General features: G+C 55.3%; 46 protein-coding genes. 28 read left to right on the plus strand and 18 right to left on the minus strand.

Features of this window, described 5'->3' with window-relative positions; genetic code table 11:
* Positions 1-58 precede the first annotated feature (58 nt).
* The 16 genes from acpP to ACWYRJ_RS11465 all read left to right on the plus strand — a co-directional run bounded on the left by acpP (position 59) and on the right by ACWYRJ_RS11465 (position 14,087).
* On the plus strand, positions 59-295 hold the full coding sequence (acpP, locus tag ACWYRJ_RS11390; RefSeq protein ID WP_003857954.1) for an acyl carrier protein: 237 nt from the start codon (positions 59-61) through the stop codon (positions 293-295).
* Between the two features lie 91 nt (positions 296-386).
* Positions 387-1,628, plus strand: a complete 1,242-nt coding sequence (gene fabF / locus ACWYRJ_RS11395; RefSeq protein ID WP_032639670.1) for a beta-ketoacyl-ACP synthase II — start codon at positions 387-389, stop codon at positions 1,626-1,628.
* Between the two features lie 120 nt (positions 1,629-1,748).
* Positions 1,749-2,558, plus strand: a complete 810-nt coding sequence (gene pabC / locus ACWYRJ_RS11400; protein ID WP_455507912.1) for an aminodeoxychorismate lyase — start codon at positions 1,749-1,751, stop codon at positions 2,556-2,558.
* Between the two features lie 2 nt (positions 2,559-2,560).
* The gene (gene yceG / locus ACWYRJ_RS11405) at positions 2,561-3,583 is read left to right on the plus strand and encodes a cell division protein YceG (RefSeq protein ID WP_111965543.1); all 1,023 of its coding nucleotides are present in this window, start codon (positions 2,561-2,563) and stop codon (positions 3,581-3,583) included.
* Entirely contained in the window at positions 3,573-4,214 is a 642-nt protein-coding gene (gene tmk, locus ACWYRJ_RS11410; protein WP_111965544.1) for a dTMP kinase, read from the plus strand. The genes yceG and tmk overlap by 11 nt, the downstream gene beginning before the upstream one ends.
* Positions 4,211-5,215 (plus strand): DNA polymerase III subunit delta', encoded by a 1,005-nt coding sequence (gene holB, locus ACWYRJ_RS11415; protein ID WP_111965545.1) that lies wholly within the window; start codon positions 4,211-4,213, stop codon positions 5,213-5,215. The genes tmk and holB overlap by 4 nt, the downstream gene beginning before the upstream one ends.
* 10 nt (positions 5,216-5,225) lie before the next feature.
* Positions 5,226-6,020 (plus strand): metal-dependent hydrolase, encoded by a 795-nt coding sequence (locus ACWYRJ_RS11420; protein WP_111965546.1) that lies wholly within the window; start codon positions 5,226-5,228, stop codon positions 6,018-6,020.
* 297 nt (positions 6,021-6,317) lie between these two features.
* Positions 6,318-7,751: a PTS glucose transporter subunit IIBC gene (gene ptsG, locus ACWYRJ_RS11425; RefSeq protein ID WP_023311158.1), complete on the plus strand. Its 1,434-nt coding sequence runs from the start codon at positions 6,318-6,320 to the stop codon at positions 7,749-7,751.
* Positions 7,752-7,998: 247 nt separating this feature from the next.
* Positions 7,999-8,358: a purine nucleoside phosphoramidase gene (gene hinT, locus ACWYRJ_RS11430; RefSeq protein WP_014069796.1), complete on the plus strand. Its 360-nt coding sequence runs from the start codon at positions 7,999-8,001 to the stop codon at positions 8,356-8,358.
* 1 nt (position 8,359) lies between these two features.
* Positions 8,360-8,734 (plus strand): YcfL family protein, encoded by a 375-nt coding sequence (locus ACWYRJ_RS11435; protein ID WP_111965547.1) that lies wholly within the window; start codon positions 8,360-8,362, stop codon positions 8,732-8,734.
* Positions 8,735-8,747: 13 nt separating this feature from the next.
* Positions 8,748-9,392: a penicillin-binding protein activator LpoB gene (gene lpoB / locus ACWYRJ_RS11440; protein WP_197737691.1), complete on the plus strand. Its 645-nt coding sequence runs from the start codon at positions 8,748-8,750 to the stop codon at positions 9,390-9,392.
* Positions 9,373-10,197: a thiamine kinase gene (thiK, locus tag ACWYRJ_RS11445; protein WP_455507913.1), complete on the plus strand. Its 825-nt coding sequence runs from the start codon at positions 9,373-9,375 to the stop codon at positions 10,195-10,197. The genes lpoB and thiK overlap by 20 nt, the downstream gene beginning before the upstream one ends.
* A gap of 11 nt (positions 10,198-10,208) precedes the next feature.
* Positions 10,209-11,234: a beta-N-acetylhexosaminidase gene (gene nagZ / locus ACWYRJ_RS11450; protein ID WP_455507925.1), complete on the plus strand. Its 1,026-nt coding sequence runs from the start codon at positions 10,209-10,211 to the stop codon at positions 11,232-11,234.
* 34 nt (positions 11,235-11,268) lie between these two features.
* The gene (ycfP, locus tag ACWYRJ_RS11455) at positions 11,269-11,811 is read left to right on the plus strand and encodes an alpha/beta hydrolase YcfP (protein ID WP_008500781.1); all 543 of its coding nucleotides are present in this window, start codon (positions 11,269-11,271) and stop codon (positions 11,809-11,811) included.
* A gap of 238 nt (positions 11,812-12,049) precedes the next feature.
* A complete protein-coding gene (locus ACWYRJ_RS11460; RefSeq protein WP_111965549.1) occupies positions 12,050-13,354 on the plus strand; it encodes an NAD(P)/FAD-dependent oxidoreductase in 1,305 nt (434 codons plus the stop codon).
* A 193-nt stretch (positions 13,355-13,547) separates the two neighbouring features.
* A complete protein-coding gene (locus ACWYRJ_RS11465; RefSeq protein ID WP_008500779.1) occupies positions 13,548-14,087 on the plus strand; it encodes a glycine zipper 2TM domain-containing protein in 540 nt (179 codons plus the stop codon).
* A gap of 59 nt (positions 14,088-14,146) precedes the next feature.
* Here ACWYRJ_RS11465 and ACWYRJ_RS11470 read toward each other — a convergent pair whose 3' ends face one another.
* Positions 14,147-14,782 carry a TetR/AcrR family transcriptional regulator gene (locus ACWYRJ_RS11470; RefSeq protein ID WP_029739866.1) on the minus strand — a complete coding sequence of 212 codons (636 nt, stop codon included), beginning with the start codon at positions 14,780-14,782 and terminating at the stop codon, positions 14,147-14,149.
* Between the two features lie 244 nt (positions 14,783-15,026).
* On the opposite strand from ACWYRJ_RS11470, the gene bhsA reads away from it, so the two are divergent.
* Positions 15,027-15,284 carry a multiple stress resistance protein BhsA gene (gene bhsA, locus ACWYRJ_RS11475; protein ID WP_008500777.1) on the plus strand — a complete coding sequence of 86 codons (258 nt, stop codon included), beginning with the start codon at positions 15,027-15,029 and terminating at the stop codon, positions 15,282-15,284.
* A 74-nt stretch (positions 15,285-15,358) separates the two neighbouring features.
* Here bhsA and ldtC read toward each other — a convergent pair whose 3' ends face one another.
* The 3 genes from ldtC to ACWYRJ_RS11490 form a co-directional block, all read right to left on the minus strand.
* Positions 15,359-16,324, minus strand: coding sequence for a L,D-transpeptidase LdtC (gene ldtC, locus ACWYRJ_RS11480; RefSeq protein ID WP_455507914.1), 966 nt, complete (start codon positions 16,322-16,324; stop codon positions 15,359-15,361).
* Positions 16,325-16,472: 148 nt separating this feature from the next.
* Positions 16,473-19,919, minus strand: coding sequence for a transcription-repair coupling factor (gene mfd / locus ACWYRJ_RS11485; protein ID WP_111965551.1), 3,447 nt, complete (start codon positions 19,917-19,919; stop codon positions 16,473-16,475).
* 149 nt (positions 19,920-20,068) lie between these two features.
* A complete protein-coding gene (locus ACWYRJ_RS11490; RefSeq protein WP_455507915.1) occupies positions 20,069-21,142 on the minus strand; it encodes an acyltransferase family protein in 1,074 nt (357 codons plus the stop codon).
* A gap of 256 nt (positions 21,143-21,398) precedes the next feature.
* Here ACWYRJ_RS11490 and lolC point away from each other — a divergent pair, with 256 nt between their 5' ends.
* From lolC to cobB, 5 genes are read left to right on the plus strand one after another with little or no spacing between them, the layout of a single operon-like run.
* Positions 21,399-22,598, plus strand: coding sequence for a lipoprotein-releasing ABC transporter permease subunit LolC (gene lolC, locus ACWYRJ_RS11495; protein WP_455507916.1), 1,200 nt, complete (start codon positions 21,399-21,401; stop codon positions 22,596-22,598).
* Positions 22,591-23,292 (plus strand): lipoprotein-releasing ABC transporter ATP-binding protein LolD, encoded by a 702-nt coding sequence (gene lolD / locus ACWYRJ_RS11500; RefSeq protein ID WP_455507917.1) that lies wholly within the window; start codon positions 22,591-22,593, stop codon positions 23,290-23,292. The genes lolC and lolD overlap by 8 nt, the downstream gene beginning before the upstream one ends.
* Positions 23,292-24,536: a lipoprotein-releasing ABC transporter permease subunit LolE gene (gene lolE / locus ACWYRJ_RS11505; RefSeq protein ID WP_249575900.1), complete on the plus strand. Its 1,245-nt coding sequence runs from the start codon at positions 23,292-23,294 to the stop codon at positions 24,534-24,536. The genes lolD and lolE overlap by 1 nt, the downstream gene beginning before the upstream one ends.
* A 53-nt stretch (positions 24,537-24,589) precedes the next feature.
* Positions 24,590-25,501 (plus strand): N-acetylglucosamine kinase, encoded by a 912-nt coding sequence (gene nagK / locus ACWYRJ_RS11510; RefSeq protein ID WP_455507918.1) that lies wholly within the window; start codon positions 24,590-24,592, stop codon positions 25,499-25,501.
* 14 nt (positions 25,502-25,515) lie between these two features.
* Positions 25,516-26,337, plus strand: a complete 822-nt coding sequence (gene cobB / locus ACWYRJ_RS11515; RefSeq protein WP_127730414.1) for a Sir2 family NAD+-dependent deacetylase — start codon at positions 25,516-25,518, stop codon at positions 26,335-26,337.
* 45 nt (positions 26,338-26,382) lie between these two features.
* Here the strand turns inward: cobB and ACWYRJ_RS11520 are convergent, their stop codons facing one another.
* A complete protein-coding gene (locus ACWYRJ_RS11520; protein ID WP_455507919.1) occupies positions 26,383-28,314 on the minus strand; it encodes a methyl-accepting chemotaxis protein in 1,932 nt (643 codons plus the stop codon).
* Positions 28,315-28,551: 237 nt separating this feature from the next.
* On the opposite strand from ACWYRJ_RS11520, the gene ACWYRJ_RS11525 reads away from it, so the two are divergent.
* Complete coding sequence (locus ACWYRJ_RS11525) at positions 28,552-29,781, plus strand: EAL and HDOD domain-containing protein (RefSeq protein WP_115874747.1); 1,230 nt, start codon at positions 28,552-28,554, stop codon at positions 29,779-29,781.
* 46 nt (positions 29,782-29,827) lie between these two features.
* On the opposite strand, the gene potD is transcribed toward ACWYRJ_RS11525, so the two are convergent.
* From potD to potA, 4 genes are read right to left on the minus strand one after another with little or no spacing between them, the layout of a single operon-like run.
* A complete protein-coding gene (potD, locus tag ACWYRJ_RS11530; protein WP_455507920.1) occupies positions 29,828-30,862 on the minus strand; it encodes a spermidine/putrescine ABC transporter substrate-binding protein PotD in 1,035 nt (344 codons plus the stop codon).
* Positions 30,859-31,650: a spermidine/putrescine ABC transporter permease PotC gene (gene potC, locus ACWYRJ_RS11535; RefSeq protein WP_455507921.1), complete on the minus strand. Its 792-nt coding sequence runs from the start codon at positions 31,648-31,650 to the stop codon at positions 30,859-30,861. Before potC ends, potD begins: the two co-directional genes overlap by 4 nt.
* Positions 31,647-32,504: a spermidine/putrescine ABC transporter permease PotB gene (gene potB, locus ACWYRJ_RS11540; RefSeq protein WP_045401925.1), complete on the minus strand. Its 858-nt coding sequence runs from the start codon at positions 32,502-32,504 to the stop codon at positions 31,647-31,649. Before potB ends, potC begins: the two co-directional genes overlap by 4 nt.
* Positions 32,488-33,630 carry a spermidine/putrescine ABC transporter ATP-binding protein PotA gene (gene potA / locus ACWYRJ_RS11545; RefSeq protein ID WP_181574049.1) on the minus strand — a complete coding sequence of 381 codons (1,143 nt, stop codon included), beginning with the start codon at positions 33,628-33,630 and terminating at the stop codon, positions 32,488-32,490. The genes potB and potA overlap by 17 nt, the downstream gene beginning before the upstream one ends.
* Positions 33,631-33,867: 237 nt before the next feature.
* Between potA and pepT the strand changes: the two genes are divergently transcribed.
* Positions 33,868-35,091 (plus strand): peptidase T, encoded by a 1,224-nt coding sequence (pepT, locus tag ACWYRJ_RS11550; RefSeq protein WP_111965560.1) that lies wholly within the window; start codon positions 33,868-33,870, stop codon positions 35,089-35,091.
* 41 nt (positions 35,092-35,132) lie between these two features.
* Here the strand turns inward: pepT and ACWYRJ_RS11555 are convergent, their stop codons facing one another.
* The 8 genes from ACWYRJ_RS11555 to rluE form a co-directional block, all read right to left on the minus strand.
* On the minus strand, positions 35,133-36,254 hold the full coding sequence (locus tag ACWYRJ_RS11555) for a ribosomal protein uL16 3-hydroxylase (RefSeq protein ID WP_111965561.1): 1,122 nt from the start codon (positions 36,252-36,254) through the stop codon (positions 35,133-35,135).
* A 92-nt stretch (positions 36,255-36,346) separates the two neighbouring features.
* Positions 36,347-37,810 (minus strand): two-component system sensor histidine kinase PhoQ, encoded by a 1,464-nt coding sequence (gene phoQ, locus ACWYRJ_RS11560; RefSeq protein ID WP_111965562.1) that lies wholly within the window; start codon positions 37,808-37,810, stop codon positions 36,347-36,349.
* On the minus strand, positions 37,811-38,482 hold the full coding sequence (phoP, locus tag ACWYRJ_RS11565; RefSeq protein ID WP_028019015.1) for a two-component system response regulator PhoP: 672 nt from the start codon (positions 38,480-38,482) through the stop codon (positions 37,811-37,813).
* 123 nt (positions 38,483-38,605) lie between these two features.
* Positions 38,606-39,976: an adenylosuccinate lyase gene (gene purB / locus ACWYRJ_RS11570; RefSeq protein WP_008500757.1), complete on the minus strand. Its 1,371-nt coding sequence runs from the start codon at positions 39,974-39,976 to the stop codon at positions 38,606-38,608.
* A 19-nt stretch (positions 39,977-39,995) separates the two neighbouring features.
* Positions 39,996-40,625 carry a high frequency lysogenization protein HflD gene (hflD, locus tag ACWYRJ_RS11575; protein ID WP_455507922.1) on the minus strand — a complete coding sequence of 210 codons (630 nt, stop codon included), beginning with the start codon at positions 40,623-40,625 and terminating at the stop codon, positions 39,996-39,998.
* Positions 40,626-40,652: 27 nt separating this feature from the next.
* A complete protein-coding gene (gene mnmA, locus ACWYRJ_RS11580) occupies positions 40,653-41,765 on the minus strand; it encodes a tRNA 2-thiouridine(34) synthase MnmA (RefSeq protein WP_021241033.1) in 1,113 nt (370 codons plus the stop codon).
* A 40-nt stretch (positions 41,766-41,805) separates the two neighbouring features.
* A complete protein-coding gene (locus ACWYRJ_RS11585) occupies positions 41,806-42,279 on the minus strand; it encodes an NUDIX hydrolase (RefSeq protein ID WP_249575961.1) in 474 nt (157 codons plus the stop codon).
* Positions 42,280-42,288: 9 nt separating this feature from the next.
* Complete coding sequence (rluE, locus tag ACWYRJ_RS11590) at positions 42,289-42,942, minus strand: 23S rRNA pseudouridine(2457) synthase RluE (RefSeq protein WP_111965565.1); 654 nt, start codon at positions 42,940-42,942, stop codon at positions 42,289-42,291.
* A gap of 117 nt (positions 42,943-43,059) precedes the next feature.
* On the opposite strand from rluE, the gene icd reads away from it, so the two are divergent.
* The 3 genes from icd to ACWYRJ_RS11605 all read left to right on the plus strand — a co-directional run bounded on the left by icd (position 43,060) and on the right by ACWYRJ_RS11605 (position 45,055).
* Positions 43,060-44,310, plus strand: coding sequence for an NADP-dependent isocitrate dehydrogenase (icd, locus tag ACWYRJ_RS11595; RefSeq protein WP_045327001.1), 1,251 nt, complete (start codon positions 43,060-43,062; stop codon positions 44,308-44,310).
* A gap of 77 nt (positions 44,311-44,387) precedes the next feature.
* Complete coding sequence (locus ACWYRJ_RS11600) at positions 44,388-44,735, plus strand: DUF1304 domain-containing protein (RefSeq protein WP_149367494.1); 348 nt, start codon at positions 44,388-44,390, stop codon at positions 44,733-44,735.
* 74 nt (positions 44,736-44,809) lie between these two features.
* On the plus strand, positions 44,810-45,055 hold the full coding sequence (locus ACWYRJ_RS11605; protein WP_111965567.1) for a DUF2543 family protein: 246 nt from the start codon (positions 44,810-44,812) through the stop codon (positions 45,053-45,055).
* 288 nt (positions 45,056-45,343) lie between these two features.
* Here ACWYRJ_RS11605 and ACWYRJ_RS11610 read toward each other — a convergent pair whose 3' ends face one another.
* Positions 45,344-46,843: an EAL domain-containing protein gene (locus ACWYRJ_RS11610; RefSeq protein WP_455507923.1), complete on the minus strand. Its 1,500-nt coding sequence runs from the start codon at positions 46,841-46,843 to the stop codon at positions 45,344-45,346.
* Between the two features lie 235 nt (positions 46,844-47,078).
* On the opposite strand from ACWYRJ_RS11610, the gene ACWYRJ_RS11615 reads away from it, so the two are divergent.
* A complete protein-coding gene (locus ACWYRJ_RS11615) occupies positions 47,079-48,233 on the plus strand; it encodes an EAL domain-containing protein (RefSeq protein WP_455507924.1) in 1,155 nt (384 codons plus the stop codon).
* The last annotated feature ends 109 nt before the right edge of the window (positions 48,234-48,342 follow it).

The following is a 48,342-nucleotide window of genomic DNA, read 5'->3' on the forward strand; positions in this document are numbered from 1 at the left end:
CATTTTATACACTACGAAAACCATCGCGAAAGCGAGTTTTGATAGGAAATTTAAGAGTATGAGCACTATCGAAGAACGCGTTAAGAAAATTATCGGCGAACAGCTGGGCGTTAAGCAGGAAGAAGTTGTGAACTCCGCTTCCTTCGTTGAAGACCTGGGCGCAGATTCTCTTGACACCGTTGAGCTGGTAATGGCTCTGGAAGAAGAGTTTGATACTGAGATTCCGGACGAAGAAGCTGAGAAGATCACCACCGTTCAGGCTGCCATTGATTACATCAACGGTCACCAGGCGTAAGTGAACATCTCCAGGCGGTCATTCGACCGCCTGAGTTTTATCTTTTTTAGTCCCACGAATCTCTTTTTTTATCCCTCCCTGGAGGACAAACGTGTCTAAGCGTCGTGTAGTTGTGACCGGACTTGGCATGTTGTCTCCTGTCGGCAATACCGTAGAGTCCACCTGGAAAGCTCTCCTTGCCGGTCAGAGCGGCATCAGCCTAATCGACCATTTCGATACTAGCGCCTATGCAACGAAATTTGCTGGCTTAGTAAAGGATTTTAACTGTGAAGAGATCATCTCGCGCAAAGAACAGCGCAAGATGGATGCCTTCATTCAATATGGAATTGTCGCTGGCGTTCAGGCCATGCAGGATTCTGGCCTTGAGATTACGGAAGAGAACGCAACCCGTATCGGCGCCGCTATCGGCTCCGGGATTGGCGGTCTTGGCCTGATCGAGGAAAACCATACATCTCTGATGAATGGCGGCCCGCGTAAGATCAGCCCGTTCTTCGTTCCGTCCACGATTGTTAATATGGTGGCGGGTCACCTGACCATCATGTTCGGCCTGCGTGGGCCAAGCATTTCTATCGCGACCGCCTGTACGTCTGGCGTACATAACATCGGCCAGGCCGCGCGCATTATTGCGTACGGCGATGCAGATGCTATGGTTGCCGGCGGTGCTGAAAAAGCCAGTACCCCGCTGGGTGTTGGCGGTTTCGGCGCAGCCCGTGCGCTGTCTACCCGTAATGATAACCCGCAGGCGGCAAGCCGTCCGTGGGATAAAGACCGTGACGGCTTCGTGCTGGGCGACGGGGCGGGCATGATCGTACTGGAAGAGTACGAACACGCGAAAAAACGCGGTGCGAAAATTTATGCTGAAGTCGTTGGCTTTGGTATGAGCAGCGATGCGTACCACATGACGTCTCCTCCGGAGAACGGTGCAGGTGCTGCGCTGGCGATGGAAAACGCAATCCGTGATGCGGGTATTACCCCGGCTCAGATTGGCTATGTTAACGCGCACGGCACGTCTACTCCTGCAGGCGATAAAGCTGAAGCTCAGGCGGTTAAGTCTATCTTCGGCGAGTCTGCCAGCCGCGTACTGGTGAGCTCCACGAAGTCCATGACCGGTCACCTGCTGGGCGCGGCGGGTGCAGTAGAGTCTATCTACTCTATCCTTGCGCTGCGCGATCAGGCTGTTCCGCCAACCATCAACCTGGATAACCCGGATGAAGGTTGCGATCTGGACTTCGTTCCTCACGAAGCGCGTCAGGTTAGCGGTATGGAGTACACCCTGTGTAACTCCTTCGGCTTCGGCGGTACCAACGGTTCTCTGATCTTCAAAAAGATCTGATCCTGACGTCCCGATAGCTTTTAAAAAGGTCCGCTTGCCGGGCCTTTTTTATTAAGGCTAATCTTCTTGTCGGCTGCATGACATCCTGCCAGACTAAACGCCCACGCATAAGGAGCCACCATGTTTTTAATCAATGGCCTTGAGCAGGACACGCTGCCTGCCAGCGACAGGGCGATACAGTTCGGTGACGGTTGCTTTACGACGGCGCGCATTCTGGATGGCGATGTCTGCCTGCTGGAGGCGCATATTCGACGCCTGCAGCATGGCTGTGAAAAGCTAATGATCCCTTTTACGCACTGGGACATGCTGCGTCAGGAAATGTGCCAGCTGGCAACCGGGAAGGACAGCGGCGTACTCAAAGTCATCATTAGCCGCGGCAGTGGTGGCCGGGGTTACAGCGCTGCATTGTGTCTCAACCCAACGCGAATCCTCTCCGTATCAGCTTATCCCGCGCATTACTTTCGCTGGCGAGAAGACGGCGTCACGCTAACGCTGAGCCCGGTGCGACTGGGACGAAACCCGATGCTGGCCGGGCTTAAGCATCTCAATCGCCTGGAGCAGGTGCTCATTCGTACTCATCTTGAACAGACGGACGCCGATGAGGCGCTGGTTCTTGACAGCGAAGGGTTCATTACGGAATGCTGTGCGGCTAATTTATTCTGGCGGCAGGGGGGAGAGGTGTTCACTCCGTCGCTGGAACACGCTGGCGTAAATGGGTTAATGCGTCAGTTTTGTCTGGAACAGCTGGCACGCTCTGACTTTCGCGTTGTCGAAGTTAGTGCAGGAGAAACCGCACTAAAGGCCGCAGATGAAGTCATCATCTGCAACGCGCTGATGCCTGTTGTACCCGTCCGTGCGTATGGCCAACAACGCTGGTCCTCGCGCGAGCTGTTTCAGTTTTTAGCCCCGATATGTGAGCAAATCAGATAGTCATGAAAAAAATGTTGCGCTTTGTCCTTATCCTCATCGTGGCGCTGGGCATCGCTGGCGGAGCAGGCGTATGGAAAGTACGCCAGCTGGCGGACAGCAAGATCCTGGTTAAAGACGAAACGATCTTTACCCTGAAAGCGGGAACCGGCCGTCAGGCGCTTGGGGAACAGCTCTATGGCGACAAGATTATTAATCGTCCGCGGGTATTCCAGTGGCTATTGCGCGTGGAGCCTGAGCTGTCACATTTCAAAGCCGGCACCTATCGCTTTACGCCAGGAATGACCGTCAGAGAGATGCTGCAGCTGCTCGAAAGCGGCAAAGAAGCCCAGTTCCCTCTGCGATTTGTGGAAGGGATGCGCCTGAGCGATTACCTTAAACAGCTGCGCGATGCGCCGTATATCAAACATACGTTAAAAGACGATAGCTATCAGACGGTAGCAGAAGCGCTGAAGCTTGAGCATCCGGAATGGGTGGAAGGCTGGTTCTGGCCAGACACCTGGATGTACACGGCAGGCACGACCGATGTGGCCATCCTTAAGCGGGCGCACAAAAAAATGGTCGCCGCAGTGGATGCCGCCTGGCAGGGGCGAATGGAAGGATTGCCTTACAGCGATCAGAACCAGTTCGTAACCATGGCCTCGATCATTGAGAAAGAGACCGCCGTTGCCGCCGAGCGCGATCGGGTGGCGTCGGTGTTTATCAACCGCCTGCGTATCGGCATGCGTCTGCAAACCGATCCTACCGTTATCTACGGCATGGGCGAGAGCTACGCCGGCAAGATCTCACGAAAAGATCTGGAGACGCCAACGGCGTATAATACCTACGTGATTAGCGGTTTACCGCCAGGCCCGATTGCCACGCCGAGCGAGGCGTCGCTAAAAGCAGCCGCGCATCCGGCTAAAACACCGTATCTCTATTTTGTGGCTGATGGAAAAGGGGGGCACACCTTTAACACCAACCTTGCCAGCCACAACCGCTCTGTTCAGGACTATCTGAAGGCACTTAAGGAAAAAAATGCGCAGTAAATACATTGTCATTGAGGGACTTGAAGGGGCGGGTAAAACCACTGCCCGCAACGTGGTAGTGGATACGCTCAAATCACTTGGCGTGGCGGACATGGTGTTTACCCGTGAGCCGGGCGGCACGCAGCTGGCTGAAAAGCTGCGCTGCCTGGTGCTGGATATTAAATCCGTCGGCGACGAAGTTATCACTGACAAAGCCGAAGTGCTGATGTTCTACGCGGCGCGCGTGCAGCTGGTTGAGACGGTGATCAAACCCGCCCTGGCCGAGGGTAAGTGGGTGATCGGTGACCGTCACGATCTGTCGACTCAGGCGTATCAGGGCGGCGGACGCGGCATCGACCAGACCATGCTGGCAACGCTGCGTAATGCCGTACTGGGAGATTTTCGCCCCGACCTGACGCTCTATCTGGATGTAACCCCGGAAGTGGGCCTCAAGCGTGCCCGCGCGCGCGGCGAGCTGGACCGCATAGAACAAGAGTCGTTTGATTTCTTTAACCGCACCCGTGCGCGCTATCTTGAACTGGCCGCACAGGACAGCTCAATTTGTACCATCGATGCGACGCAATCCCTGGACGACGTCACGCGTGACATTCAGCAAACCGTGACGCAGTGGGTGCAGGAGCAGCAGGCATGAAATGGTATCCATGGTTGCGCCCGCACTTTGAACAGCTGATCGGCAGCTATCAGGCGGGGCGGGGGCATCATGCGTTACTGATTCAGGCATTGCCGGGAATGGGCGATGACGCGTTGATTTATGCCATCACCCGTTTTCTGATGTGCCAGCAGCCGGAAGGGCATAAGAGCTGCGGCAAATGCCGCGGCTGCCAGCTGATGCAGGCGGGTACACATCCTGACTACTACACCCTTGAGCCTGAGAAGGGTAAAAGCGCGCTGGGTATCGATGCCGTGCGGGAAGTCAGTGAAAAATTGTATGAACACGCGCGGCTGGGCGGCGCTAAAGTGGTCTGGCTTAAAGACGCCACGCAGCTGACCGAGGCGGCCGCTAATGCCCTGCTGAAAACCCTGGAAGAGCCACCGGTGAAAACGTGGTTTTTCCTCTCGTGCCGCGATCCGGGACGATTACTGGCGACGCTGCGTAGCCGCTGTCGTCTTCATCACCTTGCGGTTCCTCAGGAATCGTGGGCGCTGAGCTGGCTGGAACGAGAGGTGACAACGTCACCTGAGAGCGCGCTGTCCGCCTTGCGCCTGAGCAGCGGCGCGCCTGCGGCGGCGCTGGCATTACTGCAGCCTGACGTCTGGTCAGAGCGAGAAACGCTCTGCCGTGCCATCGAAACGGCACTGAATAACCACGACTGGCTAAGTTTACTGCCTGCGCTTAACAGCGAGCGGGCCGTTGATCGGCTGCACTGGCTGGCCTCCTTGCTGCTGGATGCGCTCAAAATCCAGCAAGGGGCAACGCTTCTAACCAACCCGGATGCGTGGGCGCTGGTGAATACGCTGGCGAACCGCCTCTCAGGGACGGTTCTTCACGCTATGCTTCATGAAATTTGCCAAAGCCGTGAACAGCTTTTAACCGTGACGGGGCTTAATCGCGAGCTTTTACTGACCGACCAGTTACTGCGTATCGAACATTACCTGCAACCCGGCGTCACACCGCCTGTTTCCCATCTCTGAGAGAGACATTATGTTTTTAGTCGACTCACACTGCCATCTTGATGGCCTGGATTATCAATCCCTGCATAAAAACGTGGATGACGTGCTGGCAAAAGCCGCTGCCCGCGATGTGAAATTTTGCCTTGCGGTGGCGACGACGCTGCCGGGCTATCGCTCCATGCGTGAGCTGGTGGGCGTTCGCGATAACGTGGTGTTCTCCTGCGGCGTGCACCCGTTGAATCAGGACGAGGCCTACGACGTTGAGGATCTTCGCCGCCTGGCAGCAGAAGAGGGCGTGGTGGCGATGGGCGAAACCGGGCTGGACTATTTTTACACTCCGGAAACCAAATCTCGCCAGCAGGAGTCCTTCCGCAACCATATTCGCATTGGCCGTGAACTGAATAAGCCGGTTATCGTCCACACTCGCGATGCACGTGCGGATACGCTGGCGATCCTCCGGGAAGAAAACGTGACGGATTGCGGTGGCGTACTACACTGTTTCACAGAAGACAGAGAAACGGCGGGTAAACTGCTTGATTTGGGGTTTTATATCTCGTTTTCGGGGATCGTGACGTTCCGTAACGCTGAGCAGCTGCGTGATGCTGCACGTTATGTTCCGCTCGATCGCATTCTGGTGGAGACAGATTCTCCGTACCTGGCACCGGTACCGCATCGCGGTAAAGAGAACCAGCCCGCAATGACCAGAGATGTGGCTGAGTACATGGCCGTTCTGAAGGGCGTCAGCATCGATGAGCTGGCCCGCGTGACGACGGAAAACTTCTCCGCGCTGTTCCATATTGACCCCGCCCGCCTGCAATCTGTCTGATACACCTGTTTTTTTTAGGCTCGTAATTAATCAATAAAACGAGTAAAGTTCACCGCCTCATTTGGGGCGGTGAGGGTGTTTTTAGACACATCCGGACATGCTTTTTGTAAATAACTGAAAGTTTTTCGACCGCCTTAAGCTGAAACGTGATAGCCGTCAAACAAACTCAGAGGGAATTATTTTACTCTGTGTAATAAATAAAGGGCGCTTAGATGTCCTGTCCACGGCACGGTACTCCCCCCGGGCCAATGCGTGAAAGCGTAAAAAAAGCACAAATACTCAGGAGCACTCTCAATTATGTTTAAGAATGCATTTGCTAACCTGCAAAAGGTCGGTAAATCGCTGATGCTGCCAGTATCCGTACTGCCTATCGCAGGTATCCTGCTGGGTGTCGGTTCTGCTAACTTCAGCTGGCTGCCAGCCGTAGTGTCCCACGTGATGGCCGAAGCAGGCGGTTCTGTCTTTGCTAACATGCCACTGATCTTCGCGATCGGTGTGGCTCTGGGCTTCACCAATAACGACGGCGTTTCTGCGCTGGCTGCAGTGGTTGCCTACGGCATCATGGTGAAAACCATGGCTGTGGTTGCGCCGCTGGTTCTGCATTTACCGGCAGAAGAGATCGCCGCGAAACACCTGGCAGACACCGGTGTTCTGGGCGGTATCATCTCCGGTGCGATTGCAGCGTATATGTTTAACCGCTTCTATCGCATCAAGCTGCCTGAGTATCTGGGCTTCTTTGCGGGCAAGCGTTTCGTTCCGATCATTTCTGGTCTGGCAGCGATTTTCACTGGCGTGATCCTGTCCTTCATCTGGCCACCAATCGGCTCTGCTATCCAGACCTTCTCTCAGTGGGCTGCTTACCAGAACCCGGTCGTGGCGTTTGGTATCTACGGCTTCATCGAGCGTTGCCTGGTGCCATTCGGTCTGCACCACATCTGGAACGTTCCTTTCCAGATGCAGATTGGTGAATTCACCAACGCAGCAGGCCAGGTATTCCACGGCGATATCCCACGTTACATGGCGGGCGACCCAACTGCAGGTAAACTGTCTGGTGGCTTCCTGTTCAAAATGTACGGTCTGCCAGCAGCGGCGATTGCTATCTGGCACTCTGCTAAGCCAGAGAACCGTGCAAAAGTGGGCGGTATCATGATCTCCGCAGCGCTGACCTCGTTCCTGACCGGTATCACCGAGCCGATCGAGTTCTCCTTCATGTTCGTTGCGCCGATCCTGTACGTTATCCACGCGATTCTGGCGGGCCTGGCGTTCCCAATCTGTATCCTGCTGGGTATGCGTGACGGTACGTCCTTCTCTCACGGCCTGATCGACTTCATCGTTCTGTCCGGTAACAGCAGCAAACTGTGGCTGTTCCCAATCGTGGGTGCGTGCTATGCCGTTGTTTACTACACCATCTTCCGCGTGCTGATTAAAGCACTGGACCTGAAAACTCCGGGTCGTGAAGATGCGACAGAAGACAGCAAAGCTGGCGCGACCAGCGAAATGGCTCCGGCACTGGTCGCAGCGTTCGGCGGTAAAGAGAACATCACTAACCTGGACGCGTGCATCACTCGTCTGCGTGTGAGCGTTGCCGACGTAGCGAAAGTAGACCAGCCGGGTCTGAAAAAACTGGGCGCAGCGGGCGTAGTTGTTGCAGGTTCTGGTGTACAGGCAATCTTCGGTACCAAATCCGATAACCTGAAAACCGAAATGGATGAGTACATCCGCAGCAACTAAGTTGTGACCTGGGGAGACTAAGGCAGCCGAATGGCTGCCTTTTTTATTTGTGTCTTAAAAAACGCCACTGAGGCACAAGAGCGGTCACTCTTCAGTCAGCTGATGAACATTCAGGAAAGAAATCGAGGGAGGAGGTTGAAAGGACAGGAGAAACTCGCTCATACTCTTGCATTGTGTCACACACCGATCCCGGGAGTGTGTTTACAGCGGACGCATTGCGCCAGATTAAACAAAAAAGGAAAAGGTCATGGCTGAAGAAACGATTTTCAGTAAAATTATCCGCCGCGAAATTCCGTCGGATATCGTCTATCAGGATGAACTGGTGACGGCTTTCCGGGACATTTCCCCTCAGGCCCCGACGCACATCCTTATTATTCCCAATATTCTGATTCCGACTGTAAACGACGTAAAAACCGAGCATGAAGTGGCGTTAGGTCGTATGCTGACGGTGGCCGCGAAAATCGCTGAACAGGAAGGCATTGCACAAGACGGTTATCGTCTGATCATGAACTGCAACCGTCACGGTGGCCAGGAAGTTTATCATATTCACATGCATCTGCTGGGTGGACGTCCTCTGGGACCGATGCTGGCACATAAAGGTCTTTGACATGCTTAAAGGGCGTATTGCAGCGCTGATAATGACGATGATGATTGTTGGGTGTAGCTCACGCCCGGCGATCCCCGTGAATGATGAACAGACGCTGGTCATGGAATCCTCCGTGCTTGCCGCGGGCATCACTGCGCAACAGCCCGCGTTGACTATCAGTGAAATCAACTCATCTGCCTCCTCTACGCTCTTTAATGAAAGACATGAACCTGTGACGGTCCACTACCGTTTTTTCTGGTATGACGTAAGAGGTCTTGAAATGCATCCGCTGGAGGCGCCTCGCAGCGTCACGATTCCGGCCAGGTCGTCGGTAACGCTCTATGGCAGCGCCAACTATCTGGGTGCACATAAGGTGAGACTTTATCTTTATCTCTGAGGGGTGAACCTTGATTAAAAATTTGAGCCGCTATGCGCTCGTGACAGCTTTCGCTCTGTTCCTGGCAGGGTGTGTGACCCGAACTGAACAGCCAGCGCCTGTGGAAGAGGCGAAACCGGGCACTGAACAGCCGACGCCGCCAACGCAGCAGCAGCCAACCGTGCCGTCTGTGCCGTCTATTCCGTCACAGCCAGGCCCGATTGAACATCCGGACCAGACGTCACAACCCACGCCGCGCGTGCGCCATTACGACTGGAACGGAGCAATGCAGCCCATGGTCGGCAAAATGCTGCAGGCACAGGGCGTGACGGCAGGTAGCGTGTTGCTGGTCGATAGCGTGAACAACCGTACCAACGGTTCGCTGAATGCGGGTGAAGCGACGGAAACTCTGCGCAATGCCCTGGCAAACAACGGTAAGTTTACGCTGGTCTCAGCTCAACAGCTCGCGGTAGCCAAACAGCAGCTGGGCCTTTCGCCGCAGGATAGCCTCGGTACCCGCAGCAAGGCGATCGGTATTGCCCGTAACGTTGGCGCACAGTATGTGCTTTACTCTAACGCCACCGGTAACGTGAATACTCCAGCCCTGCAGATGCAGCTGATGCTGGTTCAGACAGGCGAAATTATCTGGTCAGGTAAAGGTGCGGTTACGCAACAATGACAGCACGCGTGAAGAGATTCTGACGCGCTATTTTCCTCAGTACCGCCTTATCGCGCCGCAGGCCCATTCCGGGCTTGGCGGCGCGAGTTGCATTATAGCGCAGGGCGAACAACGTCTGGTCTTGCGGCAAAACCATGACCCCGATGCGCCTGCCTCCCATTTCCGTCGTCAGTTTCGCGCCCTGAGGCGTCTACCGCCAGATCTCGTGCCTGCCCCTCGTTTTTTCAGACAGGGCTGGATGGCCGTCGACTATCTGGAAGGTGATGTTAAAAGCGCGCTGCCGGACACGCCTGTGCTCGCGGCGATGCTGTATCATCTGCACCGGCAGCCACATCTGGGATGGCGAATCACGTTATACCCGCTGCTGGAACGCTACTGGCTGCAGGCCGCGCCTGACAGACGCACCCCAATGTGGCTGGCGCATCTCAAGCGGCTGCATAAAACGGGCGAGCCGCAGCCGATTCGGCTCTCGCCGCTGCACATGGATGTTCATGCCGGAAATATTGTGCATACGTCAGCGGGCATCAGGCTCATCGACTGGGAATATGCCGGAGATGGCGATGTCGCGCTGGAGCTGGCGGCCGTCTGGACGGAGAGTGAAGCCGCGCGGCAGATGCTCATCATGGATTACGCCCAGGTGGCACACATTAACGCCGACGCGCTGAAGCGTCAGGTCAAACGCTGGCGGCCCTGGGTCGTCATGTTAATGGCTGGCTGGTTTGAAATCCGCTATCGGCAGTCCAGAGACAAACAATTTATTGCGCTGGCAGACGATGCCTGGCGTCAGTTACAAACTAAAGGATAAGAGAGGTGGATGTGGGTCCAGTCATGTTGGATGTAGAAGGGTTTGAGCTGGATGCGGAGGAGCGTGAAATTCTGGCGCATCCGCTGGTGGGGGGGCTTATCCTGTTTACCCGCAACTATCACGATCCGGCGCAGCTGCGTGAGCTGGTGCGTCAGATCCGCGCCGCGTCGCGCAACCATCTGGTTGTGGCCGTCGATCAGGAAGGCGGACGCGTGCAGCGTTTTCGCGAAGGGTTTACCCGCCTGCCGGCAGCCCAGTCTTTTGCAGCGTTGCTCGGCACGGAAGAGGGCGGGAAACTGGCGCAGGAGGCCGGCTGGCTGATGGCCAGTGAAATGATTGCCATGGATATCGACATCAGTTTTGCCCCGGTTCTGGACGTGGGGCATATCAGTGCCGCCATTGGCGAGCGCTCGTACCATGACGATCCGCGCATTGCGCTTGCCATGGCGACCCGGTTCATCGACGGCATGCACGATGCCGGGATGAAAACCACCGGGAAACACTTCCCGGGCCATGGGGCGGTTACGGCGGACTCGCACAAAGAGACCCCTCGCGATCCGCGCCCGGAAGCGGAAATTCGCGCGAAAGATATGTCGGTGTTCAGGTCGCTCATCACTGACAACAAGCTGGATGCCATCATGCCTGCGCACGTGATTTATAGCGACGTTGACCCGCGCCCTGCCAGCGGCTCTCCGCACTGGCTGAAAACCGTTCTGCGTCAGGAGCTGGGCTTCAATGGCGTGATCTTCTCTGATGATTTATCGATGGAAGGGGCGGCGATCATGGGCAGCTACGCTGAACGCGGTCAGGCGTCGCTGGATGCAGGTTGCGATATGATCCTGGTCTGCAATAATCGTAAAGGTGCCTTTAGCGTGCTGGATAACCTGTCGCCGATCAATGCTGAGCGTGTTACACAATTGTATCATAAAGGTTCATTTAGCCGTCAGGAGCTGATGGATTCGGCGCGCTGGAAGACGGTCAACGCCCGGCTTGAAGACCTGAATGAGCGCTGGCAGGCACATAAAGCCAGCCTGTAAACCCTCCCGGAAGGCGTAGCGTGGTGAGAAGACGATGATCATCTATTTACACGGTTTTGACTCAAACAGCCCTGGTAATCATGAGAAGGTGCTGCAGCTGCAGTTTATCGATCCGGATGTACGGTTGATCAGCTACAGCACGCGCCATCCGAAGCATGATATGCAGCATCTGCTCAAAGAGGTGGACAAGATGTTGCAGCTCAACGTCGACGATCGCCCGTTGATCTGCGGCGTGGGGCTGGGCGGCTACTGGGCGGAGCGCATTGGCTTCCTGTGCGACATCCGTCAGGTGGTATTCAATCCTAACCTGTTCCCGAACGAGAACATGGAAGGCAAAATTGACCGCCCGGAAGAGTATGTCGATATTGCAACCAAGTGCGTGAGTAATTTTCGTGAGAAAAACCGTGACCGCTGTTTGGTGATCCTGTCGCGTAACGATGAGGCGCTCAACAGTCACCGGGCGGCAGAGCTGCTGCATCATTATTACGAAATTGTCTGGGACGAAGAACAGACCCACAAGTTCAAAAACATCTCCCCGCACCTGCAGCGTATCAAAGCATTTAAAACGCTGGGTTAATTCCTTACCTGCAGGCGTCGAAGCCCGGCCGTGAAAGCGTGCCGGGCTTTCTTTTTGACCAGAATTGTCTACTTTTAAGCCATCAAAACTTGATGCATATCAATTTTGGTATGACCAATGCGCCTGACGTGGTATTCTCAATGCACCTGAATGGTTTCAGTGCTGTAACCTGTTGTTAATTAAGGGTTATTTTTATAACTTTTAATTAACAATTGGTTAATAATTTGAGGGGGTCACGTTGACTACGCCATTGAAAAAGATAGTGATTGTAGGCGGTGGTGCTGGCGGGCTGGAGCTGGCGACACAGTTGGGTAAGAAGCTGGGTCGCGGTAAAAAAGCCAAAATCACGCTCGTGGATCGTAACCACAGCCACCTGTGGAAACCGCTGCTGCACGAAGTGGCGACCGGTTCTCTGGATGAAGGCGTGGACGCGCTCAGCTATCTGGCGCACGCGCGCAACCACCATTTCCAGTTCCAGCTGGGCTCGGTGGTAGACATCAACCGTGAAAGCAAAACCATCACCCTGGCAGAGCTGCGCGATGAAAAAGGTGAGCTGCTGGTTCCTGAGCGCAAACTGGCGTATGACACGCTGGTCATGGCGCTCGGCAGTACCTCCAACGACTTCAACACGCCGGGCGTGAAAGAGCACTGTATCTTCCTCGATAACCCGCACCAGGCGCGTCGTTTCCATCAGGAAATGCTGAACCTGTTCCTGAAGTACACCAGCAATATGGGTGCGAACGGTAAGGTAAATATCGCCATTGTCGGCGGCGGTGCGACGGGCGTTGAGCTGTCTGCGGAGCTGCACAATGCGGTGAAGCAGCTGCACAGCTACGGTTACAAAGGATTAACGAATGAAGCGCTGAACGTCACGCTGGTCGAAGCCGGTGAACGCATTCTGCCCGCACTGCCTCCGCGTATTTCCGGTGCGGCGCACAATGAACTCACCAAGCTGGGCGTGCGGGTTCTGACGCAGACCCTGGTGACCAGCGCCGACGAAGGCGGCCTGCACACCAAAGACGGCGAGTATATCAAAGCGGATCTGATGGTCTGGGCGGCCGGCATCAAAGCGCCTGACTTTATGAAAGATATCGGCGGCCTGGAAACCAACCGCATTAACCAGCTGGTAACCGAGCCAACGCTGCAAACCACGCGTGACCCTGAAATCTTTGCTATCGGTGACTGCGCCTCCTGCGCGCGTCCTGAAGGTGGATTTGTGCCGCCTCGCGCGCAGGCCGCACACCAGATGGCAAGCCTGGTCCTGCACAACATTCTGGCGCAGTACAAAGGCAAGCCAATGAAGGCCTATGTCTACAAAGACCATGGTTCTCTGGTGTCTCTGTCAAACTTCTCTACCGTCGGCAGCCTGATGGGTAACCTGATGCGCGGCTCGATGATGGTAGAAGGGCGCATTGCCCGCTTCGTGTATATCTCCCTGTATCGTATGCACCAGATTGCGCTGCACGGCTATTTCAAAACCGGGCTGATGATGCTGGTCGGCAGAATCAACCGCGTGATCCGTCCGCGTCTGAAGCTGCACTAATCTTTCACTCCCTCCGGGCTCTCCAGAGGGAGTTTTTAGCATTTCATGCTGTAGATCACAGATTGAGTGCTTAAGAGTTCTCCTAAATACAATATATCTCCTCTGAACGCCCCTTTTTTGATCCTTTATCTGATTGGCGAAGCCGTGCCTCCATTGCAAAATTGTTACCAATAGCAACAAAGGAGGAAGTCCCGTGAATAAATCAATGTTGGCGGGTATAGGGATTGGCGTCGCGGCTGCGTTAGGTGTGGCTGCCGTTGCCAGTCTCAACGTATTAGATCGCGGCCCGCAGTATGCGCAGGTGGTTTCTGCTACACCGATTAAAGAAACGGTAAAAACGCCTCGTCAGGAGTGCCGTAACGTCTCCGTGACGCATCGTCGTCCGGTGCAGGATGAAAACCGTATCGCCGGTTCTGTTCTGGGCGCGGTAGCGGGTGGCGTGATTGGTCACCAGTTCGGCGGCGGCCGGGGTAAAGATGTGGCGACCGTGGTCGGCGCGCTGGGTGGCGGCTATGCCGGTAACCAAGTGCAGGGCGCGATGCAGGATAACGATACCTACACCACGACTCAGCAGCGCTGCAAAACCGTCTATGACAAGTCGGAAAAAATGCTGGGCTATGACGTGACGTACAAAATTGGCGATCAGCAGGGCAAAATCCGCATGGATAAAGACCCGGGCACGCAAATTCCACTGGATGGAAACGGCCAGCTGGTTCTGAATAACAAAGTGTAAAAAAGATGTTCTCTGAATTTAGCTCCTCATGCGCTCAGGCTGAGGAGCTTTTTTTTGCTTCAGATTTTCAGTAGCTCAGGCCACAGCCGCAGCGTGGTTTCGCTAATATGCTGCAGTTTTTCCAGCGTGGCCCCTTCACGGGCGCTGATCGACATCCCCTGCAAAATACAGCTCAGGTATTGCGCCAGCAGCTGTGGGTTGCACTGGGCAGGGATTTCACCGCGCTGCTGCCGCTGAGCCAGAAATGCGCTAAGCGTCTCCTCCTGCATGGCATGCCGCGATTTCACCGTATTGGCAATCTCTTTAGAGGACGCCGCCAGGGTGGCAGAGGTATTAATCATAAAGCAGCCCGCAGGCGTCTCTTTACTGGTGAAGCAGGTCGCGACGGCGGTGAAATAATCCCGAAGCGCCTGTTCGACGCTTTTCTCTTCACAAAACAGCTGGGCTTCGTGTTTCGCCGCAAAGCGCGAAATGTATCTGTCCAGCACCGCCCTGAACAGCCCCTCTTTATTGGTAAATTCGGCATACAGCGTCGGCGCTTTTGCTCCGGTAGCTTCTACCAGATCGGAAAGCGAGGTTGCTTCATACCCATGTTGCCAGAAGAGAGTCATGGCCTTATCAAGCGCTGCATCCCTGTCAAACACTTTTGGTCGGCCACGGCTTTTCTTCGCACAACTCGTGACATCGGTTGTCATGCGCCGTTGGTCCTCTGTTGGTTTGTTGAATGACCATTATAAAAATAAACGCAAGTCACCACCAGCGCTGAATGCTTAAAAATAAATTAATCATATGAGTATGAAAAATAACGACTTTAAAATTAAGTTAATGGTCATTATAAAATTATGTTGACGCGTGATGTGGATCACATTTATGATTTACCTATCGATCGTTAACTAAATGATTAACGACCTCCAAATTCATCTGCTAAAGGTAAACATCATGAAAAACGTAAAAACCCTCATCGCTGCCGCTGTTCTGAGTTCACTCTCTTTCGCAAGCTTTGCTGCTGTACAGGTACAGTCCACCCCGGTCGATCAGCATAAAGTCGGGACCATTTCTGCGTCTGCCGGGACTAACCTGGGTTCCCTGGAAGATCAGCTGGCGCAAAAAGCGCAAGAGATGGGTGCAAAATCTTACCGCATCACCTCTGTGACCGGTCCTAACACCCTGCACGGCACGGCTGTCATCTACAAATAAGCCGGGCATAAACCCTCATTTATGCCACTGCAATAAAAAACGCCCTGCTGAGCAGGGCGTTTTTTATTTCTGATTTACATCGACTGCTGGGCAACATCGTGATGCCGGGTGACATCGGTCGGCATGCCTGACCGCGCTTCCATCGCACGCTCCATCACCACGCTGTTGGTATTCGCATTCGTTTTGAAGCTTACCATTGCGGCATTCAGGTTAATGGGCAGCGTCTGCGGGTCATCGCCAATGTTTTTCGATAGCGGCTGGTGAATTTCAACCAGCCGCACGCCGCCCGGCTCCTCAGAAACCTTGATCGGCGTATTGATAATATTGACTTTGGTACCCGGCGTAACGACGTTAAACAGCGTTTTGATATCGTCATCGCGCAGACGAATGCAGCCGGAGCTGACGCGCATGCCGATGCCAAAGTCCGCGTTCGTTCCGTGCAGCAGGTAAACGCCGCCGTAGGCCGCCAGGCGGATTGCGTGGTGACCCATCGGGTTATCCGGGCCTGCTGGCACCACGGCTGGAAGATCGATGCCCTGAGCTTTATAACGGGCACGAATATTGGCCGTCGGGGTCCAGGTTGGATTCGCGCGTTTATCCGAGACGGTGGTGACCATCGTCGGCGTCAGGGTGTCGCCGCCCAGCTGACCAATACCAATCGGGTAGACGGTCACCTCATTTTTACCCGGCGGATAATAGTACAGACGCAGCTCCGCCAGATTTATGACGATCCCCTCGCGCGGAGCGTCCGGCAGGATAGTCTGTAACGGGATAGTCAACACGCTGCCCGCGCGCGGAACGTACGGGTCGACGCCGGGGTTGGCCTGCAGCAGAGCCAGAAAACCGACGTTATATTTTTTGGCAATGGCTTCCAGCGAACCGCCATTATTTTCAACCACATGAAAGCGGTTTTCCCCCACCACCTTGCTGCCGGGCGGAGGAAGGAGCCAGGTATTTGCGCGAGCGGGAAGCGCAACCGCAACGGTGGCTGCCAGCGCAATCAGGGTTAACCAACGAGTAAAACGCGAAGAGGTCATCATCACCATAATCCATGCAAATGATAAGGTTATTGTTTTATAAGGCGTTAACGATAATTATGGCGAATGGGTGTGTCGGGAAGATCGGGTGAAGTGCAAAGAGTTTGTAAATTGTCCCCCGTTAGCGCTGGGCTAACGGGGAGAAGGGAATTTATGCGATCGCATTCTCTTCCAGCTGGCGCATAAAGTTGCGCACCCAGTCCATGCGGGTTTTGCGCTCCGTCAGCTCCTGGGTAAATTTCAGACGCGTTGGGCCATCCAGACGGAAATGCTGCGGCTGTTTTTGCAGCAGACCGATGAGCCACATCGGGTTGACGTGGTTCTTCTCGGCGAACTCAATTACGCCGCCTTTTTCGTTGCCTTCAAGCTTTCGAATGCCCAGCTTCTGCGCCTGCTGGCGCAGGCGAGCGATATCCAGCAGATTTCGCGCCGCATCGGGCAGAAGACCAAAGCGGTCGATCAGCTCAACCTTAATCTCTTCCAGCTCGTTTTCCGTCTTCGCACTGGCGATGCGCTTGTAGAACGACAGTCGGGTATTCACGTCCGGAATGAAATCATCCGGCAGCAGGGAAGGCATACGCAACTCGACCTCGGTCTGCTGGCTGGTGAGATCTTCCAGCGACGGCTCGCGACCGGCCTTCAGGGCATCAACCGCGTTCTCAAGCAGCTCCATATAGAGCGAGAAGCCGATGGTCTCCATGGAGCCGCTCTGGTCCTCACCCAGCAGCTCGCCGGCGCCGCGGATCTCGAGATCGTGCGTGGCCAGCGCGAAGCCTGCGCCGAGGTCTTCCAGCGAGGCGATGGCTTCCAGACGCTTTTGCGCGTCGGTGGTCATCGCTTTCGGATGCGGCGTCAGCAGCCAGGCGTAGGCCTGATGGTGCGAACGCCCGACGCGGCCGCGCAGCTGGTGAAGCTGCGCCAGACCAAAGTGATCCGCGCGTTCAATAATGATGGTGTTCGCCGTCGGAATGTCGATCCCCGTTTCGATGATGGTGGTGCACACCAGCACGTTAAAGCGCTGGTGGTGGAAGTCGTTCATCACCCGTTCCAGCTCGCGCTCGCGCATCTGCCCGTGACCGATAGCAATGCGCGCTTCCGGCACCAGCTCCGCCAGCCTGTCCGCCGCTTTCTGGATGTTTTCCACGTCGTTGTACAGGTAATAGACCTGACCCCCGCGCAGCACTTCACGCAGTATTGCCTCACGCACAACCAGATTATCGTACTCACGGACGAAGGTTTTCACCGCCAGACGGCGCGCCGGCGGCGTGGCAATAATTGACAGATCGCGCATGCCGCTCATCGCCATGTTCAGGGTTCGCGGGATCGGCGTTGCTGTCAGGGTCAGGATGTCGACGTCGGCGCGCATCGCTTTGATGCGCTCTTTATGGCGCACCCCGAAGCGATGCTCTTCGTCGACGATCAGCAGCCCCAGATCTTTCCACTTCACGTCGCTTTGCAGCAGCTTGTGGGTGCCGATCAGAATATCGATTTTGCCTTCACTTGCCTGTTCGAGGATCTGCGTCTGTTCTTTGGTGCTGCGAAAACGCGACAGCATCTCGATGCGTACCGGCCAGTTGGCAAAGCGGTCGCGGAAGTTGTCGAAGTGCTGCTGAGCGAGCAGGGTGGTCGGCACCAGCACTGCCACCTGCTTGTTGTTTTCCACCGCAAGGAAGGCGGCGCGCATTGCCACTTCGGTTTTGCCGAAGCCGACGTCGCCGCAAACTAAGCGGTCCATTGCCAGCGGCTGGCACATGTCGCTCAGCACGGCGTTGATAGCCTGAGCCTGATCCGGCGTGGTTTCAAACGGGAAGCTGTCGCAGAACAGCTGATACTGTTCCTTATCATGCTTAAAGGCGAAGCCCTCTTTGGCCGCGCGCTGGGCGTAGATATCAAGCAGCTCGGCGGCCACGTCGCGCACTTTTTCCGCGGCCTTCTGGCGCGCGCGCGCCCAGGCATCGCCGCCCAGCTTGTGCAGCGGCGCGTTCTCTTCGGCACCGCCCGCGTAGCGGCTGATCAGATGCAGGGACGACACCGGGACATACAGTTTTGCGTCGTTCGCGTAGGTCAGCATCAGGTATTCACCTTTAATGCCGCCCGCTTCCAGCGTGGTCATCCCCTGATAGCGCCCAACACCATGCTCCAGGTGCACAATCGGCTGGCCCGGATGCAGCTCGGCCAGATTGCGGATCAGCGTGTCCGGGTTGATGGTTCGACGGCTGTCCTGACGGCGGCGCGCGACGCGCTCGCCCAGCAGGTCGCTTTCGCAAATCAGCGCCAGGTTGTTGAGCGTGTCGATGAACCCGTGCTCGGCGGCGCCAATCATCAGGTAACGACCGTTTCCGGTTGCTTCGCTCAGGCGCAGGATGCGCTTCGGCGCCACCTTAATGCGTCCCAGCAGCTCACCCAAAGCTTCGCGGCGGCCTTCACTCTCAACGGAGAACACCACCGGGCCGGTAAACGACTCCAGGAACTTGCGCAGATTATCCAGCGGGGATTTCTGCTGCGCCTGGACGGCCAGGTCCGGCAGCGTCCGGAAGGCGAGGTTGGTGTTGGCGGCCTTGTCGGCAAGCGAATCGGTTTTCAGCTGCATGCGCGGCCAGCGCTTCAGCTCGGCGTTGAGCTCGTCGGTACGCAGCCACAGCGCTTCCGGCGGCAGCAGCGGACGCATCGGGTCAACGCCCCGGTTTTCGAAGCGAGCGCGGGTTTCGCTTTCAAAGCGGCTGGCGCTGGCGTCGATATCGCCGGTGTTAACAATCAGCGTATTCGCCGGGAAGTAGCTGAACAGGGCAGGCAGCGGCTCGTTAAAGAATAGCGGCTGCCAGTATTCGATCCCGGCAGGCAGCGTGCCTTTGCTGACCTGCTGATAAATATGTTCCGCGTCGCGCTTCACCTCGAATCTATCGCGCCACTGGCTGCGGAACAGTTCGATAGCGGTTTTGTCCGTGGGGAACTCATGCGCGGGCAGTAAATTGATGGACTCCACTTCCTCCAGCGTGCGCTGCGTGTCGGCGTCAAAGACGCGCAGGCTGTCGATTTCATCATCAAAGAAGTCCAGACGATACGGCTGGTCGCTGCCCATCGGGTAAAGGTCGAGCAGCGCGCCGCGGGTCGCGTATTCCCCATGTTCCATGACCTGATCGACGTGGCGATAGCCGGCCCCGTCAAGCTGCGCCCGCAGGGCATCACGGGACAGGCGCTGGCCTTTTTTCATCACCAGCGCGTGGCCGTGCAGGTAGCTGTGCGGACAGACGCGCTGCATCAGGGTGTTCACCGGTACAATCAGCACGCCGCGCTGCATGGTCGGAAGCTGGTAGAGCGTCGACAGGCGCGAGGAGATGATCTCCTGGTGCGGAGAGAAGCTGTCATAGGGCAGCGTTTCCCAGTCGGCCAGGCTGAACACCAGATTATCGGTGAACTGGCGAATTTCATCGTGCAGGCGCAGGGCGTTTTGCATATCCGGGGCAACCAGGATCACCGGCCCTTGATGACGCTCGGCGATTTCCGCCACCAGCGTGGCGCACGCCGCGCCCGTGAGTTCACCCAGCTGGCGCTGGTCGCCCGCTTTGACAGGTAAGGAATAACGATAGTGTTCAGGCATGGCTATGTCAGAGTCTCTTATGGATATACCAACAGTATTGGGGCATATCACTGATACGCAATGTCTTTATTATCCTCGATCGTTTTGCATAAGCAAATCGTAACCGCACGGCAGGGCTAAACGCCCCCGTAGCGGGGGCGGAGAGGGCATTAACGCGTTGAGGGGGACAGGGTCAGCGTAGACGGAGGAGAGAAGAAAACGTCGCCAAACAGCGCGGTGGAGATCTTACGGACCCCGAGTCCGGCCAGGGCACAGATCAGCAGGCTGGCAAACGGGTAGACCAGAATTAAGGTGAGTTCAGCCCAGACTGGCCAGTAAGCGGCATTCATCTCGCCAATCAGGAACAGGCTGAAGGCCTCAATTAAGATGCGGTGGGTGGTATAAATCGCAATGGTATTGGAGCCAATCACGTTCAACAGGTTGTCAGGGTGAACGGCATAGCGCTGCTCAAAGCTGTAGAATAGCTTCATAATCAGCACAATCGACAGCAATGAGAGCAGCAGCGGAACGTTAGCAAACCACAGCACCACGGAGACGGCGGCGAAAGCGACGGTTGCCAGCCAGAGGCGGCGCAGGCTGACGCTTTTCATCCACGCCATCAGCGTCGCGCCATACCACGCCCCGAGGCTGTAGTAGATCATGTTGCGGACCACGCTGTTCATTCCCCACCACGGCAGCGGCAGGAAGTTGATCGCGATGCTTGCCAGCGCCAGCAGTCCCAGCATCGGCAGCTTCCAGCGGCTCAGCAGTTTACACAGCGTGAAGTACACGACCAGGGCATACAGATACCACAGGCTTGTGCTGGCGGTGAGCATGCCTTGCACAAATCCCGAGAGCGAGTCGGCGTAGGCCGCGTTCGACGAGGTGGCAAGCTCGCGATCGGGCGCCAGCCAGGCGTTCAGGTGTGTCAGCGCCTGCCATTGCAAAATCCCCCACAGCGCCAGCACCCAGACAATGCTCCAGATTCGCTTGTCGAGACTGGTTCGCCAGTCCACCTCGTCAATATAACGACGGATCAGATAGCCGGAGATAAAGAAAAAGACCGGCATACGGAAGGGGGCAAGATAGAGATTAAAATAGACCCAGCATTTGGCGAGAAGGCCGGAGAGCGGGTGTTGCAGCCCGATCAGGTGCGGATAAAACGTGATAACCGAATGATAGATAACCACCAGGCAGATACACAGCCCTTTTATCTGGTTAATCCATAATGCTTTTTGCTTCATTGTTCGCAACTACCTTATTGCCATAGACGAACGAGCAATTGTTGTTAAACGAAACCGTGCTGTAATGGGTAACAGTCTGTATCAGGAGGTTTTTCGGAAAAGGTGGAGGTTACGAGGTGCGGTTTCAGATATTAGTATCCTGATTTATCTGAATTTTTTGGAAAAATGATTACCAAAGCTTACGGTTTCAGTCATTTACGCTTAACGGATTCGCTTATATACTCGTGGGTCTGCTATCAGCAAACAGACGGACTTCATGTATCAACCTGTCACACTCTTCATAGGCTTACGCTACATGCGTGGGCGCGCCGCGGACCGCTTCGGTCGCTTTGTCTCCTGGCTATCGACTATTGGCATTACGCTTGGCGTGATGGCTCTGGTGACGGTGCTTTCCGTCATGAATGGCTTTGAGCGCGAGCTGCAAAACAACATCCTGGGGCTGATGCCGCAGGCCGTCCTCTCATCGACTAACGGCTCGGTTAACCCGCAGCAGCTGCCGGAAAGCGCGGCGAAGTTACAGGGCGTCACGCGCGTAGCGCCGTTGACCACCGGCGACGTGGTGCTGCAAAGCGCCCGCAGCGTGGCGGTCGGCGTGATGCTGGGTATCGACCCGGCGCAAAACGATCCGCTGACGCCGTATCTCGTTAACGTAAAGCAGACCGACCTGGAAGCCGGGAAATACAACGTGATTCTGGGCGAGCAGCTTGCCGGACAGCTTGGCGTCAACCGTGGCGATCAGCTGCGCGTAATGGTCCCTTCTGCCAGCCAGTTTACGCCGATGGGGCGCCTGCCAAGCCAGCGTCTGTTTAACGTGATTGGTACTTTTGCTGCCAACAGCGAAGTCGATGGCTACCAGATGCTGGTTAACATTCAGGACGCGTCACGCCTGATGCGCTACCCGGCAGGAAATATCACCGGCTGGCGACTGTGGCTCGACGCGCCGCTGAAGGTCGATACCCTCAGCCAGCAAAAACTGCCGGACGGCACCAAATGGCAGGACTGGCGCGAGCGTAAAGGCGAGCTGTTCCAGGCCGTGCGGATGGAGAAAAACATGATGGGGCTGCTGCTGAGCCTGATCGTCGCCGTGGCGGCATTTAACATCATCACCTCGCTGGGTCTGATGGTAATGGAGAAGCAGGGCGAGGTTGCTATCCTGCAAACCCAGGGGCTGACGCCGCGCCAGATCATGGCCGTGTTTATGGTGCAGGGCGCCAGCGCCGGGATCATCGGCGCGCTGCTCGGGGCGGTGCTGGGGGCGCTGCTTGCCAGCCAGCTTAACAATTTAATGCCGATCATCGGCGCGCTGCTCGACGGCGCGGCGCTGCCGGTGGCTATCGAGCCGCTGCAGGTGGTCGGTATTGCGCTGGCCGCGATGGCCATTGCGCTGCTTTCTACGCTTTTTCCTTCCTGGCGCGCCGCCGCCACTCAACCCGCTGAGGCTTTACGTTATGAATAAGATCCTGTTGCAATGCGACAACCTGTCCAAACGCTATCAGGAAGGCACTGTGCAAACCGACGTGCTGCACAATGTGAGCTTCAGCGTGGGCGAAGGCGAGATGATGGCGATTGTCGGCAGCTCCGGCTCGGGCAAAAGTACGCTGCTGCATCTGCTGGGCGGGCTGGATACCCCAACCAACGGCGACGTGATTTTCTCCTGCCAGCCGATGAGCAAAATGTCCTCGGCGGCGAAGGCCGAGCTGCGCAACCGCGAGCTGGGCTTTATCTACCAGTTTCACCATCTGCTGCCGGACTTCACGGCGCTGGAAAACGTGGCGATGCCGCTGCTGATTGGCAAAAAGAAACCCGCAGAAATTAACGCCCGCGCCAGCGACATGCTGAAGGCGGTAGGGCTGGGCCATCGCGGTAACCACCGTCCGTCGGAGCTCTCCGGCGGCGAGCGCCAGCGCGTGGCGATTGCCCGTGCGCTGGTCAACAACCCGCGTCTGGTACTGGCGGATGAGCCCACCGGGAACCTGGACGCCCGTAATGCGGACAGTATTTTCCAGCTTCTGGGCGAGCTGAACGCCTCGCAGGGCACCGCGTTTCTGGTCGTAACCCACGATCTGCAGCTGGCAAAACGCATGGGACGTCAGCTTGAGATGCGCGACGGCCATCTGAACGCGGAACTGACCCTGATGGGAGCAGAGTAATGGCGTCACCGTTATCGTTACTCATCGGTTTACGTTTTAGCCGCGGCCGCCGTCGCGGCGGCATGGTGTCGCTGATCTCCGTTATCTCGACCATCGGTATTGCGCTGGGCGTGGCGGTGCTGATTGTCGGCTTAAGCGCCATGAACGGCTTCGAGCGCGAGCTGAATAACCGCATTCTGGCGGTGGTGCCTCACGGGGAGATCGAACCGGTTAACCAGCCGTGGACGAACTGGAGCGATGCGCTCACCAAAGTTGAAAAAGTGCCGGGCATCGCCGCGGCCGCGCCCTACATTAACTTTACCGGGCTGGTGGAAAGCGGGGTAAACCTGCGCGCCATTCAGGTGAAAGGGGTGAACCCGGCGCAGGAAGCGCGTCTCAGCGCGCTGCCGAACTATGTGCAGAACGGCGCTTGGGCCAACTTTAAAGCTGGCGAGCAGCAGATCATCATGGGTAAAGGCGTTGCCGATGCTCTGAAGGTGAAGCAGGGCGACTGGGTGTCAATCATGATCCCGAACGCCAGCACCGACCACAAACTGCAGCAGCCAAAACGCGTGCGCCTGCACGTTACCGGTATTCTTCAGCTGAGCGGTCAGCTTGACCACAGCTTTGCGATGGTGCCGATGGAGGATGCGCGGCAGTATCTCGACATGGGCGACAGCGTGACGGGCATTGCCATTAAGGTGAACGACGTCTTTAACGCCAACAAACTGGTGCGTGACGCGGGCAGCGTGACCAATAACTATGTCTACATCAAAAGCTGGATCGGTACTTACGGGTATATGTACCGTGATATCCAGATGATCCGCGCCATCATGTATCTGGCGATGGTGCTGGTGATTGGCGTGGCGTGCTTTAATATCGTTTCGACGCTGGTGATGGCGGTCAAGGACAAGAGCGGCGACATCGCCGTGCTGCGTACGCTGGGGGCGAAAGACGGTCTTATTCGCGCCATCTTCGTCTGGTACGGTTTGCTGGCAGGGCTGTTTGGCAGCCTGTGCGGCGTAGTGATTGGCGTGGTGGTTTCCCTGCAGCTGACGCCGATTATAAACGGGATTGAAAAGCTTATTGGCCACCAGTTCCTGTCGGGTGACATCTATTTTATTGACTTCCTGCCGTCTGAACTGCACTGGCTGGATGTTTTTTATGTGCTGCTTACAGCACTTTTACTGAGTCTGCTGGCAAGCTGGTATCCGGCGCGTCGCGCAAGCCGAATTGATCCGGCGAGGGTATTAAGTGGCCAGTAATTACGTCACGATCTAGCGGCTTTCGGGCCGCCAGGTTAAAAGAGGAATGCGTTATGTATTACGGATTTGATATTGGCGGCACCAAGATTGCGCTCGGCGTGTTTGATAAAAACCTCAAACTGCAGTGGGAAACCCGCGTTCCTACGCCGCGCGAAAGTTATGACGCATTTTTAACCGCCATTGCCGCGCTGGTGGCTCAGGCGGATGAACGCTTTGGGGTCAAAGGCAGCGTTGGCATTGGTATTCCGGGCATGCCCGAAACCGACGACGGCACGCTGTACGCGGCCAACGTGCCTGCCGCCAGCGGTAAACCGCTGCGTGCCGATCTCTCTGCTCTCCTTGAACGCGACGTGCGTTTAGACAACGATGCCAACTGCTTCGCGCTCTCTGAAGCCTGGGATGATGAGTTTCGTCGCTACCCGCTGGTGATGGGGCTGATCCTCGGTACCGGCGTCGGCGGAGGAATCATCATCAACGGTAAGCCCATCACCGGCCGCAGCTACATTACCGGCGAGTTTGGCCATATCCGCCTGCCGGTGGACGCGCTGGAAGTGGTGGGGCGTGATTTCCCGCTGACACGCTGCGGCTGTGGGCAGCACGGCTGTATTGAGAACTACCTGTCAGGCCGCGGGTTTGCATGGCTTTACGAACACTTCTATCATCAGAAACTTGAGGCCCCTCAAATCATTACCCTGTGGGAGCAAGGGGATGCGCAGGCGCGTGAGCACGTCGAGCGCTACCTGGATCTGCTGGCGGTGTGTCTGGGAAATATTCTCACCATCGTCGACCCGGATCTGCTGGTGATCGGGGGAGGGCTTTCAAACTTTACCGCGATTACGGAACGGTTGTCCGGGCGTTTGCCCCGACATTTATTGCCGGTTGCCCGCGTGCCGCGTATTGAACGCGCGCGACACGGGGACGCAGGAGGCATGCGCGGAGCCGCATTCCTTCATCTCACCGATTAGTTTACGAGGTTTCTATGCTGTCGCGTCGCCAGGGTCGACTCAGCCGTTTTCGCAAAAACAAACGCCGCTTGCGTGAGCGCTTGCGCCAGCGGATCTTTTTCAGAGACAGAATGATGCCAGAAGCGATGGATAAACCCAGAGTGGTGGTGCTGACCGGAGCAGGGATCTCGGCCGAGTCAGGAATTCGAACCTTCCGCGCGGCGGACGGACTGTGGGAAGAGCACCGCGTGGAGGATGTCGCCACGCCGGAAGGCTTTGCCCGCGACCCGGATCTCGTGCAGGCGTTTTACAACGCACGCCGTCGTCAGCTTCAGCAGCCTGACGTCGCGCCGAATGCGGCGCATCTGGCGCTGGCGAAGCTGGAAGAGACGCTGGGCGATCGTTTTCTGCTGGTGACGCAGAATATCGACAACCTCCACGAACGGGCCGGTAACAAGAACATCATCCACATGCACGGCGAGCTGCTCAAGGTTCGCTGCGCCTGGAGCGGTCAGGTGCTGGACTGGAAAGAGGACGTGCTGCCAGAGGATAAGTGCCACTGCTGTCAGTTCCCGTCGCGCCTGCGTCCTCACGTGGTCTGGTTTGGCGAAATGCCGCTGGGAATGGATGAGATCTACAGCGCGCTGGCGATGGCCGACGTGTTTATCGCCATCGGAACATCCGGCCACGTTTACCCTGCGGCGGGGTTTGTTCACGAGGCGAGGCTGCACGGTGCGCATACGGTAGAGCTCAACCTTGAGCCAAGCCAGGTGGGCAGCGAGTTTGAAGAGAAACACTATGGCCTGGCAAGCACGGTCGTCCCGGAGTTTGTCGACAAGCTGCTGAAAGGGCTGTAACGGCAATCGCCTGAAAAGGCACCCGCCGGGCGGGTGCCTTTTTATTTATGAATGGAAGAACGCCAGCGTCTTCTCCAGCGATTTAGCCTGCTCATCCAGCGAGAGCGCCGCAGCGGAGATCTGCTGAACCAGAGAGGCGTTCTGCTGGGTGGTGCTGTCCATCTGGTTAACGGCGGTACTTACCTGGCTTATCCCGCGGTTCTGCTCGTCCAGCGCCTGGACAATGTCGTTGATGACCAGATGTACGTGCGACACCGCCTCAATCACCTGTTTCATCATTACGCCGGTTTCATTGACCAGCTCAACGCCTTTGCTGACGCGGCCTGAGGACTCGGCAATCAGCTGAGAGATCTCTTTTGCCGCGTTGGCGCTTCGCTGGGCCAGGTTGCGCACTTCACCTGCGACCACTGCGAAACCGCGCCCCTGTTCGCCCGCGCGCGCCGCTTCAACGGCCGCATTCAGCGCCAGGATATTGGTCTGGAAGGCGATGCCGTCGACGATGCTGTTAATCTCACCGATCTTACGCGCGCTCTCGTCAATCTCTCCGATCACCATCACCACGTCGTTTACCAGCGTTTCGCCATGCCCGGCGAGGCTCGCGGCGCGATCGGTCAGCGTGGTCGCCTTGTGGGCGTTGTCGGCATTATTTTTCACCGTGACCGAAATCTCTTCCATGCTGGCTGCTGTTTCAACAATCGCCGCCGCCTGTTCTTCGGTACGTGAGGCGAGGTCAAGGTTGCCCGCCGAAATTTCGCTGGTGCTGCCGTGCACGGAGTGGCTGGCTTCGCTGATGTTGTCGACGATGCGCTTGAGCTGCGTCTGCATGGTGTGCAGGGCATAAAAAATGCTGTGGGTATCCCCGGAACGAACCGGGATGGTGTTATTCAGATCTCCCCGGGCAACGGCCAGGGCGATCCCGGCGGCCTCCGAAGGTTCCCCTCCAACCGGACGGTCAACCTTGCGGGTAAAGATCTGGGCCATCACCAGGCTGACCGCAACGATGCTTAACATCATCATGATGATGGCTTTCAGTAAAAATGCCCGCGCTTCGGCCATCACTTCGCTAACCGGAGTAATAATGGCCAGCTTCCACGGCGTCTGGCTGTTACCGACGGCGATGTCCTGCCAGGTGATGAACACCTCTTCCATCAGCAGCGGATCGTTTACCCGGGTGACGTCATGACCGGCAATCGGACCTGCGTATGGCTTGCCTGCCGCGCGTTTGTCCGGGCTGGACACCACGTTATTACCCGCTGAGAGGAGCAGGGCGTAGCCTGTGCCGTTCCACGGTTTAATCGCACCGATCGTCGATTGCAGCGTGGCGAGGGAGAAGTCAGAGGTGACCGAACCCAGAAACTGTCCGTCACGCATGATGGGTGCGGCAATCGAGGTGAGCATCACGTCCACGCCGTTGTAGGGGTAAATATAGGGCTCGATGATCACATCTTTATGCCGCTGTTTCGGCAGCAAATAATAATCACCGCTGCCGGGTGTTTCGATGTCAGTCAGCAGGTGTAATGCCGGTTTGCCGGTGGCATCGCGGTCGACGTAGCGGGCGTAGCGTCCGGCAGGATCTTCACCGCTCTGACCGGCAAAGGCGGCATCTTTATCGTCGAACGCGTTAGGCTCAAAGGCCATCGACATGGAGAGAAACTGTGGGTGAGCCGAGAGGTAGTGGATAAGCAGCTGGTTCAGGCTCTGGCGATCGGATACGCCCGCCTCGCGCAGCGCCAGGGCGCTGTTGCCCATGTCCCGGGCGGCAGTCAGGGCGGAATCCAGCTGTTTGCTGACCTGTAAAGCCTGTACCTCGGCTATCTGGCGGATATGTTTTTTGGCCAGCACCTCCTGCTGCGCCATCCACTGCCACATCATAAACCCGATCGTTGCCGTAAAGCCCACCGTCACGGTGAGGAAAATGGACAATAGCATCAACGTCTTGACTCTTATTTTTTGTTTTCGGACCACGGCGTCTTTCATTCTCATCTCCCGTAATGTTGTGCATGTCGGGCAGGCACACAGTACTTATCGGATATTTCATCCTCTTTCTGTAGAGCGCCGGATATATTTAATTTAAATTCCAGAATATTTAATCCCGTTAATTAGTGTGGATGCTTTTATTTTGTGCATTCAATCAAAATAGCGCTCGATAATGCTCGTTATCATCGTGTAGAAAGAGGATGCTAATAAATATTAAGTGGTAAAGGAGGATGGGATATGTACGGATTTATTGCGCGACAACCCATTTTTAACCCTGAGATGAAGACGGTGGCCTATGAGCTGCTCTTCAGAGACGGGATGACAAACCGTTTTCCGGATGTGTCGGCGGAATATGCCACCTCCAGAATGATATCCGATCAGTTTTTATGCGTGCCGTCCCAGCGCATCGCCGGGGCACATACTTCGTTTATTAATTTCCCTTCGCGAATGGTCATAGACCGCAGTGGAGAAGCGCTGGATAAAGAGAGCGTGGTCATTGAGATCCTTGAAGATGCTGTGCCGGGAGCGGAACTGCTGCAGGCCGTCAGGGAGATGAATGCGCATGGTTATCAGTTTGCGCTTGATGATTTCACCCTTGCACCAGAATGGGATGCTTTTTTACCCTATATTTCAATACTGAAATTTGACGTCAGAAATTACACCTTAGCGCAAATTAAACAGTATCTGAAAACGCGTAAACATCTGACCGGTCATATTAAATATCTCGCTGAAAAAATTGAGACTAAAGAGGAATTCAACCAATACAGGGACGAGGGGTTTTCCCTTTTTCAGGGCTATTTTTTCTGCCGCCCGGAGGTCATTAAATACAAACGGCTGTCGCAAAATCAGCTGGCGATTTTTCGACTGCAAATGGAGGTCGGACGCAATAAGCCTGATTTTCGAATTATCGAGTCGTTGATAAAAACCGATCTCACGCTCTCTTATAAAATCATGCGCTATATGAAGCATACGGCGTTTAAGCATGTCGGTGCCTGTAATTTCAGCAAGTTAACCCTGAGCGAGGTGCTCAGGTATCTTGGCGAAAATCAGCTCCGACGGTTTGTTGCCGTCGTGGTCCTCGCCAGTGCGGGCAATGATACCGTCAGCGAGCTTTATCCGCTGAGCATGATGCGCGGCAAGTTCTGCGAGCTGATCGCAGAGACGATGAACGAACCGATTCTGGCTGAAAATGCGTTCATGTGCGGCCTGTTTTCTCTTCTGGATACCCTCCTTGAGCTGCCGATGGCAGAGTTGATGAAGCAAATTGCGGTCCCGCAGAGCGTAAGCAACGCGCTTTGTCACCAGGAGGGACGGTTAGCCGATATGATTAACCTTTGCCGTTACTATGAACAGCAGCAGTGGGACGAAGCGACCAGAGTACGTCAGAGGCTGGGGCTGTCGGATGAAGAAGTGGTTGAGGCGATGCGAAAGGCGACGATCTGGGCAGGAGAGAATGCGGTCAGTTAATCCTTCCTCACGCCGTACAGGCGGCGTGAGGAAGAACGCGATACCGTTACCGGCCCGCTTTTAACTTCTGGTAATACTCTTCGTAGAGGCGGCTGGCGTCGCCGACATCGTTCTGCCATTCGCCTTTGCTGATGGTTTCGGCATCCGGATAGAGCGATTTATCGTTAGCCACTTCAGGCTTCAGCAGCTTGCGTGCGGCGAGGTTTGGCGTCGGGTAGCCAATCGTCTCGGCAACCTGTTTCGCCACGTCTGGGCGCAGCAGGAAGTTAATCAGCTTATGCGCCCCTTCAACGTTTTTCGCATTGGCCGGAATAGACAGGCTGTCCATCCAGAAGATCCCACCTTCTTCCGGCCAGACCACCTCAAGCGGCGTACCGGCCTGACGGGCAACATACGCGGAGCCGTTCCAGACCATCCCCAGATTCACTTCGCCTTCCATATACGGGTTTGCCGGGTTATCAGAGTTGAATGCCGCCACGTTAGGCATCAGCTTTTTCAGCTCGGCATACGCCGCTTCAATCTCTTTAGGATCCGTCGTATTGCCCGAGTAGCCCAGCTTGCGCAGTGCCACCTGGAACACTTCGCGCGCGTCGTCTGTCAACAGCAGGCTGCCCTTGTATTCCGGTTTCCACAGATCGGCCCAGCTTGTCACCGATTTCGGATCGACGGCCTCGCTGTTAACGCCAATCGCGGTTGCCCCCCAGATATACGGAATGGAGTAGTCGTTATTCGGGTCGAACGGCTTGTTGAGCATCTCAGGATCGAGGTTTGAAAAATGGGTTAGCTTCGTTTTATCGATCTTCTGAATCATGCCCTCTTTGCGCATTTTGTCGACAAAGTAGGTGGAAGGAACCACCAGATCGTACGCGCCATCTTTGTAAGTTTTCAGCTTGGCGTACATGGTTTCATTCGACTCGTAGGTCGAGTAGATCACTTTGATGCCCGTCTCCTTTGTGAACTGTTCCAGCAGGCCCGGCGGCACGTACTCGGTCCAGTTGTAGAAGTAGAGCGTTTTGCTGTCATCAGCGTGCGCGGAACCCATGCCGAGCACCAGCGCCGCAGCGGCGAGCATTTTTTTCATTTCATTGTCCCCTGAGATTTTGTTTTATCACGAGCAATAACCTGGCTGGCGATCACCAGAACCAGCGAAAATACCAGCAAAATGGTTGCCAGCGCGTTCACCTCGGGTGAAGCGCCGACTTTCACCATCGAATAGATTTTCAACGGCAGAATTTCATAGCTCGGCCCGGTCACGAAGGAGGAGACCACCACGTCATCCATCGACAGGGTAAAGCTCAGCAGCCATCCGGCCGCCACGGCGGGCATCGCCAGCGGCAGGATGATTTTGCGCAGGACGGTCATCTCGCTGGCGCCCAGATCTTTCGCCGCCTCCAGCATGCGCACGTCGAACCCTTTCAGGCGCGCAAAGACGGTCACCACCACAAACGGCAGGCAGAAGGTGATATGGGAAAACAGCAGCGACCAGAAGCCAAGCTGTACGCCCAGCAGCATAAACAGCACCAGCAGCGAAATCGCCATCACGATATCCGGCGACATCATCACCACAAACAGCATGCCGCTGACGAACGGTTTACCGCGAAAGCGGTAGCGGTAGAGCGCCACGGCGGTCAGTGAACCAATTAGCGTGGCGAAGGTGGCGGAGAAGATCGCCATCGTCAGCGAGTGCTGAGCGGCCTGCAGCAGGCTGTCGTTGTTCATCAGCAGGCTGTACCAGCTGGTGGTAAAGCCCTGCCAGTTAATCCCGAAGCGTGAGCTGTTAAACGAGTTCACGATCAAAATAACGATCGGGATATACAGGTAAGCGTAAATGGCGGTCATAAAACCGCCGCGAAGCAGTCGACCGATCATTCGAGTTCCACCTTCTTGTTCAGCAGCCGTGAAGCGCGCCAGTAGACCAGCAGCATCAGACCCATCACCACCGTCAGCGTGATGCTGGTGGCGGACCCGAACGGCCAGTCGCGAATGTTCAGGAACTGACTCTTGATCACATTCCCAATCAGCAGGTTTTTCGCGCCACCCATCAGGTCAGAAACGTAGAACAGACCCATGGCCGGAAGCATTACCAGCAAACAGCCCGCGATAATGCCGGGCATGGTCAACGGGATGATAATGCGGATAAAGGTCTGGAGCTTGTTGGCTCCCAGATCTCTTGCCGCTTCCAGCAGCGGTTTATCCAGCTTCTCAATGCTGGAGTAAAGCGGCATTACCATAAACGGCAGCAGGATATAGACCAGGCCGATAATGACCGCGCTCGGGGTAAACATGATGCGGATCGGCGTATCAATCACCCCCAGCCACAGTAGAAACTCATTGAGGTAGCCTTTGGTGCTGAGGAAGATTTTCAGCCCGTAGATGCGGATTAACGAGTTGGTCCAGAATGGAACAATCAGTAAAAACAGCAGCAGGGGCCGCACCTTTTGCGGCAGGCCCGCGAGGAACCATGCGAAGGGATACCCGAGCACCAGGCAGGCAACGGTGGCAATTAGCGCCATATTGAGCGAGTGCAGCAGCACGTCAAAATAGAGCGGATCGAGCAGGCGCGCGTAGTTATCCAGCGTAAAGACCAGCGAAACGAAGTTTGCGTCGTCGCGGGTCAGGAAGCTGGTGGCGATGATCATCAGGTTGGGTAAAAAGACAAACAACACAAGCCAACCGACGATCGTGGCAATCACCACATTCTGGAACTTACTTGTGTTCTTCATCAGCCAGCACAACCTCCCAGCTTTCTACCCAGTTGACAACCATTTTCTGGTCGAGCGAGTGGTCGAAGTCAGGGTCGTCCTCGTTAAAGAACTCGCTGACCATCACCATTTTGCCGTTCTCCAGCTCGACGACAGACTCCAGGGTCATCCCTTTGTAGTTGCGCTCGCGGATATAGCCGATTAACCCTTCGGCCTCGGTATTGCCGTGGATTTCATCGACGCGCAGATCTTCCGGGCGCAGCAGAACGTTGAGCTTTTGTCCCTTCTCGACGGGGAAATTCACCGTGATATTGCATTCGCGTCCTTCGACGCTGGCGAGCACGCGCTGGTCGTCCAGACGTTCAATCACCGTGGCGTCAAAGATATTGATCTCGCCAATGAAGCTGGCGACAAACAGGTTCTTCGGCTCTTCGTAGATTTCGCGCGGCGTGCCGTCCTGCTCGATTTTGCCGTCGCGCATCACCACGATGCGGTCTGACATGGTCAGGGCTTCTTCCTGATCGTGGGTGACGAAGACAAAGGTAATGCCGAGCTTGCGCTGCAGGGCTTTGAGCTCGTTCTGCATCTGCTTGCGCAGCTTGTAATCCAGCGCGGAGAGGGATTCATCCAGCAGGAGCAGACGCGGCTTGTTAACCACGGCGCGGGCGATGGCCACGCGCTGCTGCTGGCCACCGGAAAGCTGATGGGGTTTACGCTGGGCAAACGTCTCAAGCTGTACCATGCGCAGGGCGTCGGTGACGCGCGGTTCGATCTCATGCGCCGGGGTTTTTTGCATCCGCAGGCCAAACGCCACGTTTTCAAAAACGGTCATGTGCGGGAACAGGGCATAGCTCTGAAAGACGGTATTAACGTGGCGATCTTCGGCAGGAACCCGGGTAATGTCCTGGTTCTCTAGATGGATATGGCCGTTATCGACGCTTTCCAGCCCGGCGATAAGGCGCAGTACGGTTGTTTTGCCGCAGCCGGAGGGGCCAAGCAGCGTCAGAAACTCACCGTCATTGATGGTGAGAGTGAGGTCGGAAATAACGTCTTTGCCATCAAAACTTTTACGAATTCGTTCCAGTTTCACCAGCGGTGAACGGGTTTGTGTATTCAATTTTTGCGCTGTCCCATATAGACGCCTCAGGCAGAAGACTGAAGCGGGGTTTGTGTGTAACCACCTTGGTGACTCGTAATGAGGGCGGACATTCTACGGCAATCCCCGGTAATCGCCAATCCTTGTCACTGATTCATAAGCTACATTTACTAACGCATAACGATATAAACGGAAAATATTCTCGTTTGCGGGATAAAAGTGACCTGACGCAATATTTGCGTTTTGATGCTTATTGATAATGTTGTCACAAAAAGTGAGGGTGACTGCATGGATAAATTACTTGAGCGTTTTTTACAGTACGTTTCGCTGGATACCCAATCTAAACCGGGTGTTCGCCAGGTGCCGAGCACCGAAGGCCAGTGGAAGTTATTAAACCTGCTGAAAGAGCAGCTTGACGCCATGGGGCTGGTCAACGTCACGTTAAGCGAGAAAGGCACTGTGATGGGAACGCTGCCGGCGAATGTCCCGGGTGACATTCCGGCGATTGGCTTTATCTCCCATGTCGACACCTCTCCTGATTTTAGCGGTAAAAATGTGAATCCGCAGATTGTGGAAAATTACCGCGGCGGCGACATTGCGCTGGGCATTGGCGACGAAGTGCTCTCGCCCGTGATGTTCCCGGTGCTGCATCAGCTGCTGGGCCAGACGCTGATCACCACCGACGGGAAAACCCTGCTGGGGGCGGATGACAAAGCGGGGATCGCGGAAATCATGACGGCGCTGGCGGTGCTGAAGGGCAAAGATATTCCGCACGGCGACATCCGCGTGGCCTTTACGCCGGATGAAGAGGTCGGCAAGGGCGCGAAGCACTTCGACGTGGACGCCTTTAACGCCCAGTGGGCCTACACCGTCGACGGTGGTGGCGTCGGTGAGCTGGAATATGAAAACTTCAATGCCGCGTCCGTCACGATCAAAATTGTCGGCAACAACGTTCACCCCGGTTCGGCGAAAGGCGTCATGGTGAACGCGCTGTCGCTGGCGTCGCGAATTCATGCGGAAGTCCCGGCGGAAGAGAGCCCCGAACAGACCGAGGGGTATGAAGGTTTCTATCACCTGACCAGCATCAAAGGCACCGTGGACAGCGCGCAGATGCACTACATCATCCGCGATTTCGACCGTAAAGCCTTTGAGGCACGCAAGCGTAAGATGATGGAGATCGCCAAAAAGGTGGGTAAGGGCCTGCATCCCGACTGCTACATTGAGCTCATCATCGAAGACAGCTATTACAATATGCGCGAGAAGGTGATGGCGCATCCGCATATTCTCGATATCGCCCAGCAGGCGATGCGCGACTGCGATATTGAACCGATATTAAAACCGATTCGCGGCGGCACCGACGGTTCTCAGCTGTCATTCATGGGGCTACCGTGCCCGAACCTGTTTACCGGTGGCTACAACTACCATGGCAAGCATGAGTTTGTGACGCTGGAAGGAATGGAAAAAGCGGTGAAGGTGATAGTGCGGATAGCGGAGTTGACCGCGAAGCGGTAAGAAAAGCCCGGTGGCAAAGCGCCACCGGGCATTAAGGCGACTCAGTCCTCAAAGAACCAGTACCCGCTGTTAACCAGCGCGGCCAGCATCGCGAGGAAAGACGGGTCTTCCAGCGCATCGCCAAAGGTATCGGCAGTCAGCACCAGATGGCTGGCTATGGATTCGAGCGCTGGACGGTGCGGAGAGTCCAGCTTCTCGCCGTTGACGAATACCTCCTCGCCAATGCGCAGCACGCGCAACCCGCCCAGACGTACCAGCTTGTCGCCCTGCTGGAGCGCATCATAAATCTCGTCAGCCTGATAAGGCGGCTCCGGTGGCGCAACGTCCAGCTCATGACGAGACTGGCTGATAAACTCGCCAAACCACTGACGGAAATGTTCCGGTTCGTTGATCAAATCCAGCATCATGCCGCGCAGCTTATCCAGCTCTGCAGGCAGGATATCGGCCGGATGCTCGCGTGCAGGCACATCGGGGTCGCTGTAACGATAGCTGCCCAGCTCGCGTTGCAGAACGTAGTCGGCAAATCCGCTGATCATCTCGCGGCCGCTTGGCGCGCGGAACCCCACGGAGTAGTTGAGGGAGTTTTCCAGCGAGTAACCCTCGTGAGGGAATCCAGGCGGAATGTAGAGAATATCGCCCGGCTCCAGCTCTTCGTCGATAATCCCTTCAAACGGATCAACCTGCAGCAGGTCCGGATGCGGGCAGTGCTGCTTCATAGGTACTTTTTCGCCCACGCGCCAGCGGCGGCGGCCCGTACCCTGAATGATGAATACGTCGTACTGGTCCAGATGCGGGCCCACGCCGCCGCCAGGCACGGAGAAGGAGATCATCAGATCGTCCATGCGCCAGTCGGGCAGGGCGCGGAACGGACGCATTAAGGCGGCAGTTGGCTCGTGCCAGTGGTTGACCGCCTGCACCAGCAGCGACCAGTTGTTTTCACCGAGGTGATCGTAGCTTTCGAAAGGACCGTGGCTAACCTGCCATTTCCCGTCCTGGTGGCTGACCAGACGGCTGTCGACTTCGTTTTCCATGGCCAGACCGGCCAGCTCGTCAGGCGAGATGGGGTCGACAAAATTGCTGAACCCGCGTTTCAGAACCACCGGGCGTTTTTGCCAGTAACGTTCAATAAACTCGGGCCAGTTAAGCGTTAAGTGATAATCCATAATTTTTTTATTCCGCAGGCTCTTACTGACTCGGATTATAACGGAAGCTCAGCCCCCCGGCTGCGAGATCCTCGCATTTTTCACATAACGGGTTAACTATCGTTCGATGTGGGCTGCTGGCGACCAAAAATGACCTCCATTCTGGCGCCGCCCAGTAAGCTTTCGCTGGTTTCGATTTTCCCGTCGTACTGATCGACAATCTCGCGCGCGACGGCTAATCCTACGCCCTGTCCTGGACGTAACGTATCGGCGCGCTGACCGCGATCGAACACCACGTCACGCTTATTGCGCGGGATCCCCGGGCCATCATCCTCAACGATAATATGCAGCTCGGTTTCCGTCTGGCGCGCAGAAACTTCCACGAACTCCAGGCAGTATTTGCAGGCGTTATCCAGCAGGTTACCCATCACTTCCATGAAGTCATTTTTTTCACCCACAAAGCTTATCTCTGGCGAGATATCGAGGCTGATATTCACCCCTTTACGCTGATACACCTTGTTGAGGGCGGACGTGAGGTTATCCAGAAGCGGGGCAACCGGGTGCAGCTCGCGGCTCAGCAGCGCGCTGCCGGAACGCATGCTGGCGCGATGCAGGTAATAGCCAATTTGCTGGGAAATACGGCTGATCTGTTCCAGCATCACCGGCTCGGCATCGTCGACGCTCAGCTTCGAACTGCGCATTGAACGGAGGGTACTTTGCATGACCGCGAGCGGGGTTTTCAGGCTGTGGGTCAGGTCGGTAAGCGTCGTACGGTATTTATCATAGCGTTCGCGTTCACTTTTCAGCAGGCGGTTGAGGTTTCGCACCAGGCTGGTGAGCTCGCGCGTGGTTTCCGGGTTCAGCTTCTCGCGATGATGTTCCTCCAGCTCGCGAACCTCTTTCGCCAGTGATTCAATGGGGCGCAAGCTCCACCATGCCGCCACCCACAGCAGCGGGATCACCAGCAGGAGATTCGCAGCCAGAACATAGATGAACCAACTCCAGACCATATAAGAACGCTTCAGCTCGACCGGAATGGTGTCGATCACCACAATGGTCAGCTGCGGCATGTTTAGCGTCGCCGGATAGAGGTTAATCGCGACGGAGTGCGTCATCTCCGTTTCGGCATTGTCGGCGCGGATCTCGTTCAGCTTTTGCTGCAGGGAGCGATCTTCACGGATCAGCGAGCTGGTGGTGTTGAGATCGGCTTCAATTTCATGAAACCCGTTGGTTCTGAGCCAGTCCGGACGAATGCTTTTGACCAGCCATGGGATGTCACGCTGCGCCCACAGTAGCTTGCCCTTTTCGTCATAAATCAGGGCCAGCGTTGGACTCTGCTGGTTGAGGTTTTCCGGCATTTCGACGGTGATTTGATTGTTTTCCCACTTCGCCAGGGTATAAAAAAGATTGCTTTCGCCACGCAGCAGCCGAAAGGTGGTTTTATCAAAGCTGACGCTATAGCCCACCAGGGCGACCATGCCGTAGGAGAGTGACAGCACCAGCACGACGGCGGCCGTTGCCAGTAAGAAACGAACCCTCAGGGAGAGGGGCAGAATATGGCGTAAAATCCGTCTCATTTAGCGTAATTCGAACAGGTAGCCCTGGCCACGGACGGTGGTAATCACATCCTGCGGATACTGCGCCTGAATTTTCTTGCGCAAACGCCCCATCAGCACGTCAATGGTATGGCTCTCGCGCAGTTCCGCATCAGGGTAAAGCTGGAGCATTAAGGAATCTTTGCTTACCACTTTGCCGTTGTTACGGATCAGCGTTTCCATAATGGTGTATTCGAAGGCGGTAAGCTTGATCACTTCATCATTGATCGCTAACTCCCGACGGGAGAGATCGACCTGGAAAGGCGGGATGGAAATAACCTGTGAAGCCAGCCCGCTATTGCGGCGTAACAGCGCCTGCATGCGCGCCGCCACCTCTTCAATATGAAACGGCTTGGTGACGTAATCATCCGCACCCGCGCTCAGCACTTCGACCTTATCCTGCCAGCCTTCACGGGCGGTCAGAACCAGAACCGGTAGGGAGACATCATGGCTGCGCCAGCGGCGAATCAACGACAGACCGTCTTCGTCAGGCAGCCCTAAATCGACAATGGCGATATCCGGCAGGTGTTCATTGAGATAATAATCGGCTTCTTTTGCGTCTTCAGCATCGTCCACCTGATGTCCCATCTCCTGAAGCTGAACCTTCAGGTGATGACGTAGCAATGCGTTATCCTCAACAACCAGTACGCGCATCATCTCTTCTCCCTAAATAATTGGTATGAATAGTTTAACGCTGATTATGTTGTTTTGGGGATAAACATTGAGTAAACCGGGGAAAAGCATCCCCCTTTTCGGGCGAAAAGGGGGAGAGGGGCGTTACTTCAGCTCGTCAACCATGGTGATGGCGCGGCCAATGTAGTTCGCCGGGGTCATCGCCTTCAGGCGCGTTTTCTCTTCCTCCGGCAGCGCCAGACCGTCGATAAACTGCTTCATGCCTTCGGCGTCAACGCGTTTGCCGCGGGTCAGCTCTTTCAGCTTCTCGTACGGTTTTTCGATACCGTAACGGCGCATCACGGTCTGGATTGGCTCCGCCAGAACTTCCCAGTTGTGATCCAGCTCGTCCAGCAGACGGTCACGGTTCACTTCCAGCTTGCTCACGCCTTTCAGGGTGGACTGATACGCGATCAGCGCATAGCCAATGCCCACGCCCAGGTTACGCAGTACGGTGGAGTCGGTCAGGTCGCGCTGCCAGCGGGATACCGGCAGTTTGCTCGCCATATGCTGCAGCACGGCGTTTGCCAGGCCCAGGTTGCCTTCTGAGTTTTCGAAGTCGATAGGGTTTACTTTGTGCGGCATGGTGGAAGAGCCGATTTCACCGGCGATGGTTTTCTGCTTGAAGTGGTTCAGGGCGATGTAGCCCCACACGTCACGATCGAAGTCGATCAGGATGGTGTTGAAGCGCGCAATGCAGTCAAACAGTTCGGCGATATAGTCGTGCGGCTCAATCTGGGTAGTGTACGGGTTCCACTGAATGCCCAGAGAGGTCACGAACTCTTCGCTGAACTGGTGCCAGTCCACTTCCGGGTAGGCGGCGATGTGGGCGTTATAGTTACCGACCGCGCCGTTGATTTTGCCAAGAATTTCAACCTGTTCCAGCTGACGATACTGGCGCTCCATACGGTACGCTACGTTGGCCATCTCTTTACCCATCGTGGACGGGGTGGCTGGCTGGCCGTGGGTACGGGAGAGCAGCGGAATATCGCGGTATTCCACGGACAGCGCTTTCACCGCGTCGATGATTTTACGCCAGTAAGGCAGCACTACCTCTTTGCGCGCGGTGGAGAGCATCAGCGCATGGGACAGGTTGTTGATGTCTTCAGAGGTACAGGCGAAGTGGATGAACTCAGACACGGCGTGCAGCGCAGGGACGCTTTCCACTTTCTCTTTCAGGAAGTACTCAACCGCCTTAACATCGTGGTTGGTGGTGCGTTCAATGGTTTTAATGCGCGCGGCGTCTTGTTCGCTAAACTCGGCAACGATTTTATCAAGGTAATCGTTTGCCTTTTCGTCAAAAGCAGGAACTTCCTTGATTGCTGCCTGGGCGGCCAGCTTTTGCAGCCAGCGTACTTCAACCTGAACACGGAACTTCAGCAAACCATATTCGCTGAAGATCCCGCGCAGCGCGCTGACTTTATCGCCGTAGCGTCCATCGACAGGGGATACGGCGGTCAGTGAGGATAATTCCATAATTCGCAACTCCGGGAGGTTAACAATGAGCAAGAATTTGTTTTGCCTGAGTGGTCAGGCGATTACGAGAAAACATTAACTGCAGGCGGCCACCACCGACCTGGTGCCACAGCACGGCGGCGCGGATACCTGCCAGCAGGGACGCGCGCACTTTTGCCTGTACCTGTGGGCTTTGCAGTACGGCAGGGGATCCGGTGACCTGAATACGCGGGCCCAGCGGGCTGATGACGTCAACATAAATGCCGGCTATGGCGCTGAGCAGCGTTTCGGACTGCAGGTCAAAATGGTCGAGCTGACGCTGCAGCCCGGCAATACGATCGCCCAGGGTATTGAGCGCGCCTTTTGCTGCGCTCAGCTTACGCTCCAGCACCATCAGGCTCAACGTGTAGCGTGTGAGCTCCGCGTTTAATCCCTGACGGCTGCTGGCGTTAAGCACGCCCAGCAGGGTTTCAAGACCGAGACGAAGATTGGTTTCACTGCCGCCGAACACGCCCAGGGTCGAGCCGGGGTTAAGATCGATAACGCTGTTCAGTGAAACGTGCAGGGCATCAGCGTCGCAATGACCCTGATGCGCCAGCTGTTGCACCAGACGGGCTGACTGGCAAATTCCCGCCAGCGCCAGGGTGATGTCATAGTAGTTCTTCGCCACACGGTCTCCTTTATGTGTGCAATCGTATTAAACAGCAGGCAGCGGCAGGCGCTGTTCAATGATCCCGCCGCCCAGGCAGATCTCGCCGCTGTAGAAGACAGCAGACTGACCTGGGGTGACGGCGGCAACCGGCTCGTCGAAGCGCACGTCAATGCGATCGTCATCGAGCGCGGTAACGGTGCAAGGAATATCGGTCTGACGGTAGCGTGTTTTCACCGTGCAGCGCAGCGTGCCTTTCAGCGGCTCACGATCGACCCAGTGCAGCTGTTGCGCGATCAGGCCAACGGACATCAGACGCGGATGGTCGTGACCCTGAGCAACAACCAGAATATTGTTTTCGACATCTTTGTCGACTACGTACCACGGATCTTCGCTACCTTCTTTCGTTCCGCCGATACCCAGGCCTTTACGCTGGCCGAGCGTGTGGTACATCAGCCCCTGGTGCTGGCCAATCTCTTCCCCGTCGACGGTGACAATTTTACCCGGCTGTGCGGGCAGGTAGCGCCCCAGGAAATCGCGGAATTTACGCTCGCCGATGAAGCAGATGCCGGTAGAGTCTTTTTTCTTCGCGGTGATCAGGTCCAGCTCTTCGGCGATTTTACGCACCTGCGGCTTTTCCAGCTCGCCGACCGGGAACAGGCTCTGGGCGATCTGCTCGTGGCTCAGCGTATAGAGGAAATAGCTTTGATCTTTGTTGCCGTCCAGACCGCGCAGCAGCTGGCTTTTACCATTCACGTCTGCACGACGCACGTAGTGGCCGGTCGCGATGTAGTCAGCGCCCAAATCTTCCGCGGCGAATTCCAGGAAGGCCTTAAATTTGATCTCTTTGTTGCACAGAATATCCGGGTTCGGCGTGCGGCCCGCTTTGTACTCTTCCAGGAACAGTTCAAAAACGTTGTCCCAGTATTCTGCGGCAAAGTTAACGGTGTGCAGTTCAATGCCGAGCTTATCGCATACGGCCTGCGCGTCGGCAAGATCCGCTGCGGCAGTGCAGTATTCCTCGCCATCATCTTCCTCCCAGTTCTTCATGAACAGGCCCTCCACCTTATAGCCCTGTTGCTGTAACAGGTAGGCGGAAACGGAGGAATCGACACCGCCGGACATGCCGACGATCACTTTTTTCTGGCTGTTATCTGACATGGAATACTCACGACATTGAACTTCAAGGCGGCGTATTCTATCACGCCCCCCCACCATTGGCACCCTCTGTAAACGGCCAGTTAAATGCGCCGATGACATCCAGCGGCAGGCGTGCGCCTGACTGCCAGCAGCGAATGCTTTCCGCAACCAGCGGGGAGCGCAGGTTTGGCGCGTTCAGGATCTCGTCGGCGGTGACCCACAGACAGCGGTCTATATCGTCATCCTGCGGCTCAGTGGCGCACGTTTCGCTAAGCTCAACGGCGAATAAAAAGCGCAGGAACGGGGTGCTGTCGGGCGCAATCCACTGGTGCATACGGATGAAGTGCTGGGGTTCAGCGTGAATGCCTGTCTCTTCCCACAGCTCGCGTTTTGCTGCCTCCAGCAGGGTTTCATTGGCTTCAAGGTGTCCGGCAGGCTGGTTCCACAGCGCTTTGCCGTTAATGCTCTCTTCGACAACCAGGAATTTACCCCGGGCGTGGACCACGCAGGCAACCGTAACATGAGGTTTAAACATCATTTCTCCTTAAGGGGCAGCGTCGCGCCATTCGCCGTTTGCCAGCGTATCCAGGGTGTAGCTGCCCATGGCGTAGCGAATCAGACGCAGGGTAGGGAAGCCGACATGTGCGGTCATGCGGCGAACCTGACGGTTGCGGCCTTCGTAAAGGGTGATTTTGAGCCAGCTTGTCGGGATGGATTTGCGTTCACGAATCGGCGGATTGCGCGGCCACAGCCACTCCGGTTCATTCACGCGTTCAATACCTGCGGGCAGGGTTGGGCCGTCGTTCAGCGTGACGCCTTTGCGCAATTTTTCCAGCGTTTGTTCGTCCGGCTCGCCTTCGACCTGGACGAAGTAAATTTTGCCGGTGCGTTTGCCCGGCTGCGTGAGCCTCGCCTGCAGCGCGCCGTCGTTGGTTAAGACCAGCAGGCCTTCGCTGTCGCGGTCCAGACGCCCGGCTGCGTAGACGCCCTGAACGGGAATAAAATCCTTCAGCGTGCTGCGCCCGGCTTCATCGGTAAACTGCGGCAAAACATCGTAGGGTTTATTGAACAAAATCACCCGCTTTGGCTGGGTTTCTTGCGGTCGTCTGGCGGCTTGTCGCGAGCTGAATCGCTCAACCCGGTGTTTTGTAAAAGAAGTTTTCTTCATGGTATTTTCAGGCGTTATCAATTGCCGCATTATAGCCTAATAACGAAGACCTTTCATGGCGCAGGACAATCAGGTACTATCGAAGGGCTCATTACAATTTATTAACATAAGATCAGTAACAACCAGAAGCGCTCGAAGGAGAGGTTAATGGAAAGCAAAGTAGTTGTTCCGGCGGAAGGTAAAAAGATCACCCTGCAAAACGGCAAGATTAACGTTCCTCACAATCCGATTATCCCGTTCATCGAAGGTGACGGAATCGGTGTAGACGTTACCCCGGCAATGCTGAAAGTGGTTGATGCCGCTGTTGAGAAAGCCTACAAAGGCGAGCGTAAAATTTCCTGGATGGAAATTTACACCGGTGAGAAATCTACTCAAGTTTATGGCCAGGACGTCTGGCTGCCAGCAGAAACGCTGGACCTGATCCGCGACTACCGCGTTGCTATTAAAGGCCCTCTGACGACGCCTGTTGGCGGCGGTATCCGTTCCCTGAACGTGGCACTGCGTCAGGAGCTGGACCTGTACGTGTGTCTGCGTCCGGTTCGTTACTATCAGGGCACCCCAAGCCCGGTTAAGCACCCTGAACTGACCGATATGGTTATCTTCCGCGAAAACTCAGAAGACATCTACGCGGGTATCGAATGGAAAGCGGACTCTGCTGACGCAGAAAAAGTGATTAAATTCCTGCGCGAAGAGATGGGCGTGAAGAAAATTCGCTTCCCTGAGCATTGTGGTATCGGCATCAAGCCATGTTCCGAAGAAGGGACCAAGCGTCTGGTGCGTGCGGCGATTGAATACGCTATCACCAACGACCGCGACTCTGTGACCCTGGTTCACAAAGGCAACATCATGAAGTTCACCGAAGGCGCGTTCAAAGACTGGGGCTACCAGCTGGCGACCGAAGAATTCGGCGGTGAGCTGATCGACGGTGGCCCATGGCAGAAGATCAAGAACCCGAACACCGGCAAAGAGATCGTCATTAAAGATGTAATCGCCGATGCGTTCCTGCAGCAGATCCTGCTGCGTCCTGCAGAATACGACGTGATTGCCTGTATGAACCTGAACGGTGACTACATTTCTGACGCCCTGGCAGCGCAGGTTGGCGGTATCGGTATCGCCCCTGGCGCGAACATCGGTGACGAATGCGCCCTGTTCGAAGCGACCCACGGTACTGCACCAAAATACGCGGGTCAGGACAAAGTGAACCCGGGCTCTATCATCCTGTCCGCAGAGATGATGCTGCGTCATATGGAATGGTTCGAAGCCGCAGACCTGATCGTTAAAGGTATGGAAGGCGCGATCAACGCGAAAACCGTAACTTACGATTTCGAACGTCTGATGGAAGGCGCTAAGCTGCTGAAATGCTCAGAGTTTGGCGACGCGATTATCGCGAACATGTAATCCAGATTCTGGGTTAAACAAGAGCGGGGGCCTGAGGGTTCCCGTTTTTTTTGCCTCTGCCTGCGGGAGACAACACGATGCTAGCTACTATTCTTATCGCTGTCGTTGCACTCATCCATCTCTACATTCTTGTGCTGGAAATGTTCCTGTGGAATACCAAAACAGGGCACAAGGCCTTTAATCTGCGTCCTGATTTTGCGCGCGATACCCGCGTACTGGCCGCGAATCAGGGGCTGTATAACGGTTTTCTGGCGGCAGGTCTGCTCTGGAGCCTCTGGCTCGGCGAAAAGGGTATTCAGGTGGCCATTTTCTTCCTGACCTGCGTGCTGATCGCCGGGCTCTTTGGCGCAGCCACCGCCAGCCGGAAAATTTTGTATGTACAGGCCGTACCTGCTCTCGCGGCGCTGCTTGCGTTGCTCATCTGAAGCAATGCTTTGGTTGAGATAAGGCGTCCGATATACTGATGGCTTCACCCTTACAGGTTAGCGACGAGACAGTTATGAACAACGATATCCCACTGAAATATTATGACATTGCCGATGAGTACGCGACGGAAGCCGCAGAGTCCGTCGCTGAGTCAGAGCTCGACGCGCTGGCACATTATTTCCAGCTGCTGCTTACCCGTTTATCGAATAACGAGGAGATTAGCGAGGAAGCCCAGCAGGAGATGGCCGCTGAGGCCGGGATCCGTGCGGGGCGCATTGATGATATTGCGAACTTCCTCAATCAGTGGGGAAATGAATAGCCTGCTTCAAAAACCGTTATGCTGATGCTTTGCGATACAGCTAAGCATCACGCTATCGGACCACATGCACTTTTTCCGCAGAATATGCGAAGCGGGGGCGTCGATAAACAGCGCGAAAATAACGGTCAGGCAAAAGAGTACCACTGGGAATAGTAAGGATAATTTCACGTTTTTAACCAAAATATGAGTGTGCTTCAGGGTAATCTACCGTCTGATTGTGACGACTATATGTTTTTGCGTAAAAAATTGAAATGCCCGACGGGAAAAAACGGGCACGCCAGTTTTGGATTACGGTGTGACGCCGGTGAGTTGCTTCGCCAGTTCGCTGCGGGTGAGTGCTTTTGAAAAATACCATCCCTGAATCAGGGCATCGGGATATCTGTCCGCAATAAAGCGATATTGAATTTCATTTTCCACGCCCTCGAATACAAGCGTTTTATTCAATCTTGCAAGAGCATCGCTGAAGATAGCGAAGATGTTTTGCTTATAATGCTCGCTGATGCCGTCCACCAGCGACTTATCAATTTTGATTTCATCATATTCAAGCAGCGACAGGCGGGCGAGGTTCGAGTTTTGCACGCCAAAATCATCTATTGATATTTTAACGCCGAGCGATTTGAGCTCCCGACAGAATCCCTCGAGGATATCTGCCGTTGAAACGGCTTTCTCAGAGAGTTCGACCTTCATCAGGGAAAGGGGAAGGTGATTGGCAAAACACGCACGACGCAAAATGGTAATGAACTGTCCATCTTCAATTTCCTTCCGCCCAACGTTGATTGAGACTATCAGCTGGTGTTTTATCGCCAGTGGGGCAATTTCGGAAAGGGATTTTTCGATAATATTACTATAATATTTTTTATACAGACCAATCTTCTTAATTAATGGAATAAACAGCTCCGGAGAGACGTCCCCGTGCTTTTGATCTCGCCATCTCGACAGAACTTCTACACCCACGATTTTTTTATCGTGAATGCGGATAATGGGCTGATAGTTAACGCAGATGGTATTCGTGATGACGGCTTTGATCAGCGTGCGTTCCAGAGAAAAACGATCTTCATAGATTCGGAAGATAAACAACGTAATCGCGATCCAGATCAAACAGAGAATGACCGCAAGAAGCGCAAAGATAAACGGAGGTAACGAGGCCAGCCCAGCGTCATGATGCTTCACGATGACACACAGGTCCCAGAAGGCGCTGCACTGCGTCAGGGTCAGGGTAAACAACGTCGAATGCAGCCAGCTCTGCTGATTTAGCTCAGGAGCGGCCGAAAAAAAGACTCTGCCAAAGTCTTTCGTGGTAGCACTTAGCGAATAACTTGCGGTAACCGGGCTGAATCTATCGTAAGCATAGCGGGAGGTGAAGATAATAATATTGTTATAAATTGCCGCGTTGCCCGTGAAAAAGTCTTTTCGCGAAAACTGGGCCAGGAGAAAGCCTCTCGGCGTTTTATGCAGTTCTGCAGGAAGTGCAACGGGCGTTGCGAGTTTCCCCCAAAAAGCGGTACAGACTATTTTTCCCTTTTCGATAAAACCTATATCGCCAAAATAAAGATTATTAAGCTTGATTTGTCTGTAGCTATCAAGGCTGGCTTTATCACATCCCTGCGTCGTTATGCTTTTTAGGCCCAGCGCAACGTTTTGGGACAGGTCTTCTGAATAATGTAAAAGGGTTCGGGATATTTCGAGCTGTTTGCTCTTCTGCTGTCCTGTGATGACAGCATTGACGGCATAAAGAGACAGGAAGACCAGAAGCGTTGAAACGATAGCAACGGCAATGAGCTTTTTCATTTTCCAGATATCCAGTCCGCTCCCTGATTTCACAAAGCTTAACACAGCCTGGGCAAGGAACAAGCCTGATAGTCACGTCATGTGAGCAAATTCGGGCAGGTGAACTCATACGAAAGCATCAGTTTTTTAAGACAATTCTCAGCTAAGCTATTTTCATTGTCATAAGCAACGCCGGATTAGCACAGGCTTTTCTTCTAGTACATCCATGCTTGTTTTTTCTATTAAGGAAAAAATCGTGCGCAACGTGATGATCCCTATTATGAGTGCCCTGTTTCTTTTTCTGAGCGGCATTCTGATTATTAACTGGCAGCTATGGCAGATGGCGAAGCTGAGTAATAGTCATGCCGCGATGGCAGGCACCCAAAAAATAGAAAGTATTCTGGCTGAAGCAGTCAGTGCGGCCAACACGGCGAAGCGCGTTGCGGAGCAGGGATGTACCAGTAGCGGACAGCTGGCGCTGGGGACGGAAGCCGCGCTAAAACCGCATCTGCGCACCATCATGATCCAGCAGCAGGGCAGAATCATCTGTACTTCCCTTCCCGGGAATGGCGTATTGATTATTCACCCTGAGACCTTACCTGCCGAAAAGTTGATGCTGCTACCCGGCAATCGGCTGGTGAACGGCATGCCGGTGCTTGTCTTTCAGATGCCCGTTGCGGGAGGGCGCGTCATGGTCAGCATCAGCGACGCGCATTTGCAGGATGCCATTACGAGCGCATCAAATAGCGTTGGCCTGGGACTGGTTGTCGGCGAAAGAATGTTTACCCGCAGCGGTGATGTGACCGGCTGGAAAGCGGCCTCGTGGGCGGGGTCACTGACGACCTCTTCGCACTTCCCCTTTAGCCTGGCCTGGCAGCCTCCTGCCTTTTTTAGCCTGACGCGGCTACTGCACCAGGGATGGAGCCTGATACTGCTTATTCTTGCATTATCCGTGGCGGTGGGCATTTTGATCCGTCGTTACAAGGGGAAAAGCACCTCATTCGAAGACGATTTGCGCAAAGCCATTTTGCAGGGGGAGATCGAGCCTTATTATCAGCCGATCGTGAACGGGGATACCGGCGGGTTGTACGGCGTTGAGGTCCTGGCGAGATGGAAACATCCAAAGTCAGGCTTTATCCCGCCGGATGTCTTTATTCCGATTGCCGAACGTAGCGGTTTAATTATCCCGTTAACCAAAGGGTTGATGGCGAAACTGGTCGCACAGCTTAAACCACTGTTGCCTAAGCTACCGGACGGGTTTCATATCGGGGTGAACATCAGCGCCAGACACATCAATGCACCTTCCTTTATCGGGGACTGTCGCCTCTTCGGGAAGGGGTTTCAGGGTAAAGAGGTCAAACTGGTTCTCGAGGTGACCGAGCGTGAACCGCTGATCGGCTTTGTTGAATAAATCGAACTTTTGCTGAGTTGAAGGATCAGATCACGTATCTTCCCGACAACGCAGACCGTTCCGTGGCAAAGCAAAAGTTCAAAATCACCAACTGGCCCACCTACAATAA

It is taken from the genome of Enterobacter sp. (assembly GCF_977039595.1).

Bases quoted from the DNA above. Each gene is read 5' to 3' on its own strand.
- acpP (WP_003857954.1), top strand. From the start codon at position 59: ATGAGCACTATCGAAGAACGCGTTAAGAAAATTATCGGCGAACAGCTG.
- pabC (WP_455507912.1), top strand. From the start codon at position 1,749: ATGTTTTTAATCAATGGCCTTGAGCAGGACACGCTGCCTGCCAGCGAC.
- yceG (WP_111965543.1), top strand. From the start codon at position 2,561: ATGAAAAAAATGTTGCGCTTTGTCCTTATCCTCATCGTGGCGCTGGGC.
- tmk (WP_111965544.1), top strand. From the start codon at position 3,573: ATGCGCAGTAAATACATTGTCATTGAGGGACTTGAAGGGGCGGGTAAA.
- holB (WP_111965545.1), top strand. From the start codon at position 4,211: ATGAAATGGTATCCATGGTTGCGCCCGCACTTTGAACAGCTGATCGGC.
- ACWYRJ_RS11420 (WP_111965546.1), top strand. From the start codon at position 5,226: ATGTTTTTAGTCGACTCACACTGCCATCTTGATGGCCTGGATTATCAA.
- ptsG (WP_023311158.1), top strand. From the start codon at position 6,318: ATGTTTAAGAATGCATTTGCTAACCTGCAAAAGGTCGGTAAATCGCTG.
- hinT (WP_014069796.1), top strand. From the start codon at position 7,999: ATGGCTGAAGAAACGATTTTCAGTAAAATTATCCGCCGCGAAATTCCG.
- ACWYRJ_RS11435 (WP_111965547.1), top strand. From the start codon at position 8,360: ATGCTTAAAGGGCGTATTGCAGCGCTGATAATGACGATGATGATTGTT.
- ycfP (WP_008500781.1), top strand. From the start codon at position 11,269: ATGATCATCTATTTACACGGTTTTGACTCAAACAGCCCTGGTAATCAT.
- ACWYRJ_RS11470 (WP_029739866.1), bottom strand. From the start codon at position 14,782: ATGACAACCGATGTCACGAGTTGTGCGAAGAAAAGCCGTGGCCGACCA.
- bhsA (WP_008500777.1), top strand. From the start codon at position 15,027: ATGAAAAACGTAAAAACCCTCATCGCTGCCGCTGTTCTGAGTTCACTC.
- ldtC (WP_455507914.1), bottom strand. From the start codon at position 16,324: ATGATGACCTCTTCGCGTTTTACTCGTTGGTTAACCCTGATTGCGCTG.
- mfd (WP_111965551.1), bottom strand. From the start codon at position 19,919: ATGCCTGAACACTATCGTTATTCCTTACCTGTCAAAGCGGGCGACCAG.
- ACWYRJ_RS11490 (WP_455507915.1), bottom strand. From the start codon at position 21,142: ATGAAGCAAAAAGCATTATGGATTAACCAGATAAAAGGGCTGTGTATC.
- lolC (WP_455507916.1), top strand. From the start codon at position 21,399: ATGTATCAACCTGTCACACTCTTCATAGGCTTACGCTACATGCGTGGG.
- lolD (WP_455507917.1), top strand. From the start codon at position 22,591: ATGAATAAGATCCTGTTGCAATGCGACAACCTGTCCAAACGCTATCAG.
- lolE (WP_249575900.1), top strand. From the start codon at position 23,292: ATGGCGTCACCGTTATCGTTACTCATCGGTTTACGTTTTAGCCGCGGC.
- nagK (WP_455507918.1), top strand. From the start codon at position 24,590: ATGTATTACGGATTTGATATTGGCGGCACCAAGATTGCGCTCGGCGTG.
- cobB (WP_127730414.1), top strand. From the start codon at position 25,516: ATGCTGTCGCGTCGCCAGGGTCGACTCAGCCGTTTTCGCAAAAACAAA.
- ACWYRJ_RS11520 (WP_455507919.1), bottom strand. From the start codon at position 28,314: ATGAAAGACGCCGTGGTCCGAAAACAAAAAATAAGAGTCAAGACGTTG.
- ACWYRJ_RS11525 (WP_115874747.1), top strand. From the start codon at position 28,552: ATGTACGGATTTATTGCGCGACAACCCATTTTTAACCCTGAGATGAAG.
- potD (WP_455507920.1), bottom strand. From the start codon at position 30,862: ATGAAAAAAATGCTCGCCGCTGCGGCGCTGGTGCTCGGCATGGGTTCC.
- potC (WP_455507921.1), bottom strand. From the start codon at position 31,650: ATGATCGGTCGACTGCTTCGCGGCGGTTTTATGACCGCCATTTACGCT.
- potB (WP_045401925.1), bottom strand. From the start codon at position 32,504: ATGAAGAACACAAGTAAGTTCCAGAATGTGGTGATTGCCACGATCGTC.
- pepT (WP_111965560.1), top strand. From the start codon at position 33,868: ATGGATAAATTACTTGAGCGTTTTTTACAGTACGTTTCGCTGGATACC.
- ACWYRJ_RS11555 (WP_111965561.1), bottom strand. From the start codon at position 36,254: ATGGATTATCACTTAACGCTTAACTGGCCCGAGTTTATTGAACGTTAC.
- phoQ (WP_111965562.1), bottom strand. From the start codon at position 37,810: ATGAGACGGATTTTACGCCATATTCTGCCCCTCTCCCTGAGGGTTCGT.
- phoP (WP_028019015.1), bottom strand. From the start codon at position 38,482: ATGCGCGTACTGGTTGTTGAGGATAACGCATTGCTACGTCATCACCTG.
- purB (WP_008500757.1), bottom strand. From the start codon at position 39,976: ATGGAATTATCCTCACTGACCGCCGTATCCCCTGTCGATGGACGCTAC.
- mnmA (WP_021241033.1), bottom strand. From the start codon at position 41,765: ATGTCAGATAACAGCCAGAAAAAAGTGATCGTCGGCATGTCCGGCGGT.
- ACWYRJ_RS11585 (WP_249575961.1), bottom strand. From the start codon at position 42,279: ATGTTTAAACCTCATGTTACGGTTGCCTGCGTGGTCCACGCCCGGGGT.
- rluE (WP_111965565.1), bottom strand. From the start codon at position 42,942: ATGCGGCAATTGATAACGCCTGAAAATACCATGAAGAAAACTTCTTTT.
- icd (WP_045327001.1), top strand. From the start codon at position 43,060: ATGGAAAGCAAAGTAGTTGTTCCGGCGGAAGGTAAAAAGATCACCCTG.
- ACWYRJ_RS11600 (WP_149367494.1), top strand. From the start codon at position 44,388: ATGCTAGCTACTATTCTTATCGCTGTCGTTGCACTCATCCATCTCTAC.
- ACWYRJ_RS11605 (WP_111965567.1), top strand. From the start codon at position 44,810: ATGAACAACGATATCCCACTGAAATATTATGACATTGCCGATGAGTAC.
- ACWYRJ_RS11610 (WP_455507923.1), bottom strand. From the start codon at position 46,843: ATGAAAAAGCTCATTGCCGTTGCTATCGTTTCAACGCTTCTGGTCTTC.